This window comes from Paraburkholderia sp. PAMB 6770, from assembly GCF_057748135.1.
Window position 1 is genome coordinate 3,829,090 of the sequence record NZ_CM173238.1, and the last position, 46,930, is coordinate 3,876,019.

Consider the following 46,930-nt stretch of genomic DNA (forward strand, 5'->3'; position numbering starts at 1 on the left):
CTCGCCAACGGCGTCAGCGCCGATCCGCAGTCGCATCAGCTTGCGCTGCTCGCGATCACGCGGATGGCGCGCAACGACCCCGCCATGGCGGCCGCCACCTTCACGTCGCTCGCGCCGTCGCTCAGCACGCCGGAGCGCGCAATCGGCTGGGCCACGATCGCGTACCAAGCCGCGCTCAAGCAGATGCCGTCCGCGGTCGACTGGTACCGGCTTACCGCGAACGCGCCGCTGCTGTCCGACCCGGATTACGAATGGCGCACGCGCAGTGCGCTGCTCGCCGGCGACTGGACGATGGTGCGCTGGTCGATCGACCAGATGCCGGCCGCGCTGCGCAGCAAGCCCACGTGGATCTACTGGCACGCGCGCGCGCTGAAGCAGGCGGGCGACATCGCGCAGGCCGACCAGGAATTCGCGCAGATCGCGCAGAACTACGACTTTTACGGGCAGCTTGCGCTCGAAGAACTGGGCCGCAAGATCACCGTGCCGCCGCGCACCCTCGTCACGGACGCGGAGATCGAGCAGGCGTCGCACACGCCGGGCTTCGCGCTCGCGCAGCATTTCTACGACCTGAACATGCGGCTCGAAGGCAACCGCGAATGGAACTGGCCGCTGCGCAAGATGACAGACCGGCAGCTGCTGGCGGCGGCCGAGTACGCGCGCCGCATCCAGCTGTATGACCGCACGGTCAACACCGCGGACCGCACGCAGACCGAGCACGATTTCACGCTGCGCTATCTCGCGCCGTTTCGCGACATCGTCGAGCGCGATGCGCAGGCGAGCGGGCTGGACGTCGAATGGGCGTACGGGCTGATTCGCCAGGAGTCGCGCTTCATCATGAACGCGCGTTCGGAGGTCGGCGCGAGCGGGCTGATGCAACTGATGCCGGGCACCGCGCAACTGGTCGCGCGCAAGATCGGGCTCGGGCCGGTTTCGCGCGAGCAGATGAACGACCTGAACACGAACATCCTGCTCGGAACCAGCTACCTTTCGATGATTTACAATCAGTTCGACGGGTCCGCCGTACTCGCGACCGCCGGCTACAACGCCGGTCCAGGCCGCTCGCGGGCGTGGCGCGAAGCGTTGCCGCGTCCGGTCGAAGGGGCGATCTTCGCCGAGACGATCCCCTTCAACGAGACCCGCGACTACGTGAAGAATGTGCTGTCGAACACGGTCTACTACGCGGCGCTGTTCGAAGGCCGTCCGCAATCGCTGAAGGCGCGTCTCGGCTATATCGCGCCCTAGGCTTCGCGCCGCCGCGGGCCGCGCGGCGGCGTCTTCCTCCGGCCGTCGCCGCGGCGCTCACGAGGGAGTCGAACATGCGACATCAAGCCATTGCGATCATCGGCGGTTCCGGGTTCATCGGCAGCCATCTCGTCAACGCGCTCGTCGAGCAGGGCAAAACGGTGCGCGTCGCGACCCGCCGCCGCAACAACGCAAGCCATCTGACGATGCTGCCGATCGACGTGATCGAAGCCGACGTGTTCGATCCGCTGCAGCTCGCGCGCTTCGTCGAGAATGCCGATGCGGTGATCAACCTCGTCGGCGTGCTGCACGACGCGCGCGGCAAGCCGTATGGCCCGGGGTTCGCGAAGATGCACGTCGAGTTGCCGGGCCGCATCGTGGCCGCCTGCGAAGGCAAGGGCGTGCACCGGCTGATTCACATGAGCGCGCTCGGCGCCGACCCGGATGGCCCCAGCATGTATCTGCGCTCGAAGGGCGACGGCGAGAAAGCCGCGCGGGCCGGTACGCTGGCGACCACGATCTTCCGGCCGTCGGTCGTATTCGGGCCGGAAGACCGCTTCCTCAATCAGTTCGCGTTCCTGCAGCGCGTGTTTCCGGTCATCCCGCTCGCGAAGCCCGACGCGCAGTTTCAGCCGGTCTACGTCGGCGACGTGACGAAAGCGATCCTCAACACGCTCGATCTCGATGCCGCCTGCGGGCGCACGTATGAACTCGGCGGCCCGACCGTCTACACGCTCGAACAGCTCGTGCGCTACTGCGGCGACGTGATCGGCCGTCACGCGCGCATTATCCGGCTGCCGGACGCGCTGGCCCGCCTCCAGGCACTCAGCTTCGAACTCGCACCGGGCGAAACGCTGATTTCGCGCGACAACCTCGACTCAATGAGCGTGCCAAACGTGATGAGCGGCCCGCTCGCGCCGGAACTGGGCGTGGAGCCCGCGAGCATCGAGTCGATCGCGCCCGTCTATCTGACCGGCGCGTCGCTGCGCTCGCGCCTGAACGCGTTTCGCGCGAGCGCCGGGCGCTGAGCAGGGCGGTATTCCTTCAATCACACTAAATAAACGGCTCAAGCATGAAACTGGTGATCGGTGACAAGAACTATTCGTCGTGGTCGATGCGGCCCTGGGTGCTGATGACGCATTTCGGCATCCCGTTCGAGGAAGTGAAGATCCTGATGAACGAGCCCGATTCCAAAGCCACGATGCTCGCGCATTCGCCGGCGGGCAAAGTGCCCTGTCTCGTGCTCGACGACGGATTGGCGGTCTGGGATTCGCTCGCGATCGCCGAAACGCTCGCCGAGCGTTTCGCGCACCTGCCGCTGTGGCCGCGCGACGCGGCGGCGCGCGCCCGCGCGCGTTCGGTCAGCGCCGAGATGCACGCGGGCTTCGGCGAACTGCGCTCGGCGATGTGGATGAACATCCGCGCGTCGTTCCCCGGCAAGGGCGCGACACCCGGCGCGCTGGCGGACATCGCGCGCATCGACGCGCTGTGGCGCGACTGTCTCGCGGCTTCGGGCGGCCCCTTCCTGTTCGGCGAGTTCTGTGTGGCGGACGCGATGTATGCGCCGGTCGTCATGCGCTTCAGGACGTGGCAACCGGCGCTGTCGGACGAGGCAGCCGCGTATGCCGCGCGCGTGTCGCAGGCGCCAGCCGTGCAGGCGTGGGTCGAGGACGCGCTGCGCGAGACGCATACGATCGCGTACTACGAGAACGCATGAATATCTATGCCGTAGGCGGCGCGATTCGCGACGAACTGCTCGGCGTGCCGGTGCAGGACCGCGATTACGTGGTGGTCGGCGCGACGCCGGAGCAGATGGTGTCGCAGGGTTACCGGCCGGTGGGCCGGGATTTTCCGGTGTTTCTGCATCCCGACACGCACGAGGAGTACGCGCTCGCGCGCACCGAGCGCAAGACCGCGGCGGGTTACCACGGCTTCCAGTTCTTTTATGCGCCCGATGTCACGCTCGAGGAAGACCTCGCGCGCCGCGACCTGACGATCAACGCAATGGCGCGCGCGGTGCGGCCCGACGGCACGCTGGACGGCCCGGTGATCGACCCGTTCGGCGGCGCAGCCGATCTGCGCGCGCGCGTGTTCCGGCACGTCGGCGACGCATTCGTCGAGGATCCGGTGCGGATTCTGCGCGTCGCGCGTTTTGCGGCGCGCTTCGCGGATTTCACCGTGGCGCCCGACACGATGGCGCTGATGCGCCGGATGGTCGAGGCTGGCGAGGTCGATGCGCTGGTCCCCGAGCGCGTCTGGCAGGAGGTGTCGCGCGGACTGATGGAAGCGCGTCCGTCGCGGATGTTCGCGGTGCTGCGCGACTGCGGCGCGCTCGCGCGCGTGCTGCCGGAGGTCGACGCGCTGTTCGGCGTGCCGCAGCGGGCCGATTACCATCCGGAAGTCGACACCGGCGTGCACGTGATGATGGTCGTCGATCACGCCGCCGCGCGGCACTACGCGCTCACGGTGCGCTTTGCCGCGCTCACGCACGATCTGGGCAAGGCCGCCACGCCGGCTGACGTGCTGCCGCGCCACCTCGGCCACGAGGGGCGCAGCGTCGATCTGCTCAAGCCGCTGTGCGAGCGCCTGCGCGTGCCGAACGACTGCCGCGATCTGGCGCTGCTGGTCGCGCGCGAGCACGGCAATATCCATCGCGTGATGGATACCGGCCCGGCGGGGCTCGTGCGTCTGTTCGAGCGCAGCGACGCGCTGCGCAAACCCGCGCGCTTCGCGGAGGCGTTGCAGGCGTGCGAGTCCGACGCGCGTGGCCGGCTCGGTTTCGAATCGCGCCTGTATCCGCAGGCCGAGCGGCTGCGCGCGGCGCTCGTCGCGGCGCGCGCGGTCGATGCGGGCGCGGTGGCGCGCGCGTTCGGCGACCGGCCTGCGCAGATCAAGGATGCGGTGCAGCGGGAGCGCATCCGCGCGGTGGCCCGCGCGCTCGGCGAAGCCTGAGCGGCGCGCCGGCGGGGCGGCTTGCCGCTAGAGCAGCCGCGCGATCAGCGACAACAGCAGCGACAGCACCAGCGTCGACATGAACGGGAACGGCCAGGTCTTGCCGAACAGGCGCAGCGTGACGTCGCCGGGCAGCCGGCCGATCCCGATCTTGTGCAGCCACGGCCACGCCGACGACAGCACCGCCACCGCGATGAAAGTGGTCAGCAGCCAGCGGATCATCGCGCCTCCCGCATCGATCGCGGCTGTGCGTGGGCGGCGCGGCGGGGCAGTGCGGCGGCGCTCATAGCGTATGCGAGCGGTCGCCGGCCGCAAACGCGTCGAGCGTCTCGTCGATGCCGCGCGAGAATGCGATCACCTTGAAAAGCTCGCCCATCTCGGCCTCCGACAGCAGCTTTTGCACCGCGCTCGCGGCCGGCAGGAACGAAGCCGTGTCGGCCGGGTCGAGTTGCGCGAGCACGTCGGTGATGCCCGCGTTCAGCAGAAACCGCGCCTGCGACGTGTAGCCGAGCAGATCCGCCCCGGTCTCGACCCCGGCTTCCGCGATGCCGGTGAATTCGACGTGCGCGGTGATGTCCTGCAGGCCGGGGTAGAGAAACGGGTCGCCGTGCGCACGATGCCGGTAGTGGCAGATCAGCGTGCCTTGCGTGCGCTGCGGATGGTAGTACTCGGCGCGCGGAAAGCCGTAGTCGATGAACAGCGCCGCGCCGCGCGCGAGCATCGTGCAGACCGTGCGCGTGAATGCGCGCGCGGCCTCGTGCGTTTCGGTGACGTAGCCGTCGTCGGCGTCATCGACGTCATCGACGTCGAGGCTCGCGAGCAGCGCGGCGTCCGCCGCCGAGTCGAGCGGCCGCTCGGCGAAGCCGAAGCCGTCGGCGCCGTGGGCGACGCCACGCTCCCGCCAGGCGCCGTCGCGCCGCGCGAACAGGCGCACCGGCATCGCGTCGAGCACCTCGTTGCCGATCGCGACGCCTTCGAAGCGTTCGGGCAGCGTGTCGAGCCAGCGGACCCTGGCGGCGAGCGCGGGCACGCGCGCTTCGATTGTCTCGCGCTGGCGCGCGCGCAACTCGCCGGACAACTCGACGATCGAATAGGTGTCGAACGCGGCGCCGAGCGCGTCGAGCGCCTCAAGCAGGCCTGCGGCGAGTTTTCCGGTGCCCGCGCCGAATTCGAGCAGCGCGCGCGTGCCGCTCGCCGCGAGCGCCTGCGCGACCGGCCGGGCCAGCGTGGCCGCGAACAGCGGCGAAAGCTCGGGCGCGGTGACGAAGTCGCTGCCGTCCTCCGGACGGCGGCCGAATTTGACCGAGCCGCCGCTGTAGTAGCCGAGTCCGGGCGTGTACAGCGCGTCTTCCATGTAGCGCGCGAACGGCAGCCATCCGCCGGCCGCGTCGAGCCGCGCGCGCAGGTGCGCGGCGAGCGCGTCGGACTGCGCGAGCGCGTCCGGGCCGGGAGCGGGTAAACTAGCGGGTTCGTGAGCTTTCGGATTCATCCGCGTATTGTAAATGACCGCTTCGTCCGAATCTTCCGCTTCCCCTGCCCATCCGGTCCCGGCCGGCCCGCCGCGGGTCGCGCTGATCACCGGCGCCGCGCGGCGGATCGGCCGGGCGCTGGCGCTCGGCTTTGCCGCGCGCGGCTGGGATGTGGCCGTCCATTACGGGCGCTCGGAGGCCGATGCGCAGTACGTGGTGGACCAGATCGTGGCGCTCGGCCGCCGCGCGGTCGCGCTCCGGGCGGATCTGGCGTCGGAGGCCGAGGTCGCGCGGCTCGTGCCGGACTGCGCGGCGGCGCTCGGCGTGCCGGCGTGCATCGTCAACAATGCGTCGAGCTTCGAGGAAGACACCGCGCAGGACATCGGCTACGAGCGTCTGCTGAAGCAGACCGCGATCAACCTCGGCGCGCCGCTTGTGCTCGCGCGCTGCCTGTACGAGGCGACGCCGGAGGCCGCGCGCAGCGACGAAGCGCTGCGCACCGTGGTGATCAACGTGCTGGACCAGAAGCTGTACAACATGAACCCGGATTATCTGTCGTACACGCTGACGAAGGCCGCGCTGCAGAACGCGACGGTCGCGCTCGCCCAGGCGCTTGCGCCGAAGGTGCGCGTCGTCGGTCTCGCGCCCGGGCTCACGCTGCAATCCGGCGCCCAGACGCCGGACGGGTTTGCCGCCGCGCACCGGGTGACGCCGCTCGGCCATGCGTCGCGGCCGGCGGATCTGGTGGCAGCCGCGCTGTATCTGGCCGACGCGCCGGCGGTGACCGGCACGACGCTGGTGGTCGACGGCGGACAGCACCTGGTGCCGTCGCCGCGCGACGTCATGTATTTGCTGGGCGCCTGAATGCGCGGCCGTCACGGACGGCTGCCCGGACGGACGCCTCCCGTGCGTGCGACGCACGCTTTTTTCGACTGGAACGAACATGTTTGCCGCTCTGATGCATCCTCGCCTCGCCGATTGCCGGCGGCTCTTTTTGCGCAACTACGAAGTGCACATCAACATCGGCGTGCACGATTTCGAAAAGCGCGGCGAGCAGCGCGTCGTCATCAACGTCGAGCTGTTCGTGCCGCTCGCCGAGTCGACGCCGGTCGAGGACCGGCTGCGCGAAGTGGTCGACTACGACTTCATGCGCGCGACGATCGCCGCGCGCGTCGAGCGCGGCCACATCCATCTGCAGGAAACGCTGTGCGACGACCTGCTGAAGACCTTTCTCGCGCATCCGCAGGTGCGCGCGGCGCGCGTGTCGACCGAGAAGCCGGACGTTTATCCCGACTGCGACGCAGTCGGCGTCGAAGTGTTCCGCGTCAGGGAGGATTGAGCGATGAACGCACCCGGGACGCTCGCCCGCGACGCCGCGCCCGCCGACGGCGCCGATCGTGCCGACGAGCGCGCGCGCAAGCTGCCGCTGTCGCGCCGCGAGCAGAAAGAGGCATACGAGAACAACAAGCTGTTCAAGCGGCTCGCGCGCCAGGTCGGCCAGGCGATTGCCGACTACGCGATGATCGAGGACGGCGACAAGGTGATGGTGTGCCTGTCGGGCGGCAAGGACAGCTACGCGATGCTCGACATCCTGATGCGGCTGCGCGAGCGCGCGCCGATCAACTTCGGGATCGTCGCGGTAAACCTCGACCAGAAGCAGCCGGGCTTTCCCGAGCACGTGCTGCCGGACTACCTGAGCCGGCTGGAGATTCCGTTTCACATCGAGAATCAGGATACGTACAGCATCGTCAAGCGGCTCGTGCCGGAGGGCAAGACCACCTGCTCGCTGTGCTCGCGGCTGCGTCGCGGGATCCTGTACCGGGTGGCGGGCGAGCTCGGCGCGACGAAGATCGCGCTCGGCCACCACCGCGACGACATCCTGCAGACGCTGCTGCTGAACCTGTTCTACGGCGGCAAGCTGAAGGGGATGCCGCCGAAGCTGCAGTCCGACGACGGCAAGAACATCGTGATCCGCCCGCTCGCCTACGTGAAGGAAGGCGATCTGGAGAAATATGCGGAGTTGCGCGCGTTTCCGATTATTCCGTGCAACCTGTGCGGCAGCCAGCCGAACCTGAAGCGTGCGGAAATGAAGGCGCTGATCCGCGAGTGGGACAAGCGCTTTCCGGGCCGCGTGGACAACATGTTCAGCGCGCTCTCGAATGTCGTGCCGTCGCACCTGATGGACCCGGCGCTGTATCCGTTTGCGACGCTGCGCGCAAGCGGCGTCGCGGATCCGCAGGGCGACATCGCATTCGACGAGGAGCCGTGCGCGAGCGACGCCGGGCGCAGCGAGGCGCCGGCGGGTTTGCAGCCCATCTCGATCGTCCAGTTTGACGATCTTTAAAGCCTTCCGGCAGACCTTGCCGAAACGCCGCAAACCCCGCGCCGGCGGGGCTTTGCCGCGATCGCGACAGGCGTTGCCGCAACGGCTTCGCGCGAAGGGCGCATGCTAGAATGACCGGCTCCAAACTCGTGTTCACGCCGACGCCATGAATATCGTGATCCTGGCTGCCGGCACCGGCAAGCGCATGCGTTCCGCATTGCCCAAGGTGCTGCATCCGCTGGCCGGCCGGCCGCTCCTGTCTCACGTTCTCGATACGGCGCGTTCGCTGAAACCCACGCGCCTCGTCGTGGTGATCGGTCACGGCGCGGACGCGGTGCGCGCGGCGGTCGCGGCGCCGGACGTGCAGTTCGCGGTGCAGGCGGAGCAGCTCGGCACGGGCCACGCGGTGCAGCAGGCGCTGCCGCTGCTCGATCCGGCGGCGCCCACGCTCGTGCTGTACGGCGACGTTCCGCTCACGCGCGCGAGCACGCTGCAGCGGCTCGCCGACAGCGCGGCCGAAGGCTGCTATGGCGTGCTCACGGTCACGCTCGCCGACCCGACCGGGTACGGCCGCATCGTGCGCGACCAGGCCGGCTGCGTCACGCGCATCGTCGAGCAGAAGGACGCCACGCCCGAACAGCTGCGCATCGCCGAGATCAATACGGGCATCGTCATCACGCCGACCGCGCAGCTTGCGATGTGGCTCGCCGCGCTGAGGAACGACAACGCGCAGGGCGAGTTCTATCTGACGGATGTCGTCGAGCACGCGATCGAAGCGGGTTTCGAAGTCGTCACCTCGCAGCCGGACGAAGAGTGGGAAACGCTCGGCGTGAACAGCAAGCATCAGCTGGCCGAGCTCGAACGCATCCATCAGCGCAATGTCGCGGATGCGCTGCTCGCGAACGGCGTGACGCTCGCCGACCCGGCGCGCATCGACGTGCGCGGCACGCTCGCCTGCGGGCGCGACGTGTCGATCGACGTGAACTGCGTGTTCGAAGGCGACGTGAGCCTCGCGGACAACGTGACGGTCGGGCCGCACTGCGTGATCCGCCACGCGACGATCGGCGCGGGCACGCGCATCGAGGCGTTCACGCACATCGAGGGCGCACGCGTTGGCGCGGCCGCGGTGCTCGGTCCCTACGCGCGGCTGCGTCCCGGCGCCACGCTGCAGGACGAGACCCACATCGGCAATTTCGTCGAAGTGAAAAATGCCGTGCTCGGCCGCGGCTCGAAAGCGAATCACCTGAGCTACGTCGGCGACGCCGACGTCGGCGCGCGCGTGAATATCGGCGCGGGCACGATCACCTGCAACTACGACGGTGCGAACAAGTTCCGCACGGTCATCGAAGACGACGTGTTCGTCGGCTCGGATACCCAGCTGGTCGCGCCGGTGCGCGTCGGGCGCGGCGCGACGATCGCGGCGGGCACGACGGTATGGAAGGACGTCGAGGACGACATGCTCGTGCTGAACGACAAGACGCAGACGAGCAGGCCGGGCTATGTGCGCCCGACGAAAAAGACGAGCTGAATCCGAAACTCTCCAAAGGATCCGAATCCATGTGCGGCATTGTTGGCGCGGTAGCGCAGCGTAACGTCGTTTCCGTTCTGATCGAAGGATTGCGTCGCCTCGAATATCGCGGCTACGACTCGTGCGGCGTGGCCGTGCTGGCGGACGGCGAGCCGCGCCGCGCGCGCAGCGTCGCGCGGGTCGCCGATCTCGACGCACAGGTGCGCGACAGCCGCCTCGGCGGCGAAACCGGCATCGCGCACACGCGCTGGGCGACGCACGGCGCGCCGGTAACGGACAACGCGCATCCGATCTTCTCGCGCAACGAACTTGCGCTGGTACACAACGGGATCATCGAAAACTACGAATCGCTGCGCGAGATGCTGCGCGCGAAGGGCTATGTGTTCGTCTCGCAGACCGACACCGAGGTGATCGCCCATCTGGTGCACAGCCTCTACGCGGGCGATCTGTTCGCGGCGGTGCGCGCGGCCGTGCAGCAGCTGCACGGCGCGTATGCGATCGCCGTGCTGCACCGGAGCCAGCCGCACACGGTGGTGGGCGCGCGCCAGGGGTCGCCGCTCGTGGTCGGGCTCGGCGACGGCGAGAACTTCCTCGCCTCGGATGCGCTCGCGCTGGCGGGCAGCACCGAGAACTTCATCTTCCTCGAAGAAGGCGACGTGTGCGAACTCACGCTTGAAGGCGTGCGCATCGCGGATCGCGAAGGCCGTGCCGCGCAACGCGAGACGCGCCAGGTCGCGGCGTTCGGCGGCGCGGTCGAGCTCGGGCCGTATCGTCACTTCATGCAGAAGGAAATCTTCGAGCAGCCGCGCGCGATTGCGGACACGATTCCGCAAGGCGACAGCTTCGATGCGGCGCTGTTCGGCGAACGCGCGCCGGCCGTGTTCGGGCAGATCGACAGCCTGCTGATTCTCGCGTGCGGCACGAGCTACTATTCGGGGCTCACGGCCAAGTACTGGCTCGAATCGGTGGCGAAGATTCCGACGCAGGTCGAGATCGCGAGCGAGTACCGCTATCGCGAGTCGGTGCCCAATCCGCGCGCGCTCGTCGTCGTAATCTCGCAGTCCGGCGAGACGGCCGACACGCTCGCGGCGCTCAGGCATGCGCAGGGGCTCGGGCATGCGCACACGCTCGCGATCTGCAACGTCGCGACCAGCGCGATGGTGCGGCAGACCGAACTGGCGTTCCTCACGCACGCGGGCCGCGAAATCGGCGTCGCGTCCACCAAGGCGTTCGTCACCCAACTGGCCGCGCTGTTCGTGCTCGCGGTCACGCTCGGCAAGCTGCGCGGCCACGTGGACGCAGCGCGCGAGGCCGACTACATCCGCCAGTTGCGTCATCTGCCCGCGGCGCTGAACAGCGTGCTCGCGCTGGAGCCGCAGATCATCGCGTGGTCCGAGGAGTTTTCGCGCAAGGAGCATGCGCTGTTCCTCGGACGCGGGCTGCATTATCCGATCGCGCTCGAAGGGGCGCTGAAGCTGAAGGAAATCTCGTATATCCACGCGGAAGCCTATCCGGCCGGCGAGCTGAAGCACGGCCCGCTCGCGCTCGTGACGGAGGCGATGCCGGTCGTCACGGTCGCGCCGAACGACGCGCTGCTCGAGAAGCTGAAGTCGAACATCCAGGAAGTGCGCGCGCGCGGCGGTCAGCTGTATGTGTTCGCGGACGCGGACAGCCGCATCGTCAACGACGAAGGCCTGCACGTGATCCGCATGCCGGAGCACTACGGGCTGCTGTCCCCGATCCTGCACGTGGTGCCGCTGCAACTGCTCGCGTACCACACCGCGTGCGCACGCGGCACGGATGTCGACAAGCCGCGCAACCTGGCCAAATCGGTCACGGTCGAATGACGGGTTTCCACGGGCGCGGGCTGCGCCCACCGCATTTTTCAACGAAGCACACAGCAACCATGAAGATGAAGCCAATCCAGTCTGTCCTCATGAGCGCCGCGCTGGCGCTCGCCACGGTCGGTACCGCGCAGGCGGCCGGCTGTCTGAAGGGCGCCGTCGTCGGCGGCGTGGCGGGTCATTATGCGGGCCACCACGCGGTGGTGGGCGCGGTGGGCGGGTGTATCGTCGGCCACCATCTGGCCAAGGAGCGCGCGAGGCAGCGGGCGGAGCAGCGCGCGCAACTGCATGCGGCCGCGCAGCCGAGCTAGGCTGCGCGGCGTTTCCTGCTGCGCGGCGACGCGCATCGCGATCGCGTATTACGCATGAAGGCACGTTATGGGCAGATTTGATCTGACAATAACGTGCCTGTTTTTCGAGCATCGGTATAATACGGCGCTTCACCTTCCGAATCCCGAGCGCTGATGGGCCGGCTCCTGTGTCTGATCATCCTCTCGTTCGCGCTACTGCAGAATGCCGTAGCCGAGGAGAGCGGTCGTGACCACATTTCGGACTATCTGACGCATAAGTTCGGCATCGCCAGAGCGAAGGCCGAGCAGATTTCCGAGGCTGTCCAGCAGGCAGCGAGCAAATATTCGCTGCCGCCGGCCCTGCTGCTGGCCATCATTTCGATCGAATCGCGCTTCAGGGACAAGGCCCGCGGCCCGCACGGCGCCACGGGCCTGATGCAGGTCGTGCCGGCCGCGCATCGCGGGCTGCTGCGCCACGTCAAGGATCTCACCGAGCCGGCGGCGAACATCGAAGCGGGCTCGGCAATCCTGCACGGCTATCTGCAGTCGGCCGGCGGCGATCTGGATCTCGCGCTGAAGAGCTACGGCGGCTCGATGGCTTATGCGGAAAAGGTCAGCTTGCGCGTGGAAACCTTCGAACCCGTCGTCGCGCAGCAGGCCGAAGCGCAGGCCCGCGCGCAACCGGCGTCATGTGACGAGTCGGCCTCCGCGGCCGGCTGCGGGGATGCGCCCAACGGCGCATCGTTCTTCGTGCCGGCCACGGCTGTGGCGGCGACACAGGCGGCGATGCAGGCGGCCGCCTCGGCCGGCCTGCCGGGCGCTCCTGCGTCGACGTCGCCTTAGGCATGCGGCCGCCGTCACGGCGGCACGCTGTCCCGCGCCCGCAACGCTTTTTGTATCAACGTGTTACGGCCTGCGCCGGTTTTTCGCTCCCGTCGGCAACCGCTCTACAATGCTTGCCAGTCGACGTTCAGGCAGCTCGCCTTCCGGAATCATGCGTACCTCTTTTTCAATCGCTCTTGCGACCTCGCTGCTCGGCATGGTCGCGCTGTCCGCGTGTTCGGGCACCGCGCAACCGAAGTTCCAGATGGAAATGTTCGATACGGGCGCGAGTCCGTTCGCACGCAGCTTCAACGCGAGCACAACGGACACCTGCGAGGCGGCGCGCCGCGCGCTGCTGAGCCAGGGGTATCTGACGACGTTGCCGCGGCCCGATACCGTCGACGGCACGAAGAATTTCCAGCCGAGCGGCGATACGCACATCTCGGTCGATTTCCACGTGGTCTGCACGCCGGGCGAGGAAACCAGCGACACGAGCATCATCTACGTGAACGCGGTGCAGAACGGCTATGCGCTGAAGAAGAGCGACACGTCGGCAAGCGTCGGCCTGAGCGTGCTGGGGTCGCTGTCGCTGCCGATCCGGTCGAACAATGACGCGATGGTGAAGGTGTCGAGCGAGACGATCCCGTCGGGCACGTTCTACGACCAGTTTTTCGGGCTTGTCGATCATTATCTGCAGACGGTGGTGCGGGCGATGCCGGTATCGTCGGGCGGCGTGGTGACGACGCCTCTGCCGGTTTCGCATCCGATGGCGGTCCCGGTTCCCGCACCTGCCGCGCCGGCCGCAGTGCCGGTTCACACGCCGGCGCTGGAGCCGGCGCCGCCCGGTATGCCGAGGCCGGTTCCGGTGGCGGTCACTGTGCCTCCGGGCGCCCTTGCGGCCCCGGCGGCTCAGACCGCGCCGCTGATGCCGCGGGCCGCGCGGGATCCGTCGTCCGCGAGCGCGGCAGCGCCGGCGGCGATGGCCTCGGCTGCCGTCCAGAAGAAGGACGCCACAGCCGCGGCGCCGACCGCGACTGCGACTGCGCCGGAGACGTCGTCGGCGGCGGCGGCGTCAGCGTCAGCGGCGGCGCTCATGTCCGGCGCGGCGGCCAGTTCGACCGCGGCGGCAGGTTCGGGCGATACGGCGTCGCGCCCTGCGGCTCCCGCGACGGAAACCGCAGCACTCAACGTTCCGCCACTGATCCCGGTCTGGTCGGTCGCGCCTGCGGCGACGGCATCCACCACCGCCCCAGCCGCCTCGGCGCAGCCCGCGAGCGCGCCGGCAGCCGCGCAGTAACCCCCTCAGAGGATTGAACGACAACTGCGCAGTCGCCTATCGGCTGCGCGGATGAGTCAGTTTTCCTCCTGCCTTTCAATATATGCATATTTATATGTAGTAACAGTTAACAAAGCACGTCCGTTTCTGTGGACAACGCAGAATTCCCCTGTCGCCCCAACGCGATAGCGCCGACATAACCGCACGGAGCGCATGTGCAGCGCGCGCCGCAACCGCGCATAACTTTCTCCCGCCTTTGCCACGCGGATGGCTTGTCCAGATATCGCACACAGCCTGTCCGCCGGGCTATCCCGAGGTTGTCCAGAGCCTGTCGTGGATAACCCGCGTCACGGGTGCCGGTGGAGGGCGAATCGCGTGCGAGCCGGTTGGGCTCGGCAACGCACAGACTGCGCGCCCCCATCCGACGCACAGTACGGACAAGCGATGCACGCGTTGTGTACCGGACCGACCGATACCGCTGTTGCTATTTCGTCAAAGAGCATGCAACGGCGCGCCGTCCGGGCATAAAGTTAAAGTGGTTTCTCAAATTCATGGTGCAGCGCAGGGGGTGTCATGAAACGCAGATCCACACGCCAGCTTGTCCGTCTTCTCTCGGACCTCCGGCATTCCGCCCATTGCCGCGCATTGCGCGCGGCGGCGACCGAGCGGGCGATCCAGCTGGCCGCGAGCGAAGCGGCCGAACAGGATGATGCCGACGCAGCCGATCCGGCTGACGCGTGCGAGGCCGACCGGCCCGAGGCCGCCTGGAGGCAATGATGAAAACCGCAAGCGAGTGCTCGCTACGCTTTCTCGTCGAGAAGTGGCTGGCGCCGGGGCCGGCGGCTGCGATCCGTGTGACGGCGTTCAGCCGCACGCGCGCGGGCGGTGTGCGCTACGTCCGGGTTGAAGCGGCATCGGCCGAGCCGGCGCGCGGCCTGTTCTTCTTCCGTCATGACGACGGCTGCTGGTGCGTCTTTCCGCCCAGCGCGGATAGCCGGACGATTGCGCGCGCCGAGTTGGCCGAGCGCCTGCGTGTAGCCTGCGTCTGACGCACGGCGCGCCGGCCGTTTGAGGCGATCCCGCGCGCGACGCACGATGACGTCAGCCGGCAGTCTTCCGCCCGCGCGGCCGCCGGGGTCCATCATCCGTACCGTCACGGCGCTCCTTTCGCGCGATAATCGCGCAAAAGGAGCGCGATGCCGCGCCCCGCTCGACGGACAGACAGCATGGACGACAGGGACTGGATTGCGGGCGCGGCCAAGGCGCTCGCGATTATCGAGGCATTCGACGAAGCGCATCCGCGCATGACCCCAACCCAGGTGGCGTCGGGTGCGGGGTTGTCGCGCACGGCGGCGCGCCGTTATCTGCTCACACTGCGCGAACTCGGCTATGTGGACACCGACGGCAAGCTGTTCTGGCTCGCCCCGCGCGTGCTGCGTCTCGGCCAGTCGTATCTGGATTCGGCGCGCTTGCCGCGCACCGTGCAGCCGTTCTTGCAGCGCATCACCGCTGCCGTGCAGGAGACCGCGCTGGTCGCGATCCTCGACGAGCACGACGTGGTCTATGTCGCGCGCAACGGCGTGAATCGCGCGATGGCGGTGGGCTTCGTGCTCGGATCGCGCGCGGCGGCGCCGCTGTCGTCGGCGGGGCTGATCCTGCTGGCGTTCCAGGCGCCGGAGTCGATCGAGAAATGGCTCGCGTCGTACGAGATCAAGGTGTTCACGCCGCACACGTATTCGACCCTCGACCAGTTGCGCGCGGTGCTCGCCGAAGCCCGCCGCAACGGCTATGTCGTCACCGACCAGCAGCTCGAACTGGGCATGCGCGGCGTCGCGGTGCCGCTGCGCGACCGGCATGGGGCCGTGGTGGCGGCGATCAGCGTCAGCATGCCGATCGGTCAGGAGTCGGCCAACGCCGCGCTGCACCGCGTGCTGCCGACGCTGCAGGAAACCGCCAGCCTGTTGCGCAATCTTGTCTGAGCCGCCAGCCGCTCAGGAGGCGTCCGCGGCGAGACCGCGCTGAAGGAGTTCCGTGAGCAGCCCGGTCATGCCCTCCGGGTGCGCGGCGGCGCGCTGCTTCAATTGCTCGACGAGTTCGCCGTCCAGCTTGCAGGCAAACGGCACGAGACCGCGCGCCTGGTCCAGACGGCGCTGCTCGCGCCGGTCCAGCGCGACCGTCTCGGAGCCTTTGCCGAAGCGCTCCGAGCCGGAGCGCTTCATCGCGTGGGTGAGTTTCAGCGCCTTGTTCTTTTCAAGGTCGGTTTTTTTCATGGCCATACGGAATGCCTCGACGAGTGGAATCAGAGCGCATTGTACGCAGTGCGACGCACGATCCGGGCGCGCCGCCGTGCGAAAACGGCAGCCACGACGCTCAGGCCGCTCAGGCGCGCGCGGCGATGACGCTGTCCATCAGCGCGCGCATGCGTTGCCAGTGCGAGCCCTCCCAGAACACGCGGGCGCAGCAGTCGCAGGTGACGAAGCGGGTGTGGCGCGCGAACACCCCTGCCGGGACGCGCCCGGCCGCTTCCTGCGGGCCGATGCGCCGCAACGGCGCGTTGCAGGCGAGACAGAGCCGGAACGGCTGTGCGCTGCGCGCCAGATCGAGCCGGTCGACGATCTCGCGCAACTGCGCTTCGGGCTTCAGCGCGTGCACATAGCAGCCGTGCGTGATCGTGCGGCGCTTGAGCAGCTCGCGGTCGCGCGTGAGGACGACGCGGTGCTCGGCGGCGGCGAGCCGCTCGATGTCGGGGTCGGGATAGTGATTGTCGTAGAGCGTGTCGAAGCCGGCGAGCCGCAGCAATTGCGCGAGCGCGCCCAGATGGGCGTCGGCGATGAAGCGGATCACGCGCAGCGGACGCTCGCGCACGCGCAGCAGCGGCTGGATGTCGAGCGCCTCGAACGTCGGATAGACCGCGACGCGGTCGCCGTCGTTGAGCTTGCGCTCGAAGCCCGCCGACTCGCCGTTCACGAGAATCAGCTCGACCTCCGTGTGCGGCACGCCCAGCGCTTCGATCATGTGCTTCGTGGTGGCGTCCCGCGCGCACGCGCAGCTGAAGTCGCGCCGGCGCAGCGGCCGTGCAAGGAAGTCGTTCAGCTCTTCGTAAAAGCGGAATGTCGCGGTGACCATGCCGATCAGTATCGCACCGGCGCGGGCGCCGCGTGTCCTGCACGTGTCGCGCGGCTGTGGTCTACTTGCCGTTTTCCCGCAGACTGGAGCATGCGATGGACATCGGCTTTATCGGTCTTGGCGAAATGGGCGCCAGGATGGTCGAAAACATTCTGGGGGCAGGGCACCGGGTGCGCGTGTGGAATCGTTCCGCGGAACGCGCCGCTGCGCTGGCCGCCGCGGGGGCCGTGGTGGTGGCGACGCCCGCCGACGCGTTTGCGGGCGACGCCGTCGTGTCGATGCTGGCCGACGACGCCGCGGTGCGCGCGGTCATCGACACGTCGCTGCTCGACCGCGCGCACCGCGGGCTCGTCCATGTGAACATGGCGACGATTTCGGTCGCGCTGGCGGAAACGCTCGCGCACGAGCATGCGACGCGCGGCGTCGATTACGTCGCCGCGCCGGTCCTCGGCCGCCCGGACGTCGCGGCGGCCGGCAAGCTGACGATCGTCGCCGGCGGCCCGGCCGAGGCGATCGAACGCGTGCAGCCGGTGCTCGACGCAATCGGCCAGAAAACGTGGCGGATCGGCTCGCTGCCGCAGCAGGCCAACGTGATGAAGCTGGCTGCCAATTTCATGCTGGCGTCGGCCGTCGAGACGCTCGGCGAGGCGTCGGCGCTGCTCGCCGGCCACGGCGTCGCGATGCAGGATTTTCTCGACGTGATCACCGGCGGTCCGTTCCCCGGCCCGGTGTACCAGGGCTACGGCAAGATGATCGCGGAACGACGCTACGAGCCGGCGCTCTTCAAGGCGCGGCTGGGGCTAAAGGACGTGCGTCTCGCGCTGGCGGCGGCTGACGCGGTGTCGACGCCGATGCCGGTGGCCAGCGTCGTGCGCGACAGCCTGCTCGAAGCGATCGCGCACGGCGACGGCGACAAGGACTTTGCCGCGCTCGGGCGCGTCGCGGCGCGCCGCGCCGGCCGCTGAGGTTGCTGAGGTCGCTGAAACTGTTGAGGTCGCTGAAACCGCTGAAACCGCTGAAACCGCTGAAACCGCTGAAACCGCTGAGGCCGCCGAGGTTGCTGAAGCCCGCGCCCACGACACGCCTCATCCCGGATCCACTCGCTTTTTGCTGATCGATCATGACACTGCACACATGGTGGATGTTCGTTGCCACAGTTTTTATCGTTTCGGCCATCCCCGGCCCCAATATGCTGCTGATGATGACGCACGGCGCGCAACATGGCGTGCGGCGGGCGAGCGCGACCATGGCGGGCAGTCTGTCGGCGCTGGTATTGATGCTGTCGGTATCGGCCGCGGGACTCGGCGTGTTTCTGGAAGCGTGGCCAGCGATGTTCAACGCGCTGCGGCTGCTCGGCGCCGCCTATCTGGTGTATCTCGGCGTCAAGGCGTGGCGCGCACCGGCCGACGAGGCCGGCGCGACCCGCGCCGACACGCTCGCGGCGAAGCCCGCGCGTTCGCGGCTTGCGCTCTTTCGCAACGGTTTCCTCGTGGCAAGCAGCAACCCGAAAGCGATTCTGTTCGCGGCGGCGCTGCTGCCGCAGTTCATCGACGCGAGCCGTCCGACGCTGCCGCAGTTTGGCATCCTCGTGGCGACCTTCGCGGTGATCGAGGTGAGCTGGTATCTCGTGTATGCGGGGTTCGGCACCCGGATCGGCGCGACGCTGAAAAGCCGTCAGGTGGTCCGTGCGTTCAACCGGCTGACCGGCGGCGTGTTTGTCGGATTCGGCGCGGTCATGGCGCTGGTGCGGCACTAGGCGCCGCTGCGCGGCGGCGTCGAATAAGCGGCGCTTGCCGGTTTTGGCAACCTCGGGCAGTCACCTGTTGTTTTTGCGCGACTTTGAGGGTCAACCCTAATTTCGATGTTGCGACGCATCAGGCTGTTTGCTATAGTACGTCTTGTCTCCTCCATGTCTCCTCTGATATGGATTCAGCCCGCCAATTGAGCGGGCTTTTTTTTTGCCCATTTTTCGCCGTTTTTTGTCGCGCCCGCACGCCACCCGCCGGCGTGCTGTGGCGCGCGGGGCTGTCTGTCGCGTCAGGATTGCGTCAAAGCCGCGTCAGAACCGGTACGATACCGCGAGGAACGAGATGATCGGGTCGGCTTTCAGGTCGGCCTTGGACACGGCGAGCTGCGTGCCGTCCGCCGCCTTCACGATCACGGACGACGTGGTCGACAGCGGGATGTACGTCACCGACGCGACGATCCCCCAGTGATTGGTCAGGTTGTACTCGGCGCCGGCATTGAATACCGGTTGCCATGACGGCGACGCTTTCGCGGACACCTGCGTCGTGCCGGGCTTGCCCGCACCGGCGGCCAGCACTGACCCGAGGTTGTTCTGCGTCGACGTGACGAAATTCGGATTCAGCTGGATGTCGGTAAAGAAGTTGTACGACACGCCAATGCCCACGAACGGTCGGAATTTCGAGGTCGGTTCGCCGAAGTAGTACTGGAGCAGCGCGGCCGGACTCCACTGCCGCACGCTCTTGACGATCGGATTCACCGACGGATCGCCGATGTTCTGGCTCCCGAGCGCGCCCGCCGGTCCAGGCGGCTTGATCGTGCCCTGGCCGGTCAGCTGGAAGGTCGGCGGCACGCCCGCGACGGTGGTCAGCGCAATGTGATCGGTCAGGAAGTGGCTGAAGATGAGGCCGACCGTGTCCGCGCCGTTGGTCGACAGGCCGGTGCCCTGCGACGTGAACGAGTCCGGCAGGCGCAGCGGCGTATTGATCGGCTGCGGGGTGACGTCGGTGGTCAGCGCCGAGCTGGAGTCCTGCGGCATCACGTGAAACCAGCCGAGCACCGCGACGTTGTCGCCCGCCTGCTGGGCCTGTGCGCTGAACGACACGCACATCGCCACCAGCAACAAAAGCATTCTTTTCATGACGTTCCTCCTGAGGCGGGCGACTCGCGCTGCGCGACGGCCGCGGTATGCGCGCCCGCCGGCGCACCGCTCCCGTTGCGCGCCGGGGAGCGGTCGCCTCGTGGCATGGTGGCGGCGGATGCGTCCACTACTGGACGAAGGCGCCGATCGTGAAGTAGGGCGAAGACGCGTTGGTCAGATCGAGGTAGCCGAACACGCCGCCGGTGAAAATCATCATTCCGGTGGGCGTGCTGCCCGTCGACGCGCCGACCTGGGTTGTCGTGACGACGCCGGGGGTGCTTTGCGCAAAGCTCAGGTTCAGCGCGGTCGCGAGCGACGCATTGGATGCATCGAACGGATCGAGCAGCGTCGCCTCGGTGCCTTCGAGGGCGGTCGTGCGGTAGTTGAACTGGCTGTCCACGCCGATGTACTCGCCGTCCTGCGAGTCGACGGCAATCGTGCTTTGCGGCGCGAGTATCGAGATGCCCGACTCGTCGTCGGCTTCGAGTGCCGACGGGTTCGCCGCGCCGGTACGCACGAGGATCGGCACAAGCTGATTGCGCAGCTTGCCGACGATCATGAAGCCCTTCGCGATCGGCGTGGTCGCGAGCGTGGGCTTCGCCTGCCCCTGGAAGTTGTCGGTCTCGAACGCGCCGCTGCCGTCGGACGACTGCACGAGGTTCGTGCCCGGCTGCTCGCAGGTGCCCGAGTGCACGCCGGTATAGTCGCATTCGGTCCAGGTGCCGTCGGCATTGATCGTGATCTTCGCGTTCACCGCCACCGGCAGGAAGTTCTGCGACGGCACCTGGTGATAGCCGAGCTGGTTATACGTGCCGGCGACGTTCGCGATATTCGTTTCAATCGACGAGAAGCCGATGAACGGGTAGTACGGGAACGTCGTATCCGGCACCGCGCCGACGCCGAGCACGCCGCCGTATTCGATCTGCGCGCCGGGAATCGTTCCGCCGGCAACGCCTTCGCCGACGAAAATGCGCGCGGGCTCGCTCGGATTGAGACTTGCGCCGTTGAGCCGGTAGGCGCACTGGTTCAGCTTGGCGGTGGGCAGCTCCGTTTCCTGCGTCAGCGTACCGCTCGCGGTCGTGCCGGCGCGCGTCGGCGTGACGGTGCCGGTCGTGGCGGGGATCGGAGATTCGACGTAGGTGACCTGCCAGGTCATTTTGGTCGTGTCGAGCTGCAGCTTGACGAGTTCGCCGTCGCCGCCGCCGCCGGTGAACACGGTGCTGTAGTCGAGCGAGGACGGACACAACGCGGCCGCCTGCGTGGCGGCGCTACTGCCGCTACCGCTGCTGCCGCCGCCGCCTCCGCCACATGCCCCCAGCAGCGGCGCTGCGATGACCAGTGCCGCGACGAATTTCCAGTTCATACGACCCCTCCCAGGATGTTTTCTACGTGGGCGGCCGCCTCTTCGGCGGCCGCCTGTTGCGTCTCGTTGCTGTCGACGCCGGTCGCGGGCGCAGGCGCTTTGCGCCTGCCTGCGCGACCGGTGCCGACTACCGCGCAGCCCCGCCCGCCGGGTCCTGCACGGGCAGGGATCGGCATGGCGATGCGGCTTTCCTCGTCGTGAACCGGAACGGCAGACAGGCCGGCGGCGCGCATCGGCGCGGCCCGGTCGGCCGCGCGTGCCGCTCGGGGCGGCGTGCGCGGCGCGATGTCCTGTCGTCGAAGGAGACGCTGTATCCGGTGTGCGATGCGCGCGGCGGGACAAATCCGCGGCAGGCGCCGTCAAACAGCGTTGCGATGCCGCCGCGCTTCGGATCCGCGTCGGCGGAGAGTCCGCCGGAACCGCTGGATGCGTCGTGCAACGCGGCCTTGGCCAAGGCCGATGTCAGGCCATGAAACATGGCATCCGACATGCTGCTGTCTCCCTTGATCTATTTGTGCGGACTAATTTCGCTGTGCGCTTATTCGCTGTCAATTGAAAGAACCGTCTAAAAAGGTCGATTCAAACGATGTAAAAAGCGGAACACCCGCATGAATAAGCGATCTGCGAATTTTTTAAACAATCAGACTTTTTTCGACGGGAGGGGCGGGAACGCGATCTGACCGCATGGGCCGGCCCATCGGGCTCGCAGGCAAAATCCGTTATCATCGGCGAACGGTCGTTCGTAGCAGAATCGGGTATTTCCCCAAGGTAATCTGCGTTATCTGTCGCGCGACGACGCTGGGAAATGACGGCGCGGGCGGACAGCAATTCGCCATTGGCCGGTTCATCCGGCAATCAGATCAGGCCGTGTGTGCGAGTCCTGAAAACCCGTGTGCCGGGTTTAAAGCAAAATCGGCCGGCTGTTGCCAGCCGGCCGACCGTGTTTGCGCTGGCGCGTGCGCGCCGCGACGCATGCCTAGCGTTTCAATCCGCTGTCTTCCGCGGCGCCGACCGCGAGGTTCATGCACTGGATCGCGGCGCCCGACGCGCCTTTGCCGAGATTGTCGAGCCGCGCGACCGTGACGAAGCGTTCCTCGTTGCCGAACACGAACAGGTCGACGCGGTTGGTGTCGTTATTGGCCTGGACGTCGAAAAAGCCGCTGTCCAGATTCTCGTCAGCGTCGAACGGCGCGACGCGCACGAACGCTTCGCCCGCGTAGTACTCGGCGAAGAGCGCTGCGACGTCCTGCGGCGCGGCTTTTCGCGCGAGCTGGCTGGGCGAGAAGAATGTCGTGACCGCCAGACCCTTGTAGAAGTCGCCGACGATCGGCGTGAACAGCGGGGCCGACTTCAGCCCGGTGTGCGCGGCCATCTCCGGCAGATGCTTGTGCGCAAGCCCGAGCGCATAGGCGCGCGGGCTCGCCAGCTTTGCGTTGCCGCCCGCTTCGTACTCCGCAATCATCTTCTTGCCGCCACCGCTGTAGCCGGTGATGGAGTAGCTGTGCGCGGCAAACGCCGGCGACACGAGGCCGGCTTCGACGAGCGGACGCATCGCGAGCACGAAGGCCGACGCATGGCAGCCTGGCACCGCGATACGCTTTGCGTGGCGCACGCGCTCGCGCTGCGTGCGGGTCAGCTCGGGCAGGCCGTATGCCCAGTCGGCGCTGGTGCGAAACGCGGTGCTCGCGTCGATCAGCACCGTGTTGCCGTTTTCGACCAGCGACGCCGATTCGCGCGACGCGGTGTCCGGCAGGCACAGGAACGTGACGTCCGACGCGTTGATGAGACGACGCCGCTCGTCGATGTCTTTGCGCTTCGCTTCGTCGATACGCAGGATTTCCACGTCGGCGCGCTGCGACAGGTATTCGAAAATCTTCAGGCCGGTCGTGCCTTCCTGTCCGTCGACAAAAACTTTCGTGCTCATCTCGATCTCACTGGCTTGCGGGAAGTCGCGGCGCGATGCGCCGGAGCGTCATTTTAAGGCCGGATGGGCCGCGTGCGTGTGCAAACCGTGTGCAAACCGCATCGCGGACGACATTGCGCCGCCGACATGACAGCCGGATGAAGCGAGATCGCGCCCGAGAAGGGCTCGGCGCCGCGGGACCTGCGGGCGGGCCTGCCGCCGGGGCGGACGGCCCACCCGCGGCAGGGCAGGGCCCCGTGGGACACCGAACGGCAAGAGATGGCGCGACAGGACACGGCGCAGCAGAACGCAGCCCCCGATCGGGACGCGTGCGGCGGATGCCGCTGCGCGGCGCCGGCAGCCGCGCGGCGCGTCAGCCCGCCGCGCGCCAGCGTGCGCTTGCCGCGGCCACGCGTGCGCCGAATGCTCTCGCGGTCGCCAGATCCCCGGCGGGAGGCGCCTCCTCGGGCGACGCGTCGGAGGGCGACTGGGCGAGCAGCCCCGTGTAGCCGCCGACGTAGTTCAGATCGTCGCGGGTGGCGGCCTTCGTGTTCGACGGCATCAGGCCGGTGCCCACCCAGACCATGCTGTGCTGCATCGCGAGCGTGACGAAATACTGCACGGTGGAGAACTTGTCGCCGTTCATCGTGGCGGAGTTCGTGAAGCCGGCGGCGATCTTGTCCTTCCACTTTTGCGTGAACCACGCTTTCGAGCTCGCGTCGGCGAATTTCTTGAAGTCGGCCGACGGGCCGCCCATGTAGGTCGGCGCGCCGAAGACGATCGCATCGGCGGCATCGAGTTCCGACCAGCCGGCGTCGTCCAGGTCGCCGACCGCAATCAGCTTCGCGGCGGCGCCCGCGTCGAGCATGCCGGCGAGCACGGCTTCCGCGAGTTTTTTCGTATGGCCGTAGCCGCTGTGATACACAATGACGATCTTCGACATGGGCTTCTCTCCTCAGGAAGAACAGACAGGGGTGGCGTGGGCGCGCGGCGTCGGCCGTGCGCTACCGTGAGCTTCGTGCAGCGCGCGGTTTTTGCCCAGCGCGGGCGCGAACGACACAATTTCGCGATGGTCGGCAATCGGTGCCCGGTCCATGCCGGAACGCTAGCGACCGTAGCGCACGACCAGTTTCGCGCTCGCCAAGCTCGCGATGCCGATCTCGTGATCGAACATCAACGCAGGCCACCCCTGCGCGAGACGCAGATCGACGCTGTTCAGCGCATACACGGTGATGACGTAGCGATGCGGTTTGCCCGGAGGCGGGCAGGGCCCGCCATAGCCGTCGACGTCGAAGTCGTTGCGTGCCTCGATTGCGCCGATTCGCTTGAGGTAGCCCGACGCGCTCGCATTTTCGGGCAGTTGTGTCACATTGGCGGGGATGCGGGCGACGGCCCAGTGCCACCAGCCGGGCCCGGGCGCGTCCGGATCGAAGATCGTCACCGCGAAGGCGCGTGTGCCGGCGGGCGCATTCCGCCAGGATAACGCCGGCGACTCGTTCAGGCCTTTGCAGCCGTCCTGGTCATACACCTGCGCGGTGCCGAAGGTTCCCCCGTCACGAAAGCTCGCGCTGGTGAGCGTGAACGTCCCTTGCGCCGATGCGTGCGGGCAGCCCAGGACAAGCGGCGCCGCGCCCACTAGCGCGAATGCATGGCGCATCAGATTGCGGTGGCGCGAAGCCAGTGCGACGACGAGGCAATTCGGGCGCATGGGCCGATTCTCCTGTCAGAGGCGCGAGGGCGATACACGCGACGCACAGTATTGCCCCTAACGGGCCTATGGGGTGATGGCGCTGCCGGGCCGGATCGAGTTTAACATCCTGTTACGGGCGGCTGGCGCCTTCCGGCGCGGGCCGTGGCGGGTGGAAATCAGCTATATTCGGACAATCGGGAAGAGGGGCGCTGACACGGTGAAGTTCGCGAAGCCCGCACGGCCGTAAAATATTGGATAGCTAAAGGTTCGGAGAGCCTGTTATCAGCGAAGGGAGTGCAATGCCAGATCCAATCAGGGTCATCGTGGCCGATGATCACCCGGTGATCTTGTTTGGTGCCGAGCAGGCACTGCTCAAGTTTCCCGGTATCGAGGTAGTTGCGCGTGCGCACCAGTCGACCGAACTGATCCATGTGCTGCAGACAGTCGCATGCGACGTGCTGGTGACCGACCTCGCGATGCCCGGGGGCCAGTTCGGCGACGGCTTGCCGCTGATCGGCTATCTGCGTCGCAATTTTCCGGCCCTGCCGATCGTCGTGCTGACGATGCTCGAAAACGCCGCGCTGCTCAAGCGGCTGATCGATCTCGGCGTGACGTCGATCGTCAACAAGGCGGACGATCTGAGCCACATCGGGCTGGCTGTGCAGCACGTGAGCCGCTCGCTCGATTACACCAGCCCGTCGGTGCGGGCCGCGCTCGACCAGTTGCGCCTGAATTCGAGCAGCAGGGGCGGCGAGGAGGTCGTGTTGTCGCGGCGCGAACTCGAGGTGGTGCGCCTGTTCGTGTCGGGGTTGACGATCAAGGAAATTTCCGAGCAGCTCAGCCGTAGCATCAAGACGATCAGCACGCAGAAGAATTCGGCGATGCGCAAACTCGGCCTCGATCGTGACTCCGAATTGTTTCACTATGCACAGAGCAGCGGCCTGTCGAATCTGACGTCCTATCCGGTCAGGCAGAATCGCGAGACGCCGCCCTGAATGCACGCCGCGCGCGCGATATGAAAAAGGCCGCCTGTCGACGCGACAGGCGGCCTTTTTCGATCCGGCGCGCCGTGCGCGGCGCCGCGGCTAGACGACTATTGCGGTGCGCCCGTCGCGCCGCCGTGCGCGGCCGACCAGTCGGCCGGCGCGTGCAGGAATTTCTCGACTTCGTCGAGCGTCTTCGTTTCGAAGTAGCCCGAGGCCTTCGCGACGCGCAGCACGTCCCACCAGGTTGCGAGCGCATGCAGGTCGACGTCGATGTCTTTCAGCACCGACACGCTTTCCTTGAAGATGTTGTAGTGAAACAGCACGAAGCAGTGGTTCACCGTCGCGCCCGCGGTGCGCAGCGCATTGATGAAGTTGATCTTGCTGCGGCTGTCGGTGGTCAGGTCTTCGACGAGCAGCACGCGCTGGCCTTCGGTAAGCAGGCCTTCGATCTGCGCGTTGCGGCCGAAGCCCTTCGGCTTCTTGCGCACGTACTGCATCGGCACCATCAGGCGGTCGGACAGCCACGCGGCGAACGGGATGCCGGCGGTTTCGCCGCCCGCGACCGCGTCGATCTGCTCGTAGCCGACATCGCGCAGGATCGTGGCTTCGGCCATTTCCATCAGGCCGCGGCGCACGCGCGGATACGAAATGAGCTTGCGGCAGTCGATATAAACCGGGCTCGCCCAGCCGGACGTGAAGATGTACGGTTTTTCCGCGTTGAAGTGCACGGCCTGGACTTCCAGCAGCATCCTGGCGGTCGTGTCGGAGATCGTCTGGCGATCGAAGCCTGTCATGGGCGGGTCCTTGGTATGAGCGGGGGAGTGCGGGCGCGGGGCCCGAGGTGTCGCAAGCGGAGCATTCCGCGCGGTAACGGCAACGGCGGAATGGGTAGCCGGTCGGCGATACAGGCCGGTTTTGCGACACGCGTAGCCCAATATTTTACCTGAATCGGCGCCGGCCGAGGAAGCGCGCGAGCCCGGACGCGCGGGGCGGCGCGCGCGGCGCGAGCGGAGCGGCGGCCTTTTTGGCCGGCTTGTGAGCGGCGGCACGCGCCGATTACACTCACGCGGTTTTCGGGGCGCCGGGCGCACCCCGCGCGGCAGCCCGCCTTCTCCGCACCCTACGGAATACTTTCGATGACCGCCGTCTCCTCTTCTTTGTCTTCCCGCGCTTCCGCGCAGCGCGGCTACGCCGGCCGCGCGCTGCTCGCGGCCGTGCTCGGCTACGCGATGGACGGCTTCGATCTGCTGATCCTCGGCTTCATGCTGCCGGTGATCGCGGCGGATCTGCATCTCACGCCCGCACAGGCCGGCTCGCTCGTGACGTGGACGCTGATCGGCGCAGTCGCGGGCGGGATCGTGTTCGGCATGCTCAGCGACACGTGGGGCCGGGTGCGGGTGCTGACCTGGACGATCCTCGTCTTCGCGGTATTCACGGGCCTGTGCGCGCTCGCGCGGGGCTACGGCGACCTGCTCGCGTACCGCACGGCTGCGGGGCTGGGTCTCGGCGGCGAGTTCGGCATCGGCATGACGCTCGTCGCCGAAGCGTGGCCGGCTGCGCAGCGGGCGCGGGTGTCGTCGTATGTCGGACTTGGCTGGCAACTCGGCGTGCTCGCCGCCGCGCTGCTGACGCCGGTGCTGCTGCCGTTGGTAGGCTGGCGCGGGATGTTCGCACTCGGGCTCGTGCCGGCACTGGTGTCGTTTCTCGTGCGGCGTCGCGTCGAGGAACCGGCGCTGTTCGTCGAGCGCGCGCAGCAGCCGCGCCGGCCCGGCGGGCGCGCCGCGCCGCTCAGGCAACTGGTTGCCGATCCGCGCACCGCGCGCGCGAGCGTGGGCGTCGCGGTCTTATGCTCGGTGCAGAATTTCGGGTATTACGGCCTGATGATATGGCTGCCGAGCTATCTGTCGAAAACCTTCGGCTATTCGCTCACGCGCTCCGGGGTGTGGACGGCTGCCACCGTGCTCGGCATGGCGTTCGGCATCTGGCTGTTCGGGATGGCCGCCGACCGCTTTGGCCGCAAGCCGGCGTTCCTGTGCTACCAGGCGGGCGCGGTCGTGATGGTCTTCGTCTACGCGCATCTGGACACGCCGGTCGCGCTGCTGGTCGGCGGCGCGGTGATGGGCGTCTTCGTGAACGGGATGATCGGCGGCTACGGCGCGCTGATTTCCGAGCTTTATCCGACGCACGCGCGCGCTACCGCGCAAAACGTGCTGTTCAATATCGGCCGGGCGGTCGGAGGGCTCGGACCGATCGCCGTCGGGGCGCTGGCCGCGCGGTTCTCGCTCGGCGGCGCGCTTGCGCTGCTTGCATCGATCTACCTGCTCGACATCGTCGCGACGCTATGCCTGATCCCCGAGCGCCGCGGCGCAGCGCTCGACTGACACGCACCCCGCAGGGTTCCATGCCGGATGAATCCGTCGCGCGATGCGGCGCCGCAGCATCCGGGCGAGCGGTATCGATACCGCTGCGGGCAGGCTGTTTCGCGGATGGTTAGCACGATTAAATGCGCCCTGGACTGTCATCGGCGGGGTGTACACTAGGTCCCCCGCTATCGCTGCGCACTGTCTTGCGACGCATCCGAGGTGTTACGCCGCGCCCAACCGGCGCGAGCGGAAACCGCCGCCATCGATGACCGATTCGATCCATGCGAGCGACGCAGACGGCGCGACGGGCCGGGCCCAATTGTCATGTCTCGCAGGCCAGAAAAATGGACGAACAACTGAAGCAAAGCGCTCTCGCGTATCACCAGAATCCGAAGCCCGGCAAGATTTCGGTCACACCGACCAAGCCGCTGTCCAACCAGCTCGACCTGTCGCTCGCGTATTCGCCGGGCGTGGCGGCCGCGTGCATGGCGATTCACGACGAACCGCTCGACGCGCAGAAGTACACGTCGCGCGGCAACCTCGTCGGCGTCGTGACCAACGGCACCGCGGTGCTCGGCCTCGGCAACATCGGCCCGCTCGCGGCGAAGCCGGTGATGGAGGGCAAGGGCTGTCTGTTCAAGAAATTCGCTGGTATCGACGTGTTCGACATCGAGCTTGCCGAAACCGATCCGGACAAGCTCGTCGACGCGATCGCCATGCTCGAACCGACGCTCGGCGGCATCAACCTCGAAGACATCAAGGCGCCCGAATGCTTCTACATCGAGAAGAAGCTGCGCGAGCGCATGAAGATTCCGGTCTTCCACGACGACCAGCACGGCACGGCGATCATCGCGTCGGCGGCCATTCTCAACGGCCTGAAAGTGGTCGACAAGAAGCTCGACGAAGTGAAGCTGGTCTGCTCGGGCGCGGGGGCCGCGGCGATCGCCTGCCTGGATCTGCTCGTGCACCTCGGGCTGTCGAAGCAGAACGTGCTCGTCGCCGACTCGAAGGGCGTGATCTACGAAGGCCGCGGCAGTCTCGATCCGTCGAAGCAGCGTTATGCGGCGAATACCGACGCGCGCACGCTCGGTGACGCGATCCGCGCGGCCGACGTGTTCCTCGGCTGTTCGAGCGCGGGCGTGCTGAAGCCGGAGATGGTGCAGCAGATGGCGGAGCGTCCGCTGATTCTCGCGCTGGCGAATCCGGAGCCGGAAATCCGCCCCGAAGAGGCGAAGAAGGTTCGCCCGGATGCGATCATCGCGACCGGCCGTTCGGATTATCCGAACCAGGTCAACAACGTGCTGTGCTTCCCGTTCATCTTCCGCGGCGCGCTCGACGTCGGCGCGACGACGATCACCGAGGAGATGAAGCTCGCCTGCGTGCGCGCAATCGCCGAACTCGCCGAGGAAACCGACCAGGGCGACGAGGTCGCGAAGGCGTATGAAGGCCACACGCTGGAGTTCGGCCCCGATTACCTGATTCCGAAGCCGTTCGATCCGCGTCTGATCATCAAGATCGCGCCCGCCGTCGCCCAGGCCGCGATGGATTCCGGCGTCGCGACCCGCCCGATCGCCGACATGGACGCGTACCGCGAGCAGCTCGGCGCCACCGTGTATCGCACCGGCATGGTCATGCGTCCGGTGTTCGCGGCGGCGAAGGCCGATCCCGCGCGCATCGTGTTCGCGGAAGGCGAAGACGAGCGCGTGCTGCGCGCCGCGCAGTTCGTGCTGCTGGAGAAGATCGCGAAGCCGATCATCATCGGTCGCCCGGCGGTCGTCGAGATGCGCCTGAAGAAGATGGGCTCGCGTCTCAAATGCGGCGAGGACTTCGAGATCGTCAATCCGGAAGACGATCCGCGCTACCAGAAATGCTGGCAGGCGTATCACACGATCGGTGCGCGCGAAGGCGTGACGCCGGAGGTCGCCAAGGCCGCGCTGCGCAAGTTCAACACGCTGATCGGCGCGATCCTGGTGAAGCTCGGCGACGCGGACGGCATGATCTGCGGGATGATCGACACGTACCAGAGCCATCTGAAGTTCATCGAGCAGGTGCTCGGCAAGGCGGAAAACGTCCAGAACCTGGCCGCGATGAACCTGCTGATGCTGCCGGGGCGCAATCTGTTCATCTGCGATACGTACATCAACGAACTGCCGAGCGCGGAACAGCTCGCCGACATGACGATCCTCGCCGCGAGCGAGATCGAGAAGTTCGGCATTGCACCGAAGGTCGCGCTGCTGTCGAACTCGAACTTCGGCAGCGTGCCGTCGGCATCGTCGCAGCGGATGGCGCAGGCGCGCAAGCTGATCGGCGAGCGTGCACCGGCGCTGGAGATCGACGGCGAGATGCACGGCGACGCGGCGCTGTCGGAGATGGTCCGCAAGGCGGCTTTCCCGGGCACGACGCTGTCCGGTGAAGCCAACCTGCTGATCATGCCGAACGTCGAAGCGGCGAACATCACGTACAACCTGCTGAAGATGATCGGCGGCGAAGGCGTGACGGTCGGCCCGTTCCTGCTGGGCGTCGAGAAGCCGGTGCATATCCTGACGCCGGCGGCGACGGTGCGCCGCATCATCAACATGACGGCGGTGGCCTCTGCCAACGCGCGGGTCCGGACGAACGCGCAGTAACGCCTGAACGAAGGCGGGCGCCGTCGCGGCGCCCGTTCAGACAAAAGGCGGCGGTCCTCGCGGACCGCCGCCTTTTTATTTTCACGGCTGCTTCATGGTTGCTTCATGGCTGCATCACGGCCGCTTCACGGCCGCCTCGCGGCGCACCGCTCAGGCAGCGTGCTGCGCGTGGCCACCCTGCGGCGAGCGCCAGCGCGCGAGCAACGCCTGCCACCTGATCCGCACCGCCTTCAGGTTGTTCTCCTTCACGTGCCCATAGCCGCGGATGTCTTCCGGCAAGCCGGCGAGTTCGATCGCGAGGCCGTGATTCGCCACGCTCAGTCCGCGGGTCAGCTCGCGCACGAGCGCCTCGTATTCGCCGATCAGCGCGCGCTCGGTGCGACGCTCGCCGGTTCTGCCGAATACGTCGAACGGCGTGCCGCGCAGGAATTTCAGCTTCGCGAGCAGGCGCATCGCACTCAGCATCCACGGACCGTATTTGCGCTTGACCAGATGGCCGTGCGCGTCCTTCTTCGAGAAGGTCGGCGGAGCCAGGTGGAAATGGATTTTCCAGTCGCCTTCGAACGTCGCATTCAGCCTTTCGACGAAGGCCGGGTCCGCATAGAGGCGGGCGACCTCGTATTCGTCCTTGTAGGCCATCAGCTTGTGCAGGTTCCTTGCGACCGTCTCGGTGAGCGGCAGCCGGCCTTCGCCGAGGTCCAGCGCCGATTCCGCCGTGCGTACCTGAGCGACGAGATCCGTGTAGCGCTTTGCCCATGCGGCGTTTTGCCAGGCGCTCAGATAGGCGGTGCGCTTGTCGATCAGCGTATCGAGCGCCTTCGGCGTGTGCAGCGAGATGATCTTGCCGCTGCCCGCGCCCGCCGCCGCGCCGCCCGCATGGGTCTGCGCGAGCGCGCGCACGGCGGCGAGGTCGTGTGCCGCCCGGCGGCCCCATTCGAATGCCGAGCGGTTCTTCTCGACCTGCACGGCATTGAGCTCGATCGCGCGCGTGAGCGATGCGTGCGTGAGCGGGATCCAGCCCTTTTGCCACGCGTAGCCGAGCACGAACGGGTTCGTGTAGATTGCGTCGCCGAGCAGCGCTACCGCAAGGCGATTGGCGTCGACTGTCTCGACGTTCGCGTCTCCGGCGGCGGCGCGCACGTCCGCTTCGGTATCGGTGCCCGGGAAGTGCCAGTTCGGGTTCTTGATGAACGCGGCGGTCGGCGTCGGAGCGCTGTTCAGCACGACGTGCGTGCGTCCCGTCTGCATGCGCGACATGCATTCGTCGCTCGCGGTGACGATCGCGTCGCAGCCGATCACCAGATTCGCCTCGCCCATCGCGATGCGGGTCGCATGGATGTCGGCGGGCTGGCTGGCGATCTGCACGTGACTCATCACGGCGCCGCCCTTCTGCGCGAGGCCGGTCACGTCGAGCACGGTGACGCCCTTGTTCTCCAGATGCGCGGCCATGCCGAGCAGTGCGCCGATCGTCACGACGCCGGTGCCGCCGACGCCGGTCACGAGCACGCCGTAAGGCTGGCCGATCGCCGGCAGCGTCGGTGCGGGGACCGGCGGCATCGCGTCGCCGGCCGCGCCGGACAGGCCTTTCGGCTTGCGTAGCTGGCCGCCCTCGACCGACACGAAGCTCGGGCAGAAGCCGTTCACGCACGAGAAGTCCTTGTTGCAGGTGGACTGGTTGATCTGGCGCTTCGTGCCGTACTCGGTTTCGAGCGGCTCCACCGAGAGGCAGTTCGACTTCACCGAGCAGTCCCCGCAGCCTTCGCAGACCGCCTCGTTGATCACCACGCGCCGCGCCGGATCCGGATACGTGCCGCGTTTGCGGCGGCGGCGTTTTTCGGTCGCGCAGGTCTGGTCGTAGATCAGGATCGTCGTGCCGGGAATCTCGCGCAGTTCGCGCTGGATGTCGTCGAGCAGGTCGCGGTGGTGGATCGTGACACCTGGCGCGAGCCGTTGCGTCGAGCCTTCGTATTTGTGCGGCTCGTCCGTGACGATGACGATTTTCGCCGCGCCTTCGGCCGCGAGCTGATGCGTGATCTGCGGCACGGTCAGCACGCCGTCGACGGGCTGGCCGCCGGTCATCGCGACCGCGTCGTTGTACAGGAGCTTGTACGTGATGTTGGCTTTCGACGCGATGGCCGCGCGAATCGCGAGCAGCCCCGAGTGGAAATAGGTGCCGTCGCCGAGGTTCGCGAACACGTGCTTTTCGTTCGTGAACGGCGCCTGGCCGATCCAGGCCACCCCTTCGCCGCCCATCTGGCTGAACGTGCTGGTGCTGCGGTCCATCCACACGGTCATGTAGTGGCAGCCGATGCCGGCCATCGCGCGCGAGCCTTCGGGCACGTTGGTCGACGTGTTGTGCGGGCAGCCCGAGCAGAACCACGGCTTGCGTTCGATTTCGACGCGCGGCCGCGCCAGCGCTTTTTCCTTCGCTTCGATCACTGCGATCCGCGCGGCAATGCGTGCGCGGATGTCGGACGGCAGCGCGAATTTGTCCAGACGCGTGGCGATCGCTTTCGCGATGATCGCGGGCGACAGTTCGTAATGGGCGGGCAGCAGCCAGTTGCCCATCGGCACGGACCATTCGCCGCCGGCACCGTCTTTCTCGTCGAACTTCCCGTAGACGCGCGGACGCTGCGCATCTGGCCAGTTGTACAGCTCTTCCTTGATCGCGTATTCGAGGATCTGACGCTTTTCCTCGACGACGAGAATTTCCTCCAGCCCGCGCGCGAACGCCTGCGCGCCCTGTGCTTCGAGCGGCCACACGCAGCCGACCTTGTAAAGACGGATGCCGATGCGCGCACAGGTGTCGTCGTCGAGACCGAGGTCGGTCAGCGCCTGACGCACGTCGAGGTACGCCTTGCCGCCGGTCATGATGCCGAAGCGCGCCGCGGGCGAATCGATTTCGACGCGGTCCAGCCGGTTCGCGCGCACATAGGCGAGCGCGGCGTACCACTTGTAGTCGAGCAGACGCGCTTCCTGCACGAGCGGCGGATCCGGCCAGCGGATGTTCAGGCCGCCCTCGGGCATCGCAAAGTCGTCCGGCAGCACGATGCGCGTCCGGTGCGGGTCGATGTCGACCGATGCGGACGATTCGACGACGTCGGTCACGCATTTCATCGCGACCCACAGGCCGGAATAGCGGCTCATCGCCCAGCCGTGCAGGCCGAAGTCGAGATATTCCTGCACGTTCGACGGAAACAGCACCGGCAGGCCACAGGCCTTGAACATGTGCTCGGACTGATGCGCGAGGGTCGACGACTTGGCGGCGTGGTCGTCGCCGGCCAGCACGAGCACGCCGCCGTGGCGCGACGAGCCCGCGGAATTGCCGTGCTTGAAGACGTCGCCGCTACGGTCGACGCCGGGGCCCTTGCCGTACCACATCGAAAACACGCCGTCGTAGCGGGCGTTCGGATACAGGTTGACCTGCTGCGAGCCCCAGACTGCGGTGGCGGCGAGATCCTCGTTCACGCCCGGCTGAAACACGACCTGATGAGCGGCAAGATGCGACTTCGCTTTCCACAGCGACTGGTCGAGCCCGCCGAGCGGGGAGCCGCGATAGCCGGAGATGAATCCGGCGGTGTTCAGGCCGGCGGCCTTGTCGCGTTCCTGCTGCAGCATCGGCAGGCGCACCAGCGCCTGGATGCCGCTCATGTACGCGCGGCCGCGTTCGAGCGTGTATTTGTCGTCCAGCGTGACGGATGAGAGCGCAGCCTCGAGTCGGGCCAGTTGGTCTGCGTCTAGCGGGGCATTCATTATGTGTACTCCTCCACCGAGTTTGGGATCACCAAAACCTGCTGGCCTCGGCATCTTGTGGATGCGTCGGCCGGGGTCGCCATATTGACTTCTTTTAAGCGATGGTAGCACTGGTAGAAACCCGCCGCCTGGCATCGATTATGCTGGCGCATCGGCGCAGCCCCGGCGGGGCAAGGCGGCGCGGCATCCGCGAGTTCAATTGCAACACAATCCTGGCCGAATGTAACCGCCTGTAAAAGCGTAAAGCGCGCGGAACCCATCTTGAAAAGCCGGTCTAACCCCCCACCTGTGCACAGTCTGCGCAACGCTTCGCCACGGCGGAGCTTCACGACAGCAGGAATCAGAAGAGGAGTTGCCATGAACACAAGAAACATCCAGACCTTCCTGATGGTCTCGGCCGCCTTTTTCGCGATGAACGCGCCGGTCCGCTCCGGAAGCGCTGAAACGCTCGCGAATGCGGTCGCGCATACGGTGCAGATCGCGCCGGTGCGGCTTGCTTCGGATCGCATCGCGTCGGAGGGCGAGGCCGCCGACGAGGAAGAGGGCCCGCAGCGCCCCGCCTGAGCTTGACCCCGGCGCGTCGGCACGGCATTTCGTGACCTTCGCGCCCGTCCCGGCCGCCTGCGATGACGCGGCGGCCTCCACCACGCGAAGCGGGGATCGAACGATCCCCGCTTTTTTTGCGCCTGCGCCCGCGCCCGCACGCGGGTCGAGCGCCGCCGGTCAGGCCTTGTCCTGCACGACGCCGCGGCGAATCTGGTCGAGTTCGATCGATTCGAACAGCGCCTTGAAATTGCCTTCGCCGAAACCCTGATTGCCCTTGCGCTGGATGATCTCGAAGAAGATCGGGCCGATCTGGTTCTCGGTGAAAATCTGCAGCAGCAGATCGTCCGGCGCGCCGTCGATCAGGATCTTGCGCTGGCGCAGCGCATCGAGCGATTCGCCGTGGTTCGGCACGCGGCGATCGACAAGTTCGTAGTAGGTGTCGATCGTGTCGAGCAACGAAATCTTCGCCGCGCGCAAGCCGTCGACCGTGCGGTAGATGTCGTCGGTGCCGAGAGCGATGTGCTGGATTCCTTCGCCGTGATAGGCGTCCAGATACTCCTGGATCTGGCCGGCGGTTTCCGAACCTTCCTCGTTGATCGGAATACGGATCTTGCCGCAGGGCGAGGTCATCGCCTTCGATTTCACGCCGGTCACCTTGCCTTCGATGTCGAAGTAGCGCACTTCGCGGAAGTTGAACAGCCGTTCGTAGAATTCCGCCCATTCGCGCATGCGGCCGCGGTGAACGTTGTGGGTCAGATGGTCGACGTAAGTCAGGCCGTGCCCGACCGGGTTCGGATCGGCGCCGGGAATCGGTTCGAAGTCGACGTCGTAAATGCCGATGTCGCCGATGCTGTTCGGCGTGGCGCCGTTCTTGCCGCGCCAGCGATCGACGAAGTAGATCAGCGAATCGCCGATGCCCTTGATGGCCGGGATGTTCAGCTCCATCGGCCCGGTCTTGTTGTCGAACCCCCAGGCGCCTTTTTCGAGCGCGTGCCGGTACGCCCTGGCCGCGTCCTGCACGCGAAAGGCGATCGCGCAGATCGACGGGCCGTGCAGTCGCGCAAAGCGCTGCGCGAACGAGTCCGGCTCGGCGTTCACGATGAAGTTGATCCCGCCTTGCCGGTACAGCGTGACGTCCTTGTGGCGATGACGGGCGATGGCGGTGAAGCCCATCTGTTCGAACAGCTTGCCGAGCGCCTTGGGATCCGGCGCGGTGTATTCGATGAACTCGAAGCCGTCGGTGCCGACGGGATTTTCCCAGGTGGGAACCTGCATGGCTGTCTCCTGATCGGGTGCGTGCCGTAATGGAATGCAGGCAGTGTAAAGGCGCGATGGCGGCGAAAACTTGCGAAATTAAGCGTGAATCACTACGCTAGCGCGATGAAATGGCGCAGTATTTGAATCGGGTGGCAGAAAATGTCCAAGCTTGAACTGGATGCGATCGACCGGCGGATTCTCGCGATCCTGCAGGAGAACGGCAGGCTGTCGAATCAGGAGATCGCGGAGCGGATCAACCTGTCGCCGAGCCCGTGCCTGCGGCGCATCCGCCGGCTCGAGGAAAGCGGCGTGATTCGCGGCTACGTCGCGCTGCTCGACGCGAAGCGGCTCGGCCTCGACCTGCTTGCCTACGTGAACGTGCGCCTCGAAAAGCGCGGCGGCCCGGCGCTCAATACGCGCACGGGCACGACCCACGCGGAACTGTTCCGGGCTTCGGTCCAGACCTGGCCGGAAGTGGTCGCGTGCCACGCAATGACGGGGGACATGGACTACCTGCTGCGGGTTCAGGTCGAGGATATGGCGCATTTTTCCCGCTTCGTGCAGGACCAGTTGCTGCACCATCCGTCGGTGATCGACGTGAAGACGAGCTTCTCGCTCGACACGATCAAGGAGACGACGGCGTTGCCCATCGGCTGAGTGGGGCGAAGCGGCTGAACCGGCTACGCGTCGGCCGCCGCAAAAGAAAAGGCAGCCGTCTGGCCGCCTTTTTCGTCAGATCGGCGTTTCGCCGGTCAGGCGGCGACCGCGCCTGGCAGGAATGTTTCGAACAGCTTCGATGCCTGGCGTGCCTGGCGCTTGAGCGCGTAGTCGAATACGGCGGCCTGCTCCTGCAGCATCTCCGCGAGGATGCTCGACTGGTCCGCCGGCGCCAGTGTCAGGTACGCATCGGCCTCGCCGTACGCATACTCGATCTTCATGCCGGCTTTCTTCGCGATGTGCATCATCGTCGCGTTGCGCGACAGGCAGTGCATGTACAGCGTGGTCACGTGCGTGTTGCGGCTGCGCATGGCCGCCCGCTCGAACAGCTTGCTGCCGACGCCCTTGCCGCGCTGGCTTTCCAGCACCGACACGCCGAATTCGGCGGTGCGCCGGTCGCCTTCGCCCGGCAGATACGCGAGGTGGCCGACGCCCACCAGTTCCAGCCGATGGTCGAACACGCCGAATACCGTATCGCGGGTGAAATCGATTGCCCGCACGTAGTGTTCGATCACGTGGTCCGGCACGATCTGGCCGAAGCGCAGCAGGCGGTCGTCGGCGCCTAGCGCAAGAAAATGGTGAAGGAGCCGGTCGCGGTCCGCGGCGGTCAGTTCCCGCACCGGGACGTGCGTACGGCCGCCGGCTTCCAGCAGCCGGTCGAGACTGACGACCGGCTCGGCAGAGAGGGGGGTAGGCGTGGTCATGGTTGGGTTCTCCTGTGATTCGCGTGGCATGCTGCGCCGCAGAACGAATTTTAGCCCAAACGCGGGCGGGTCACTAGGGAAAACCCTCATTTCGCTTCGAGGGAAAAGTCTATTTTATTCTGTCTCTATTTTTATATATTTGATTTTTATGAATAAAATTATATGCGCCATGGATTGACCCGATTTGCATGAGGCATGGAGTCATGCGTCATGAGTGCTGCGACGCAAAAACGCTGCGGTTATTTTGACGCGCCCAACCCGTGATCGATCATGTCGACCACCTGGTCGGCGAATTCGCGGTAGCCCAGTCGGCCACCCGGCTTCAGCCACGTGAAGGTCCAGTTGATCATGCCGAACACCATCATCGTCAGCGCGGTCTGGTTTTCGCGGGTCACGCGTTCCGGATAGGCGCGCGCGAGCTGGCGGGCGAAGGCTGCGACCACGTCGCGCTGCCGGTTCAGGACGACTTCGCGCTGCGTGTCGACCAGATATTTCACGTCGTTCAGCAGCGCCACGTGGCGGCTGTGCGAGGTTTCGTACTCGGACAGGAACGCGTGGATCAGCCCGGCGAAGGTCTCGCGTTCGTTCAGGCCGCGTCGCTGGCTGGCGCCCTCGACCTCCGCGATGATCAGCATCAGCCGCTTTGTGTAGCGGTCGAGCAGATCGAAAAGGATCGCTTCCTTGCTCTCGTAATAGTGGTAGAGACGGGCTTTCGACGTGCCGCTCGCCGCCGCGAGGTCGGCCATGGACGTGCTCGGATAGCTCGTCTGGGCAAATTTGGCGGCGGCCAGTTCCAGAATCTGTTCGCGTTGGGTTTCGTGGTCGGGGGCGCGTGTGCGTGCCATGGCTCGTGTTTGAATTAGCAGGTGCAGGTAGGGGCGGCGGCGCGCAATTCGAGCGCGCGCCAGTTGCCGGCCTCGCCGCGCAGGCTGGCACGGCCGCTCGCCGACAGCTCGCGAAATCGCCAGAGCACGATGGCGTCGCTGACGAGAAAGCCCGGTTCCGCGCTCTTCATCACGCTCGCGGCGATAGGCGCGGCGGGCTGCCAGGTGGCGTCGGCCTGTGCGAGGATCAGCGCGTCGAGATCGGCGAAGCTGCCGCTCGCGAACGTGTTGTCGCGCCAGCGGCGCGTCTCGCCGTTCGCCTGTTTCACTTCCTGCCACTCGAGCGCGAGCCGGCTGATGCGCAGCACCGAGATCGGCGCGGCGTCCGCGAGTCGCTCCTGCAGGATCGCGGGGCTGAACATGCCGACCGAGGTGGCGCCGTCCTCGCGGCGCAGCCCGCCGGCATCCGGGTCCGCGAGATCGCGGACCGACAGGCGCACCTCGTTCAGGCGTTGCGGCGTGTTGCGCAGGTGATAGCAGACGCGCCGCAGCATGAGCTGGTCCGACGCGCTTTCGCCGTGCCACACGACGACCTGCATCCCGGCTGCGGCGATGTCCGCGAGCGCGGCCGCCTGTTCGTCGAATTCGCGCAGGAAATCGCGCGGATCGCCTTCCATCACCTGTTCCCAGAAGCGGGCGCGCATCTGCGGCACGTCGTCGACGCCGCGCAGCGGGCCGACTGCGAGATCGTCGCGCAGCGCGTGCACGCGGTCGTCGCGTCCTGCCGCGTGCAGCGCGGCGCGCAGGGAATCGGCGGCGTAATCGCCATTGGTCAGGTGAATCGTGGTCATCGACAGCTCGCTTACAGGCAGAAACCGGAACAGAACGGGGCCGCTCGCCGACCGGCATCCTGTGCCGGTCCCGAGCGGCCCCTAGTGTAAGCGGATCGGGGGTGCGCCGAAAGCATACGGGCGCGCGGCGCGCGCCCGAGGCCGCGCCTAGCGTTCGTCGAAACTGACCACGACGCGCTCGCTGACAGGATGGCATTGACAGGTCAACACGAAGCCGTCGCGGATCTCCTGCTCTTCGAGCGTGTAATTTTTATCCATCCGCACTTCGCCCTCGACCACCTTCGCGCGGCACGTGCAGCACACGCCGCCCTTGCACGCATACGGCAGCGCCAGGCCCGCGCGCAGGCCGACGTCGAGCAGGCTCACGCCTTCATAGGGCAGACGCAGCTTGCGCCGCTTGCCGTCGAGCACGATCTCGAGGTCCGCGGCCGGCGCGTTTTCACCGATCTCGACGGCGGGTACGCCCGCCTGCGGCAGCGGCGTGCCGAAGCGCTCGACGTGAATCTTCTGTGGCGCCACGCCGGCGGCTTTCAGCGCGGCCTCGGCGGCGTCCATCATCGGCGCAGGGCCGCAGATGAACGCTTCGTCGATGCTGGCGGCCGGCACGAGTTCGTCGAGGAAGGCCGAGCACTTCGGCTCGTCGAGCACGCCGTTGAACAGATCGACGTCCTGCAGATCGTCCGACAGCACGTGATACAGCGCGAAGCGGCTCATGAAGCGGTTCTTCAGATCTTCGAGTTCTTCGGCGAACATGATCTGGTCGACGCTGCGGTTGCCGTAGATCAGCGTGAACGCGCTGCGCGGCTCGACTTCGAGCGTCGTCTTGATGATCGCCAGCACCGGCGTGATGCCCGAGCCCCCTGCAAAGGCCAGATACTGCTGGCGCTGCGCGGCGTTCAGGTGGGTGAAGAAACGGCCGTCGGGCGTCATCACGTCGAGCGTGTGGCCGGGCTGCAGCGTGTCGAACGCGAAGTTCGAGAAGCGCCCGCCGCGCACGCGCTTGATGCCGATGCGCAGCGCTCCGTCGCGTTCGTAATCGGTGACGCCGACGCAGATCGAATACGAGCGGCGGGTCTCCTCGCCGTCGATGTGCGTCTTCAACGTCACGAACTGGCCTTGCGTGAAGCGGAACTGCTCGCGCAGTTCGGCCGGCACGTCGAAGGCGACCGACACCGCGTCGGCGGTTTCGGGCCGGACTTCGCGGATGCGCAGCGAGTGAAATTGCGGAGTGGCCATATCAGTACGGTTTGAAATAGTCGAAGGGTTCGCGGCAGTCGAGACAGCGGTACAGCGCCTTGCAGGCGGTCGAGCCGAACTGCGCGAGGCGCTCGGTGTGCGCGGAGCCGCAGCGCGGGCAGGCCGGCGCCGTCTGCGCGCGCGGCACGAAACGGACCGGTTGCGTGCCTGCGGGTGCGTCCGCGCTGCAGCTGCCGGGCGGCGCAATGCCGTACGCGCGCAGTTTTTCGCGCGCGGCGGGCGTGATCCAGTCGGTGCTCCACGCGGGTGCAAGCACGGTGACGACGCGATGCGGCGCGAGTTGCGCCGCGTCCAGCGCGTGCCCGATGTCGCCGGCGATCTGCGACATCGCCGGACAGCCGGAGTAGGTCGGCGTGATGACCGCTTCGAGCACGCCGTCGCCGGCGCGACGCACGTCGCGCAGAATACCGAGTTCGCGGATCGACACGACCGGAATTTCCGGATCGGGGACGGCTTCGAGCGCGCGCCACGCGTGTTCGAGCGCGGGGTCGGCGGGGGCGAGTGTCGCGGCGGCGCGCGCGGTCGTGTTCATGGTCGTGCTCCGCGCTTACCAGGTCGCGCCGGGGTGTTGTCGCGCGAGGCTCTGCATTTCGGCCAGCACATAGCCCATGTGTTCCGAATGCTCGCCATGCTTGCCGGTCGTCACGTAGCTGACCGGCGCGGGCAGACCGAGCGTCGCCTCGGCGAGCGCATCCTGGACGTCCTGCTGCCACGCGGCTTCGAGACCAGCCGTCCGGGGGCCGATGCCGGATGCCGCGATGGCGTCTTCCACGGCGTCCGCGCTGAAGAATTCACGCGTATACGGCATCAGATAGTCGAGCGCGGCCTGTGCGCGGCGATGCGATTCGTCGGTGCCGTCGCCGAGGCGGATCAGCCATTCGCGTGCGTGATCCGCGTGGTAGCGCGCTTCCTTCAGCGATTTGGCGGCGATCGCGGCAAGCTGTTCGTCCGCCGACGTCGTGAGCGCACTCCACAGGCGCACCATCAGCGCGGCGTGCAGGAAGTTGCGCACGATCGTGACGGCGTAGTCCTTGCTGGCATCCGCCGTGGCCGACAGCGGGCCGCCATGCGGCAGCTCGGCGAGCGTGTAGTTGGCGAACTCGCGCTCGCTGCGGAAGTACGCGTAATGATCTTCGGTGCGGGTTGCGCCGGTGAGCGCGTGGTCGAGCGTCGCCGCATGGGTGTACAGCATCCGCGCCTGGCCGATCAGGTCGAGGCTCATGTTGGCGAGCGCGATGTCCTCTTCGAGGATCGGGCCGTGGCCGCACCATTCGGCATTGCGTTGACCGAGGATCAGCGCGGTGTCCGCGAGCCGCAGCACGTAGGAGAGATGTTGGGGCGTGATGTCCATGACGCGCTTACATGTGGTTGACTTCGTCGGGCAGCGTGTAGAAGGTCGGGTGGCGGTAGATCTTGTCGGCCGCCGGTTCGAACAGCTCCGCCTTGTCCTGCGGTGCCGAAGCGGTGATGGCCGCCGACGGCACGACCCAGATGCTCACGCCTTCCTGGCGGCGCGTATAGACGTCGCGCGCCATGCGCAGCGCCATTTGCGCGTCGGCGGCGTGCAGGCTGCCGCAATGCTTGTGATCGAGCCCCTGCTTGCTGCGCACGAACACTTCCCAGATCGGCCATTCGTTGCTGACTGACTTGTCCATTCCCTGCTCTCCTGAATCTGGGCCGGGCGCCTCGCGCACCGGCGGTTTCGTCTGAACGGCGCGCGTCAGGCGGCCTGTTGCTGTGCGCGCTGGCGCTGCTTGTGCGCATGCGCGAGCGCGGCTTCGCGCACCCAGGCGCCGTCCGCGTGGGCCTTCACGCGGGTGGCGAGCCGTTCGCGATTGCACGGCCCGTCGCCGTTGACCACGCGCCAGAACTCCTCCCAGTCGATCTCGCCGTAATCGAAATGGCCGCGCGCGTCGCTCCAGCGCAGCGCGGGGTCCGGCAGCGTCACGCCGAGCACCTTTGCCTGCTCGACGGTCGCATCGACGAATTTCTGCCGCAGATCGTCATTCGAAATCCGCTTGATGCCCCATTTCGCCGACTGGTTGCTGTGCACCGAGTCCTTGTCGCCGGGACCGAACATCATCAGCACCGGCCACCACCAGCGGTTCACCGCCTGCTGGACCATCTCGCGCTGGGCGTCGGTGCCGCTCATCATGGCGAGCAGCGCGTCGAAACCCTGGCGCTGATGGAACGACTCCTCCTTGCAGATGCGGATCATCGCGCGTGCATACGGGCCGTACGTGCAGCGGCACAGCGGGATCTGGTTCATGATCGCCGCGCCGTCGACCAGCCAGCCGATCACGCCGACGTCTGCCCAGCTCGGGGTCGGATAGTTGAAGATGCTCGAATATTTGGCCTTGCCGGCGTGCAGCGCGTCGACGAGCTGCTCGCGCGAGACGCCGAGCGTTTCGGCCGCGCTGTACAGATAGAGGCCGTGCCCGGCTTCGTCCTGCACCTTCGCGAGCAGGATCGCCTTGCGCTTCAGGCTCGGCGCGCGCGTGATCCAGTTGCCTTCCGGCAGCATGCCGACGATCTCCGAGTGCGCGTGCTGGGAGATTTGCCGCACCAGCGTCTTGCGGTAGGCATCGGGCATCCAGTCCTGTGGCTCGATCTTGCCGTCGGCGGCCATGACCGCGTCGAAGCTCGCCTGCTCGGGGGAGCCGGCGGCCTCGTCGAGCGGGGCGACGTTGCCGGGGATGTCGAGGGATTGCGTGTACATGGCGAACGCTCTCGTCCGAAGTTGTCCGTGGATCGCAGTATAAACCAACCGACCGGTCGGTTAATGATTTTTTTGAGGGGGCGAGGGAACGCGCTTTTTTCGCGCCTGGGCCGCTTGTCGGGGGATTGAGCAGCGCCTCGCGCGGGGATCGCGGGCGCCGTCGCTTTGACGATCGAGGCCTGGGCGCGCGGCAGAACCGATAAAATCGTAGATTCCCTGCATTGTGCGCGCCTTGCGTCCCCGGTTTTCCATGCTCCGTCTCAGCGAAATCAAACTCCCGCTCGATTATCCCGACAGCGCGCTCGATGCCGCCGTCCACGCGCGTCTTGCGCAACTGGGCGTCGGGGTGGGCGATCTCGTCGGCTACACCGTGTTCCGGCGCGCGCACGACGCGCGCAAGCGCGACGACATCAAGCTGACCTATATCGTCGACGTGGAGGTCCGCAACGAGGCGGCCGTGCATCCGCGCCTTGCCCGTGTGCCGCACTGCAGTGTGACGCCCGACATGCAGTACCGGCCGGTCGCGCACGCGCCGCAGCCGCTCGGCGCACCGCGCCCGGTGGTGGTGGGGATGGGGCCGTGCGGGCTGTTCGCCGGGCTGATTCTTGCCGAAATGGGGTTTCGTCCGATCGTTCTGGAGCGCGGCAAGGCGGTGCGCGAGCGCACCGTCGACACGTTCGGCCTGTGGCGTAAGTCCGTGCTGAATCCGGAGTCCAATGTGCAGTTCGGCGAAGGCGGCGCCGGCACGTTCTCCGACGGCAAGCTCTATAGCCAGATCAAGGATCCGCATCATTACGGCCGCAAAGTGCTCACCGAGTTTGTGCTGGCGGGCGCGCCGGAGGACATCCTGTACCTGAGCCGGCCGCATATCGGGACGTTCCGCCTCGTCAGCATGGTCGAGAAGATGCGCGCGAAGATCCACGCGCTCGGCGGCGAGGTGCGCTTCCAGACCCGTGTCGAGGACATCGAGATCGAGCAGGGCAAGGTGCGGGCACTGCATCTGTCGACGGGCGAGACGCTGCCGTGCGAGCGGGTCGTGCTGGCGATCGGCCACAGCGCGCGCGACACGTTCGAGATGCTGCACCGGCGCGGCGTCTACGTCGAGGCCAAGCCGTTTTCGCTGGGCTTCCGGATCGAGCATCCGCAAGGAATGATCGATCGCAGCCGCTTCGGCAAATTCGCCGGCCACAAGGCGCTCGGCGCGGCCGACTACAAGGTGGTGCATCACTGCAGCAACGGCCGCTCGGTGTACAGCTTCTGCATGTGTCCGGGCGGTACCGTGGTGGCGGCAACCTCCGAGCCCGGGCGCGTCGTCACGAACGGCATGAGCCAGTACTCGCGCGCGGAACGCAACGCCAACGCGGGCATCGTGGTCGGCATCACGCCGGAGGATTATCCCGGCGGTCCGCTGGCGGGCATCGCGTTCCAGCGCAAGTGGGAGGAGCGCGCGTTCGAACTGGGTGGCCGCAATTATTGTGCGCCGGGTCAGCGGGTCGGCGATTTCGTCGCCCGCCGTCCGTCGACTTCGCTCGGTGCGGTCGTGCCGTCGTACAAACCCGGTGTGCACCCGACCGATCTCAGCACCGCCTTGCCCGATTACGCAATCGACGCCATTCGCGAAGCGTTGCCGCAACTCGAGCGCAAGATTGCCGGGTTCGCCATGGACGACGCGGTGCTCACCGGTGTCGAGACGCGGACGTCGTCGCCGATCCGGATCCGGCGCAAGGACGATTTCCAGAGCATGAACATCGAAGGGCTCTATCCGGCCGGCGAGGGGGCAGGTTACGCCGGCGGGATCTACTCGGCGGCGATCGACGGGATCGAGGTTGCGCAGGCGGTGGCGCTCGACATGGTGGGCGCGCGCCGCTGAGCCGCGCCGCTGCGGCCCGCCCAGCCCGCCCAGCCCGCCCAGCCCGCCCAGCCCGCCCAGCCCGCCCAGCCCGCCCAGCCCGCCCAGCCCGCCCGGCCCGCCCAGCCCGCCCGGCCCGCCCGGCCCGCCCGGCCCGCCCGGCCCGCCCGGCCCGCCCGGCCCGCCCGGCCCGACGCCCGGGCGGCAGACGCCCACTCGGCCCGACGCCCGCCCGACACGACGCCCGTGCGCGGCGTCGGGGCGAGACGTTTCACCCTCCGCCGCGGTCGATCGGGCACAATGGGCGCTTTGCATTTATCCCGATAACGGCATGTCTTTTCGTACCCTGGCCGCCGCATGCGGCGCCGCGCTGCTCGCTCAACTCGTCACCCTGCCGGCCGCGCAGGCCGCTGCCGGACCGGCACACTGGGTGACCACGTGGGCGACCGCGCTCCAGTCGATTCCGCAGCGTCCCGATCTGCCCCCGCTCTATCGCGCGCCCGACGTCGCCGGGCGAACCGTGCGGCAAATCGTCTATCCGACGCTGGGTGGCACGTTCGTGCGGATCCATCTCAGCAATGAATATGGGCGCAGCCCCCTCGTCATCCGCGAACTGCGCATTGCGCGCGCCGCAAGCGGCGCCGCCACGCGGGCCGACGGGGTTCGCGTGACGTTCGGCGGACGCTCCGAGGTGAGCGTGCCGCCCGGCGCAGAGATCGACAGCGATGCCGTTGCGTTCAACCTGCTCGGGGGCCTGCCGTACGCGATCAGCACCTATATGGGCGCGGAGCAGAGGATGGTTGCGTGGCACCGCGTGGCAAGTCAGGTGAATTACGTTTCGCTGCCCGGCGATCATGCGGCCGATGTGCTGAGCGGCGCGTTCGGCCAGCGTTTCACGCACTACGCGTGGGTGTCCGGCGTATCGGTGGAGGTGCCCTCGGGAGCAACCGTGGCGGCAATCGGCGATTCGATTACCGACGGAATGCGCTCCAGCCTGAACGAGAACCGGCGCTGGCCGGATGCGCTCGCGCGGCGCCTTGCGCACACGGGCAACGACTCCGCGGCGGTGATCAATCTCGGCATCAGCGGCAATCGCCTGCTCAGCGACTCCCCCTGTTATGGCGACGCGCTCGTCAAGCGTTTCGCCCGCGATGCGCTCGATCATCCGGGGGTGAGGTCCGTGATCCTGCTGGTCGGCATCAACGACATCAACTTTGCCGCCATGCCGCCGCGGGCGGGACTGGATTGCGATTTCCCGCACACGGCAGTGTCGGCGGCCGATCTGATCGCCGGCTATCAGCGGGTGATCGCGCTTGCACACCGGCGCGGGGTTCGCGTGTTCGGGGCGACGCTCACGCCCGCGGCGCTTCCGCCGCAGCGTGAGCGTATCCGGCTGGCGGTGAACCGGTGGATCAGGACCGGTGGCGCATTCGACGGCGTGGTCGATTTCGATGCCGCGCTGCGCGATCCCGCGAGACCGGACAGGCTGCGGCGCGAGTTCGATAGCGGCGATCACATTCATCCGGGCGACGCCGGTTACGCCGCGATGGCAGACGCGGTTCCGCTCAAGACGGTGCTGGACTCGTCCCGGAACTGATGGGCAAAAATATTTCCGTCAAGCACTTGTCATCTGCATGACGCTCGCCTACTATTCGGCTCCTCGTTTGTGAACGAGGAGCCGCTGCGGAAGCCAGCGGTCGTTGCGTCAAACTGGTTTTAAGCGAATGCGAAAAATTGGTGTTGACGAAACGAAAAAGATTCTCCA

Annotated in this window: 45 protein-coding genes (1 of these 45 cut by a window edge); 25 read left to right on the top strand and 20 right to left on the bottom strand. The window is 67.0% G+C overall.

Going from position 1 to position 46,930, the window contains the following annotated elements:
• The 4 genes from AC3AP7_RS17380 to AC3AP7_RS17395 form a co-directional block, all read left to right on the top strand.
• A protein-coding gene (locus AC3AP7_RS17380) for a lytic transglycosylase domain-containing protein (RefSeq protein ID WP_475766934.1) crosses the window boundary here: on the top strand, nucleotides 1–1,242 show its 3' portion. 729 nt of this gene lie to the left of the window's left edge; the window shows 1,242 of its 1,971 coding nt (coding positions 730–1,971); its start codon lies off the left edge, out of view; its stop codon occupies nucleotides 1,240–1,242.
• A gap of 74 nt (nucleotides 1,243–1,316) precedes the next feature.
• Complete coding sequence (locus AC3AP7_RS17385; protein WP_475766932.1) at nucleotides 1,317–2,270, top strand: complex I NDUFA9 subunit family protein; 954 nt, start codon at nucleotides 1,317–1,319, stop codon at nucleotides 2,268–2,270.
• 44 nt (nucleotides 2,271–2,314) lie between these two features.
• The gene (locus AC3AP7_RS17390) at nucleotides 2,315–2,959 is read left to right on the top strand and encodes a glutathione S-transferase family protein (protein ID WP_475766929.1); all 645 of its coding nucleotides are present in this window, start codon (nucleotides 2,315–2,317) and stop codon (nucleotides 2,957–2,959) included.
• Nucleotides 2,956–4,194, top strand: coding sequence for a multifunctional CCA addition/repair protein (locus AC3AP7_RS17395; protein ID WP_475766927.1), 1,239 nt, complete (start codon nucleotides 2,956–2,958; stop codon nucleotides 4,192–4,194). Before AC3AP7_RS17390 ends, AC3AP7_RS17395 begins: the two co-directional genes overlap by 4 nt.
• Before the next feature lie 27 nt (nucleotides 4,195–4,221).
• Here the strand turns inward: AC3AP7_RS17395 and AC3AP7_RS17400 are convergent, their stop codons facing one another.
• The gene (locus AC3AP7_RS17400) at nucleotides 4,222–4,416 is read right to left on the bottom strand and encodes a DUF2905 domain-containing protein (RefSeq protein ID WP_475766924.1); all 195 of its coding nucleotides are present in this window, start codon (nucleotides 4,414–4,416) and stop codon (nucleotides 4,222–4,224) included.
• 61 nt (nucleotides 4,417–4,477) lie between these two features.
• On the bottom strand, nucleotides 4,478–5,683 hold the full coding sequence (locus AC3AP7_RS17405) for a class I SAM-dependent methyltransferase (RefSeq protein ID WP_475766921.1): 1,206 nt from the start codon (nucleotides 5,681–5,683) through the stop codon (nucleotides 4,478–4,480).
• Nucleotides 5,684–5,696: 13 nt separating this feature from the next.
• Here AC3AP7_RS17405 and AC3AP7_RS17410 point away from each other — a divergent pair, with 13 nt between their 5' ends.
• The 11 genes from AC3AP7_RS17410 (at nucleotide 5,697) to AC3AP7_RS17460 (ending at nucleotide 15,725) form a co-directional block, all read left to right on the top strand.
• Nucleotides 5,697–6,527, top strand: a complete 831-nt coding sequence (locus AC3AP7_RS17410; protein WP_475766918.1) for an SDR family oxidoreductase — start codon at nucleotides 5,697–5,699, stop codon at nucleotides 6,525–6,527.
• 79 nt (nucleotides 6,528–6,606) lie between these two features.
• Nucleotides 6,607–7,002, top strand: coding sequence for a dihydroneopterin aldolase (locus tag AC3AP7_RS17415; protein ID WP_475766916.1), 396 nt, complete (start codon nucleotides 6,607–6,609; stop codon nucleotides 7,000–7,002).
• Between the two features lie 3 nt (nucleotides 7,003–7,005).
• Entirely contained in the window at nucleotides 7,006–8,007 is a 1,002-nt protein-coding gene (gene ttcA, locus AC3AP7_RS17420) for a tRNA 2-thiocytidine(32) synthetase TtcA (protein ID WP_475766913.1), read from the top strand.
• A gap of 145 nt (nucleotides 8,008–8,152) precedes the next feature.
• The gene (glmU, locus tag AC3AP7_RS17425) at nucleotides 8,153–9,514 is read left to right on the top strand and encodes a bifunctional UDP-N-acetylglucosamine diphosphorylase/glucosamine-1-phosphate N-acetyltransferase GlmU (protein WP_475766911.1); all 1,362 of its coding nucleotides are present in this window, start codon (nucleotides 8,153–8,155) and stop codon (nucleotides 9,512–9,514) included.
• Nucleotides 9,515–9,543: 29 nt separating this feature from the next.
• Nucleotides 9,544–11,361, top strand: coding sequence for a glutamine--fructose-6-phosphate transaminase (isomerizing) (glmS, locus tag AC3AP7_RS17430; protein WP_475766909.1), 1,818 nt, complete (start codon nucleotides 9,544–9,546; stop codon nucleotides 11,359–11,361).
• Nucleotides 11,362–11,420: 59 nt separating this feature from the next.
• On the top strand, nucleotides 11,421–11,669 hold the full coding sequence (locus AC3AP7_RS17435) for a hypothetical protein (RefSeq protein WP_475766906.1): 249 nt from the start codon (nucleotides 11,421–11,423) through the stop codon (nucleotides 11,667–11,669).
• 153 nt (nucleotides 11,670–11,822) lie between these two features.
• Nucleotides 11,823–12,491 (top strand): lytic transglycosylase domain-containing protein, encoded by a 669-nt coding sequence (locus tag AC3AP7_RS17440; protein WP_475766903.1) that lies wholly within the window; start codon nucleotides 11,823–11,825, stop codon nucleotides 12,489–12,491.
• A gap of 151 nt (nucleotides 12,492–12,642) precedes the next feature.
• Nucleotides 12,643–13,767, top strand: a complete 1,125-nt coding sequence (locus tag AC3AP7_RS17445) for a DUF2242 domain-containing protein (RefSeq protein WP_475766901.1) — start codon at nucleotides 12,643–12,645, stop codon at nucleotides 13,765–13,767.
• Nucleotides 13,768–14,319: 552 nt separating this feature from the next.
• Nucleotides 14,320–14,523 (top strand): hypothetical protein, encoded by a 204-nt coding sequence (locus tag AC3AP7_RS17450; protein ID WP_475766898.1) that lies wholly within the window; start codon nucleotides 14,320–14,322, stop codon nucleotides 14,521–14,523.
• Nucleotides 14,523–14,795, top strand: a complete 273-nt coding sequence (locus AC3AP7_RS17455) for a hypothetical protein (RefSeq protein WP_475767874.1) — start codon at nucleotides 14,523–14,525, stop codon at nucleotides 14,793–14,795. Before AC3AP7_RS17450 ends, AC3AP7_RS17455 begins: the two co-directional genes overlap by 1 nt.
• A gap of 177 nt (nucleotides 14,796–14,972) precedes the next feature.
• The gene (locus AC3AP7_RS17460) at nucleotides 14,973–15,725 is read left to right on the top strand and encodes an IclR family transcriptional regulator domain-containing protein (RefSeq protein ID WP_475766895.1); all 753 of its coding nucleotides are present in this window, start codon (nucleotides 14,973–14,975) and stop codon (nucleotides 15,723–15,725) included.
• Nucleotides 15,726–15,737: 12 nt separating this feature from the next.
• On the opposite strand, the gene AC3AP7_RS17465 is transcribed toward AC3AP7_RS17460, so the two are convergent.
• Both AC3AP7_RS17465 and AC3AP7_RS17470 read right to left on the bottom strand, forming a co-directional pair.
• Nucleotides 15,738–16,022: a hypothetical protein gene (locus AC3AP7_RS17465; protein ID WP_475766893.1), complete on the bottom strand. Its 285-nt coding sequence runs from the start codon at nucleotides 16,020–16,022 to the stop codon at nucleotides 15,738–15,740.
• Between the two features lie 103 nt (nucleotides 16,023–16,125).
• The gene (locus tag AC3AP7_RS17470; protein WP_475766891.1) at nucleotides 16,126–16,872 is read right to left on the bottom strand and encodes a Mut7-C RNAse domain-containing protein; all 747 of its coding nucleotides are present in this window, start codon (nucleotides 16,870–16,872) and stop codon (nucleotides 16,126–16,128) included.
• A gap of 95 nt (nucleotides 16,873–16,967) precedes the next feature.
• On the opposite strand from AC3AP7_RS17470, the gene AC3AP7_RS17475 reads away from it, so the two are divergent.
• A complete protein-coding gene (locus AC3AP7_RS17475; RefSeq protein ID WP_475766889.1) occupies nucleotides 16,968–17,837 on the top strand; it encodes an NAD(P)-dependent oxidoreductase in 870 nt (289 codons plus the stop codon).
• A 155-nt stretch (nucleotides 17,838–17,992) separates the two neighbouring features.
• Nucleotides 17,993–18,628 carry a LysE family translocator gene (locus AC3AP7_RS17480; protein WP_475766887.1) on the top strand — a complete coding sequence of 212 codons (636 nt, stop codon included), beginning with the start codon at nucleotides 17,993–17,995 and terminating at the stop codon, nucleotides 18,626–18,628.
• Between the two features lie 303 nt (nucleotides 18,629–18,931).
• Here the strand turns inward: AC3AP7_RS17480 and AC3AP7_RS17485 are convergent, their stop codons facing one another.
• Together AC3AP7_RS17485 and AC3AP7_RS17490 are read right to left on the bottom strand one after the other, a co-directional pair.
• Nucleotides 18,932–19,756 (bottom strand): OmpW/AlkL family protein, encoded by an 825-nt coding sequence (locus tag AC3AP7_RS17485; RefSeq protein WP_475766884.1) that lies wholly within the window; start codon nucleotides 19,754–19,756, stop codon nucleotides 18,932–18,934.
• A gap of 127 nt (nucleotides 19,757–19,883) precedes the next feature.
• Complete coding sequence (locus AC3AP7_RS17490; protein WP_475766882.1) at nucleotides 19,884–21,119, bottom strand: DUF2957 domain-containing protein; 1,236 nt, start codon at nucleotides 21,117–21,119, stop codon at nucleotides 19,884–19,886.
• Nucleotides 21,120–21,145: 26 nt separating this feature from the next.
• On the opposite strand from AC3AP7_RS17490, the gene AC3AP7_RS17495 reads away from it, so the two are divergent.
• Complete coding sequence (locus tag AC3AP7_RS17495) at nucleotides 21,146–21,592, top strand: hypothetical protein (protein WP_475766879.1); 447 nt, start codon at nucleotides 21,146–21,148, stop codon at nucleotides 21,590–21,592.
• A 503-nt stretch (nucleotides 21,593–22,095) separates the two neighbouring features.
• On the opposite strand, the gene argC is transcribed toward AC3AP7_RS17495, so the two are convergent.
• The 3 genes from argC to AC3AP7_RS17510 form a co-directional block, all read right to left on the bottom strand.
• On the bottom strand, nucleotides 22,096–23,043 hold the full coding sequence (argC, locus tag AC3AP7_RS17500) for an N-acetyl-gamma-glutamyl-phosphate reductase (RefSeq protein WP_475766877.1): 948 nt from the start codon (nucleotides 23,041–23,043) through the stop codon (nucleotides 22,096–22,098).
• A gap of 352 nt (nucleotides 23,044–23,395) precedes the next feature.
• On the bottom strand, nucleotides 23,396–23,965 hold the full coding sequence (locus AC3AP7_RS17505) for a flavodoxin family protein (protein WP_475766875.1): 570 nt from the start codon (nucleotides 23,963–23,965) through the stop codon (nucleotides 23,396–23,398).
• Between the two features lie 162 nt (nucleotides 23,966–24,127).
• The gene (locus tag AC3AP7_RS17510; protein ID WP_475766872.1) at nucleotides 24,128–24,730 is read right to left on the bottom strand and encodes a YbhB/YbcL family Raf kinase inhibitor-like protein; all 603 of its coding nucleotides are present in this window, start codon (nucleotides 24,728–24,730) and stop codon (nucleotides 24,128–24,130) included.
• Between the two features lie 281 nt (nucleotides 24,731–25,011).
• Here AC3AP7_RS17510 and AC3AP7_RS17515 point away from each other — a divergent pair, with 281 nt between their 5' ends.
• Nucleotides 25,012–25,707: a response regulator gene (locus AC3AP7_RS17515; RefSeq protein ID WP_475766870.1), complete on the top strand. Its 696-nt coding sequence runs from the start codon at nucleotides 25,012–25,014 to the stop codon at nucleotides 25,705–25,707.
• A gap of 98 nt (nucleotides 25,708–25,805) precedes the next feature.
• Here AC3AP7_RS17515 and AC3AP7_RS17520 read toward each other — a convergent pair whose 3' ends face one another.
• Entirely contained in the window at nucleotides 25,806–26,492 is a 687-nt protein-coding gene (locus AC3AP7_RS17520; RefSeq protein WP_475766868.1) for an orotate phosphoribosyltransferase, read from the bottom strand.
• A 342-nt stretch (nucleotides 26,493–26,834) separates the two neighbouring features.
• Here AC3AP7_RS17520 and AC3AP7_RS17525 point away from each other — a divergent pair, with 342 nt between their 5' ends.
• Together AC3AP7_RS17525 and AC3AP7_RS17530 are read left to right on the top strand one after the other, a co-directional pair.
• Entirely contained in the window at nucleotides 26,835–28,079 is a 1,245-nt protein-coding gene (locus AC3AP7_RS17525; protein ID WP_475766866.1) for an MFS transporter, read from the top strand.
• A 326-nt stretch (nucleotides 28,080–28,405) separates the two neighbouring features.
• On the top strand, nucleotides 28,406–30,688 hold the full coding sequence (locus AC3AP7_RS17530; RefSeq protein WP_475766864.1) for an NADP-dependent malic enzyme: 2,283 nt from the start codon (nucleotides 28,406–28,408) through the stop codon (nucleotides 30,686–30,688).
• A gap of 150 nt (nucleotides 30,689–30,838) precedes the next feature.
• Here AC3AP7_RS17530 and AC3AP7_RS17535 read toward each other — a convergent pair whose 3' ends face one another.
• Nucleotides 30,839–34,441 carry an indolepyruvate ferredoxin oxidoreductase family protein gene (locus tag AC3AP7_RS17535; RefSeq protein ID WP_475766862.1) on the bottom strand — a complete coding sequence of 1,201 codons (3,603 nt, stop codon included), beginning with the start codon at nucleotides 34,439–34,441 and terminating at the stop codon, nucleotides 30,839–30,841.
• Nucleotides 34,442–34,798: 357 nt separating this feature from the next.
• Here AC3AP7_RS17535 and AC3AP7_RS17540 point away from each other — a divergent pair, with 357 nt between their 5' ends.
• Complete coding sequence (locus AC3AP7_RS17540; protein ID WP_475766858.1) at nucleotides 34,799–35,005, top strand: hypothetical protein; 207 nt, start codon at nucleotides 34,799–34,801, stop codon at nucleotides 35,003–35,005.
• A 159-nt stretch (nucleotides 35,006–35,164) separates the two neighbouring features.
• On the opposite strand, the gene hppD is transcribed toward AC3AP7_RS17540, so the two are convergent.
• On the bottom strand, nucleotides 35,165–36,262 hold the full coding sequence (hppD, locus tag AC3AP7_RS17545) for a 4-hydroxyphenylpyruvate dioxygenase (RefSeq protein ID WP_475766856.1): 1,098 nt from the start codon (nucleotides 36,260–36,262) through the stop codon (nucleotides 35,165–35,167).
• 141 nt (nucleotides 36,263–36,403) lie between these two features.
• On the opposite strand from hppD, the gene AC3AP7_RS17550 reads away from it, so the two are divergent.
• On the top strand, nucleotides 36,404–36,901 hold the full coding sequence (locus AC3AP7_RS17550; RefSeq protein WP_475766854.1) for an Lrp/AsnC family transcriptional regulator: 498 nt from the start codon (nucleotides 36,404–36,406) through the stop codon (nucleotides 36,899–36,901).
• Between the two features lie 95 nt (nucleotides 36,902–36,996).
• On the opposite strand, the gene AC3AP7_RS17555 is transcribed toward AC3AP7_RS17550, so the two are convergent.
• The 8 genes from AC3AP7_RS17555 to paaA all read right to left on the bottom strand — a co-directional run bounded on the left by AC3AP7_RS17555 (nucleotide 36,997) and on the right by paaA (nucleotide 43,316).
• Nucleotides 36,997–37,665 (bottom strand): GNAT family N-acetyltransferase, encoded by a 669-nt coding sequence (locus AC3AP7_RS17555; RefSeq protein ID WP_475766852.1) that lies wholly within the window; start codon nucleotides 37,663–37,665, stop codon nucleotides 36,997–36,999.
• 239 nt (nucleotides 37,666–37,904) lie between these two features.
• Nucleotides 37,905–38,510: a TetR/AcrR family transcriptional regulator gene (locus AC3AP7_RS17560; protein WP_475766849.1), complete on the bottom strand. Its 606-nt coding sequence runs from the start codon at nucleotides 38,508–38,510 to the stop codon at nucleotides 37,905–37,907.
• 14 nt (nucleotides 38,511–38,524) lie between these two features.
• Complete coding sequence (locus AC3AP7_RS17565) at nucleotides 38,525–39,340, bottom strand: DUF1835 domain-containing protein (protein WP_475766846.1); 816 nt, start codon at nucleotides 39,338–39,340, stop codon at nucleotides 38,525–38,527.
• A gap of 147 nt (nucleotides 39,341–39,487) precedes the next feature.
• Nucleotides 39,488–40,576 (bottom strand): 1,2-phenylacetyl-CoA epoxidase subunit PaaE, encoded by a 1,089-nt coding sequence (paaE, locus tag AC3AP7_RS17570; protein ID WP_475766844.1) that lies wholly within the window; start codon nucleotides 40,574–40,576, stop codon nucleotides 39,488–39,490.
• 1 nt (nucleotide 40,577) lies between these two features.
• Entirely contained in the window at nucleotides 40,578–41,129 is a 552-nt protein-coding gene (paaD, locus tag AC3AP7_RS17575; protein WP_475766842.1) for a 1,2-phenylacetyl-CoA epoxidase subunit PaaD, read from the bottom strand.
• A gap of 15 nt (nucleotides 41,130–41,144) precedes the next feature.
• Nucleotides 41,145–41,948 (bottom strand): 1,2-phenylacetyl-CoA epoxidase subunit PaaC, encoded by an 804-nt coding sequence (paaC, locus tag AC3AP7_RS17580; RefSeq protein ID WP_475766840.1) that lies wholly within the window; start codon nucleotides 41,946–41,948, stop codon nucleotides 41,145–41,147.
• A gap of 7 nt (nucleotides 41,949–41,955) precedes the next feature.
• The gene (paaB, locus tag AC3AP7_RS17585; protein ID WP_475766837.1) at nucleotides 41,956–42,252 is read right to left on the bottom strand and encodes a 1,2-phenylacetyl-CoA epoxidase subunit PaaB; all 297 of its coding nucleotides are present in this window, start codon (nucleotides 42,250–42,252) and stop codon (nucleotides 41,956–41,958) included.
• A 65-nt stretch (nucleotides 42,253–42,317) separates the two neighbouring features.
• Complete coding sequence (gene paaA, locus AC3AP7_RS17590) at nucleotides 42,318–43,316, bottom strand: 1,2-phenylacetyl-CoA epoxidase subunit PaaA (RefSeq protein WP_475766835.1); 999 nt, start codon at nucleotides 43,314–43,316, stop codon at nucleotides 42,318–42,320.
• A gap of 250 nt (nucleotides 43,317–43,566) precedes the next feature.
• On the opposite strand from paaA, the gene AC3AP7_RS17595 reads away from it, so the two are divergent.
• A complete protein-coding gene (locus tag AC3AP7_RS17595; protein ID WP_475766833.1) occupies nucleotides 43,567–45,186 on the top strand; it encodes an NAD(P)/FAD-dependent oxidoreductase in 1,620 nt (539 codons plus the stop codon).
• A gap of 310 nt (nucleotides 45,187–45,496) precedes the next feature.
• On the top strand, nucleotides 45,497–46,762 hold the full coding sequence (locus tag AC3AP7_RS17600) for an SGNH/GDSL hydrolase family protein (RefSeq protein ID WP_475766831.1): 1,266 nt from the start codon (nucleotides 45,497–45,499) through the stop codon (nucleotides 46,760–46,762).
• Nucleotides 46,763–46,930 lie beyond the last annotated feature (168 nt).

Excerpts from the sequence above, each read along its gene's own strand:
- AC3AP7_RS17565 (WP_475766846.1), bottom strand. The coding sequence starts at position 39,340 with ATGACCACGATTCACCTGACCAATGGCGATTACGCCGCCGATTCCCTG.
- AC3AP7_RS17530 (WP_475766864.1), top strand. The coding sequence starts at position 28,406 with ATGGACGAACAACTGAAGCAAAGCGCTCTCGCGTATCACCAGAATCCG.
- AC3AP7_RS17395 (WP_475766927.1), top strand. The coding sequence starts at position 2,956 with ATGAATATCTATGCCGTAGGCGGCGCGATTCGCGACGAACTGCTCGGC.
- AC3AP7_RS17515 (WP_475766870.1), top strand. The coding sequence starts at position 25,012 with ATGCCAGATCCAATCAGGGTCATCGTGGCCGATGATCACCCGGTGATC.
- hppD (WP_475766856.1), bottom strand. The coding sequence starts at position 36,262 with ATGCAGGTTCCCACCTGGGAAAATCCCGTCGGCACCGACGGCTTCGAG.
- AC3AP7_RS17400 (WP_475766924.1), bottom strand. The coding sequence starts at position 4,416 with ATGATCCGCTGGCTGCTGACCACTTTCATCGCGGTGGCGGTGCTGTCG.
- AC3AP7_RS17600 (WP_475766831.1), top strand. The coding sequence starts at position 45,497 with ATGTCTTTTCGTACCCTGGCCGCCGCATGCGGCGCCGCGCTGCTCGCT.
- glmS (WP_475766909.1), top strand. The coding sequence starts at position 9,544 with ATGTGCGGCATTGTTGGCGCGGTAGCGCAGCGTAACGTCGTTTCCGTT.
- AC3AP7_RS17595 (WP_475766833.1), top strand. The coding sequence starts at position 43,567 with ATGCTCCGTCTCAGCGAAATCAAACTCCCGCTCGATTATCCCGACAGC.
- AC3AP7_RS17465 (WP_475766893.1), bottom strand. The coding sequence starts at position 16,022 with ATGGCCATGAAAAAAACCGACCTTGAAAAGAACAAGGCGCTGAAACTC.
- AC3AP7_RS17410 (WP_475766918.1), top strand. The coding sequence starts at position 5,697 with ATGACCGCTTCGTCCGAATCTTCCGCTTCCCCTGCCCATCCGGTCCCG.
- AC3AP7_RS17455 (WP_475767874.1), top strand. The coding sequence starts at position 14,523 with ATGAAAACCGCAAGCGAGTGCTCGCTACGCTTTCTCGTCGAGAAGTGG.
- AC3AP7_RS17390 (WP_475766929.1), top strand. The coding sequence starts at position 2,315 with ATGAAACTGGTGATCGGTGACAAGAACTATTCGTCGTGGTCGATGCGG.
- AC3AP7_RS17470 (WP_475766891.1), bottom strand. The coding sequence starts at position 16,872 with ATGGTCACCGCGACATTCCGCTTTTACGAAGAGCTGAACGACTTCCTT.
- AC3AP7_RS17535 (WP_475766862.1), bottom strand. The coding sequence starts at position 34,441 with ATGAATGCCCCGCTAGACGCAGACCAACTGGCCCGACTCGAGGCTGCG.
- AC3AP7_RS17435 (WP_475766906.1), top strand. The coding sequence starts at position 11,421 with ATGAAGATGAAGCCAATCCAGTCTGTCCTCATGAGCGCCGCGCTGGCG.
- AC3AP7_RS17475 (WP_475766889.1), top strand. The coding sequence starts at position 16,968 with ATGGACATCGGCTTTATCGGTCTTGGCGAAATGGGCGCCAGGATGGTC.
- AC3AP7_RS17480 (WP_475766887.1), top strand. The coding sequence starts at position 17,993 with ATGACACTGCACACATGGTGGATGTTCGTTGCCACAGTTTTTATCGTT.
- AC3AP7_RS17415 (WP_475766916.1), top strand. The coding sequence starts at position 6,607 with ATGTTTGCCGCTCTGATGCATCCTCGCCTCGCCGATTGCCGGCGGCTC.
- paaD (WP_475766842.1), bottom strand. The coding sequence starts at position 41,129 with ATGAACACGACCGCGCGCGCCGCCGCGACACTCGCCCCCGCCGACCCC.
- AC3AP7_RS17445 (WP_475766901.1), top strand. The coding sequence starts at position 12,643 with ATGCGTACCTCTTTTTCAATCGCTCTTGCGACCTCGCTGCTCGGCATG.
- AC3AP7_RS17520 (WP_475766868.1), bottom strand. The coding sequence starts at position 26,492 with ATGACAGGCTTCGATCGCCAGACGATCTCCGACACGACCGCCAGGATG.
- AC3AP7_RS17485 (WP_475766884.1), bottom strand. The coding sequence starts at position 19,756 with ATGAAAAGAATGCTTTTGTTGCTGGTGGCGATGTGCGTGTCGTTCAGC.
- paaB (WP_475766837.1), bottom strand. The coding sequence starts at position 42,252 with ATGGACAAGTCAGTCAGCAACGAATGGCCGATCTGGGAAGTGTTCGTG.
- ttcA (WP_475766913.1), top strand. The coding sequence starts at position 7,006 with ATGAACGCACCCGGGACGCTCGCCCGCGACGCCGCGCCCGCCGACGGC.
- paaC (WP_475766840.1), bottom strand. The coding sequence starts at position 41,948 with ATGGACATCACGCCCCAACATCTCTCCTACGTGCTGCGGCTCGCGGAC.
- argC (WP_475766877.1), bottom strand. The coding sequence starts at position 23,043 with ATGAGCACGAAAGTTTTTGTCGACGGACAGGAAGGCACGACCGGCCTG.
- AC3AP7_RS17385 (WP_475766932.1), top strand. The coding sequence starts at position 1,317 with ATGCGACATCAAGCCATTGCGATCATCGGCGGTTCCGGGTTCATCGGC.
- paaA (WP_475766835.1), bottom strand. The coding sequence starts at position 43,316 with ATGTACACGCAATCCCTCGACATCCCCGGCAACGTCGCCCCGCTCGAC.
- AC3AP7_RS17510 (WP_475766872.1), bottom strand. The coding sequence starts at position 24,730 with ATGCGCCCGAATTGCCTCGTCGTCGCACTGGCTTCGCGCCACCGCAAT.
- AC3AP7_RS17490 (WP_475766882.1), bottom strand. The coding sequence starts at position 21,119 with ATGAACTGGAAATTCGTCGCGGCACTGGTCATCGCAGCGCCGCTGCTG.
- AC3AP7_RS17560 (WP_475766849.1), bottom strand. The coding sequence starts at position 38,510 with ATGGCACGCACACGCGCCCCCGACCACGAAACCCAACGCGAACAGATT.
- glmU (WP_475766911.1), top strand. The coding sequence starts at position 8,153 with ATGAATATCGTGATCCTGGCTGCCGGCACCGGCAAGCGCATGCGTTCC.
- AC3AP7_RS17405 (WP_475766921.1), bottom strand. The coding sequence starts at position 5,683 with ATGAATCCGAAAGCTCACGAACCCGCTAGTTTACCCGCTCCCGGCCCG.
- AC3AP7_RS17525 (WP_475766866.1), top strand. The coding sequence starts at position 26,835 with ATGACCGCCGTCTCCTCTTCTTTGTCTTCCCGCGCTTCCGCGCAGCGC.
- AC3AP7_RS17555 (WP_475766852.1), bottom strand. The coding sequence starts at position 37,665 with ATGACCACGCCTACCCCCCTCTCTGCCGAGCCGGTCGTCAGTCTCGAC.
- AC3AP7_RS17550 (WP_475766854.1), top strand. The coding sequence starts at position 36,404 with ATGTCCAAGCTTGAACTGGATGCGATCGACCGGCGGATTCTCGCGATC.
- AC3AP7_RS17450 (WP_475766898.1), top strand. The coding sequence starts at position 14,320 with ATGAAACGCAGATCCACACGCCAGCTTGTCCGTCTTCTCTCGGACCTC.
- AC3AP7_RS17505 (WP_475766875.1), bottom strand. The coding sequence starts at position 23,965 with ATGTCGAAGATCGTCATTGTGTATCACAGCGGCTACGGCCATACGAAA.
- AC3AP7_RS17540 (WP_475766858.1), top strand. The coding sequence starts at position 34,799 with ATGAACACAAGAAACATCCAGACCTTCCTGATGGTCTCGGCCGCCTTT.
- paaE (WP_475766844.1), bottom strand. The coding sequence starts at position 40,576 with ATGGCCACTCCGCAATTTCACTCGCTGCGCATCCGCGAAGTCCGGCCC.
- AC3AP7_RS17460 (WP_475766895.1), top strand. The coding sequence starts at position 14,973 with ATGGACGACAGGGACTGGATTGCGGGCGCGGCCAAGGCGCTCGCGATT.
- AC3AP7_RS17440 (WP_475766903.1), top strand. The coding sequence starts at position 11,823 with ATGGGCCGGCTCCTGTGTCTGATCATCCTCTCGTTCGCGCTACTGCAG.